The sequence below is a fragment of the Maridesulfovibrio frigidus DSM 17176 genome, from assembly GCF_000711735.1.
In the GTDB taxonomy this organism is placed as follows: Bacteria; Desulfobacterota; Desulfovibrionia; order Desulfovibrionales; family Desulfovibrionaceae; genus Maridesulfovibrio; species Maridesulfovibrio frigidus.
This window is the reverse complement of sequence record NZ_JONL01000008.1, coordinates 1-57,671: the sequence shown is the minus strand read 5'-3', so window position 1 is coordinate 57,671 and position 57,671 is coordinate 1. Positions and strand designations below refer to the sequence as shown.

The following is a 57,671-nucleotide window of genomic DNA, read 5'->3' as shown; positions in this document are numbered from 1 at the left end:
ACGCGATACTCCATGAACTACGAACTTCTTTTGCTCAAATCAAAATTGGCAAAAGCGGATACGTATTCATCTTTACCGGCACGCAAGAATTGCTGGTTCACCCAACATATGCGAACACGACAACTTCAACATTACGAAATCCACAAACGGGAAGGTTAATAGGTGAAGAGCTTATTGAATCTGCCAACAAAACCGGAGTACATGAGTACCTATGGGATAAGCCACCAAATAACGTTGGCAATTTTAAATTTAAGAAACGCACTTATGTAAAGTATTTCGAGCCCTTGGACTGGTACATATGTTCTTCGATTTATGTAGATGAACTGGAACAGCCCGGACGAATTCTCAGAAATAAGACTATTATCTTTTCTCTAGGAATTCTTGCACTTGCCCTTGCCCTTGCAACAATTCTTTCAAGGAAAATTGCGCACCCTCTTTTAAAGTTAACTGAAGCAAGCCAAGCTATCGGAAAAGGCGGGCTGTCTGCTACTCAGATACCTGTAAGTGGACCTACAGAGACCAGACATCTTGGCTACGTTATAAAGCAAATGCTCGAATCCATCCGAAACGGAATGGAAGAGCTATCAATGACAAATATACAACTTGAAAAAGAAGTTAATGACCACGCTATAGCAAAAGAAGAGCTTCTTAAACTTCGGAATCATCTAAAAAATATTATTGATTCCATGCCGTCTATTCTTGTCGGGATCGACAATATCGGAAGAATAAATCTTTGGAATACCAGTGCAACCAAATCAACGGGTCTCACCTCCGATCAAGCATGCGGCCAAATGCTTCAACTTCTTTTCCCTGAATTAACAAATGAAATAGACCGCGCCATCACGGTCATCAAGACGGGAAAAACTGCTGAAATAGCCCGTGCTCCCCGTAAAATAGATGGACAGACTCATTATGAGAACATCACTGTTTACCCATTAACAAATGATGGGCAAGAAGGAGCTGTTATCAGAATTGATGACATTACTGATAGCGTTCGAATCGAAGAAATGATGATTCAAACTGAAAAGATGATGTCTATCGGAGGGCTGGCGGCTGGAATGGCGCACGAAATAAACAATCCCCTTGGTGGCATTCTGCAAGGCGCACAGAACATCGAAAGACGTCTTTCTCCAGAGCTTAAAAAGAATATCGAAGTTGCTGACAAATATAACACTTCTCTTGAAAGCATCCATGACTACATGCAAGAGCGAAAGATTTTTACTATGCTTAGAGGCATACGCGATGCGGCAGAGAGATCTGCTCAAATCATTGCGAATATGCTTAACTTCAGCCGCAAAACGGATGCACACAGGACGTCGTGCAAACTAAATGAGCTGGTAGACAGTGCGATAACCTTAGCAAAACAGGATTATGACCTGAAAAAAACATACGACTTCAAGCAAATTGATATAAGAACTAACTACGCCGAAGATCTACCACATGTAATCTGTGTACGGACTGAAATAGAACAGGTTCTGCTTAATCTTTTAGGAAATGCAGCTCAGGCAATGAGTGGCGTTGAAAACCCTGAAAACCCGGCACGAATAACAATCAATGTAAAACAAGAAAAAGACTTCATCACAACAGAAGTTTCAGACAATGGACCCGGAATAGACGAAGAGACGCGCAAAAGGGTTTTCGAGCCATTCTTTACGACAAAGCCTGAGGGAGTCGGAACAGGTTTGGGTTTATCAGTTTCATATTTCATTATTACACAAAACCATGGCGGAACTTTCACGGTAGAATCTACTGCTGGAAAAGGTGCCAAATTTACCTTTAAACTGCCGATCAACATTTAAAATCGCCAAACCCAAGCAACAAAAAAAGCCGAGTAGTTATACTACCCGGCTTTTTAAATTTATATATATCTACAACTAGCTATATCAACACAGTAACAACTGTTCCTTCGTCTTCTGTGGAAAGCATCTTAATCTCCCCGTTGTGAATTCCGGCAATAAGGCTAGCTGAATATGTGCCAAGCCCCGTTCCGCCTTTCTTGCCGAATGTTGCATATTTTTCAAAGAAATTTTTACACATTGGCTCAGGAACTGTTCCGTAATTATGAATTATAATGGAACTCTTGTCCCCGCCCTCAAGACCAACTGATACGGGCTTTCCTTCCGGCGTGGCCTCAAAAGCATTCTTGATAAGATTCGCCAGCATAGAGAACAAAAGTAGCTCCTCCCCTCTGACAACAAAAAACTCACCACCCTCAAATGTCTCTTTATTCACAAAAATTTGTAAAACAGAATTCTTTGCCTTGATTAGATCCATGAGGTCTAAGTCAATACGCTGCAAAAGAGGAATAAGATTCACATCAGTTGGATCAAGGTCGTAAGTACCTGATTCTAATTTATATAAATCATAAGAACGGTTGATAAGCCCAAGCATGCGGTAACCGGAATCCTGGATGGCTTTAACCATTTCAATTTTGTCAGGATCCTCCTCTTCAGCCAAGAGCAGATGAGGTAAATTTATCACGGCATTGAGGGGAGTCTTAAGATCATGATGGGTAATTCGGTCTATATCCTCTCGCAAAACTATCGCCTTTTGATGAGTAACAACATCTACTAATGTTGATGCGATGGAGCTGCAAAAATGTTCAAGAAAATCAGTACCCATTTCAGGATTGAAGCGGCTTACAGAAGGATCATAAATCGACAAAAGACCGATCATTTCATCCGGGTTATATTTATTCATAAGTCCGAAAGCAAAGCACGACCCCCCTTTTTCAGGCCCCATATCAGGATCACCGAAAAAGACATCAGGCCGCATCATTCTGGAAATTGGGCCTATGAAAATTCTGTTGCCATCAGTTTTAAGCGTTGCGTCAATGAACTGCATGCACCCTTTCAAAAAGAATGTAGGTAAACCGGAATCTGGAAGTCCCGCAAAAAGCTTACGATCGAGAACAACCGAAACTTTTGTCACCTCTAGTTCTCCAGCAATATCATCAAGCATATTAGGCAAATCTGCAATATTCTTAAGAGTATTCACATGATCCAATGCGCGGCAGAACTTGCCAAATAATTCGAAATCTGAACTGTAGGAACTGAGCGCCTGCGTTAAGCTAACCTCAAGCTTTTCAGCTTTAAGTTCACTATCTGAAAGGGAATCTTCGGCGGCAAGAAGTCTGTCTTCCTGACGAAGAAACATATCCCTGACGAAGACATAGTTTTCAAAAATAGACTGCGCCAAAGCTCCGGCTTTTTTCACTTCACCCTGCTCTGAAAACTGCTTGAGAATATCCAGCTGTTCTCCGAACTTTTTAAGTGTAGGCAAATCATTCATACGTTTTCCTCAATCTATTGAAAAATAATATCCAGCATAGTGACATACAAAAAGCATCGCAATCCAAACATCCCATCCAAAGCATCGTAACATATACATCTCAATTCCAAATAACGCTAATTACAACGTAAAATTAAGCAGTAAATGCGAGCAAAGCCGCCATTTCAGTCAATACGACTGCTCCGCCCAAAAAATCTCCGTTAGCCCCTGCGACCTTTCTCGCAAGTCTATATAAAAACAAAATACAAATACCCGCAAATATATAACTTAACAACTGCATCTTAATATCAACGAGAATAAACCCTATAATTGCCGTAGCAAGAAACGCAGAGATCAAAGATAAATTATCTGCACCATTCATGAAAAGAACACCTTGTCCCGTTCTCGCAAAGGGCTTGCCCACTCTACACATGATAGCACATCCCAGTCTACCCAAGACAAAAACCCAGACAGCCGCGCCATAAGCCCCCGCTTCATAAATATAATAAAAGCAGAACACCTGCCCCATCAGCAAAAGAGCTACAGCAAGAACCCCAAATACACCGGAACAGCTATCCTTAATGATGCGCCAAAACTTCACAGGATCAGGATATGGACCTGCCCCGTCGGCAATGTCTGCTATGCCATCAAAATGCAGCCCACGTGTAAGATAAACAGACGCAGCAACGGTGAGCCATGCCTGCACCCAGAATTTACCAGCAAACAAACCAAGATAAAAAGGCAGCACAATCAAACCGCCAAGCACAAGTCCACAAAGTGGCATCCACTTAACTGTGCGCGCTAAATCCTCAGCTTCGATATCAAGCACAGGCCCGATTCGAGTCATGAAACCAAGCGTAATAAAAAAATCTCTCATATCAAATATAACCCTTAAAATTTCTTAAATACAACCATACATAACACCAACTAATAAAACATCTTCAGCCCAACCATCCAAAAAGTTTGGGAGTTTTGACCCCTTTTACCAAAAGGGGTCAAACCGCCGGAGGCATTCTTAATACACCAACTAAACACTCCAGTTCAAACGGATGGAATCTCCAGCTTTGTATCCGAGCTTATCCGAAACAGATCCCTGATATAGTGCAAGCTCGTAAAAACCTTGGCTTCCGGCGATCAGGCCGACAGCTCCAGACTGCAATTCTGCGTAACATGATACCCGCCTGACGCAACCTGCGCGCGCTTCAGCTCCTCTAGGCGACAAGCAATCTAACTCTGAAGCTACTGTCCGCTCTGGCATGGACATTCTTTCGGGCATGATTTGACTGTCCGGAATATTCAGCACCAGATTGCCAAACCTGTCACTGTGCAAAACAACAGCTTCAACTCCATGCTCCATCCATAACGGCTTTTTAAGCCCCGTTCTAACGACATCACGTAATGGTAGTTTCGGGCCAAGTGACCCCAGCGATGCTCCGCAAGCAAGTTCAGCTGCTAATGGCGCAAAGATATCACGTCCGTGAAAAGTAGAAGAGCACGTGATGCTGCATGGAGTTTCACTTAAATCGGTCACTATCATCGACCCGCAAGAATTGGCCTCGGCAAGTTCAATTATACCGTTATCAGGAGCGAGAATCGTGTGACCACCAAGTTCAATTCCAATTATTCTGCGCCCGCTTCCAACCCCGGGGTCAACTACAGCAACAAATACAGTGTTTGATGGAAAATGTTTAAGAGCAGCCGCAAGAAAAAAAGAGCCTTGCGAAATACAAAATGGCTCAACCCCGTGACTGACATCTATAATTTTGGAATTCGGAGCTTTCGCTGCAAGAATTCCTTTCATTTGGCCGACGTAAGGATCATCGAGTCCAAAATCAGTTAAAAGCGCAATAGTTCTGCTCATAAACTCACCTTGGTATGGAAAAATGTTTTCCCATAACGCTGAAGGTTGATTCAATTATTACAAACACTGCCGAATCGATATCAAAAGTAACAAAAAGATATGCACAAGAGATTTACATTTTTCACGCAAATATGAAAGCGACTTAAGCGGTACTCTACCGCCAACGAGCCCTTTTATGCACTTGGAAGGTACGGCGAAAGATGATAAGCCGTTCTTCATATCTAGATAAGGAGATTTTTAATCCAAAATGAAAGCTAAACTTCATCTTCATAACGTCCTCGGTTCTATTCTTGAAAGCAAAGGCTGGGAATGGCCTGAAAAAGCCACCCTCGAGCCTCCAAGAGATAAAAACTTCGGTGACATGTCCGCAAATATTGCCATGATGCTCTCAAAGCAGGCAAAAATGAATCCGCGCGCCATCGCTGAAGAAATTAAGGCCCAGTTGGACAACGATCCATATATTGAAAAAGTAGACATTGCAGGACCCGGCTTCCTGAACTTCACCTTTTCCAACTCGTTCTGGCAGAACATGATTCCAGAAGTTATCGCAAAAGGTGATGATTATGGTCGTTCTGAAATGGGCAAAGGCAAAAAGGTTCAAGTAGAATACGTTTCTGCCAACCCTACAGGACCTCTGCATATCGGTCATGGACGCGGAGCTGCACTCGGCGACTGTCTTGTTCGTATCCTTGAGTTCACAGGGCACGAAGTTGAAGCGGAATACTACGTCAACGACGCAGGCCGCCAGATGCTTATCCTTGGTAATTCCATTTGGGTAAGATTACAGCAGTCTGAAGGGCGCGACATTGTCGATCCTGAAGATTTCTACAAAGGCGATTACATCACCGACATCGCAAAAGAAGTACTGGCGCTTAATCCGACTATCCTTGAGATGGAAGAAGCTGATTCAGTTGCAATTTGCCGTGAATACGGGATGAACCAGATTCTTGAAGGCATCAAGAAAGACCTTGCTGCTTTCGATGTTCGCCACGATGTATGGTTTTCCGAAAAGAGCCTTGTTGAGACTGGTAAAGTTGATGAAACTTTTGCCGACCTTAAAGCTCGCGGTATGGCTTACGAAAAAGACGGAGCACTTTGGTTCAAGTCTACCGATCTCGGAGATGACAAAGACCGCGTGCTTCGTAAATCTAACGGAGACCTGACCTATTTTGCATCAGATATCTCCTACCATGATAATAAATACAAACGCGGATTCGACACCGTAGTAGACATCTGGGGCGCAGACCATCACGGCTACATCCCACGCATGCAAGCGGCTGTTGAAGCTCTCGGCAAAAAAGGGCAGCTTGATGTTATCCTCGTACAGCTTGTTAACTTGCTGCGCGGCGGAGAACAGATTGCAATGTCTACCCGCGCCGGAAAATTTGAGACTCTTGAAGACGTAGTCAATGAAGTTGGCCGCGACGCTTCACGTTTCATGTTTCTGTCTCGCAAAAGCGATAGTCACCTCGACTTTGACCTCGATCTGGTCAAACAGAAAACCATGGAAAACCCAGTATATTACGTTCAGTATGCACACGCACGCATCTGCTCCGTAATCCAGAAAGCAGCTGAAGCGGGTATCGAAGTAGAAGCTTCAACTCCTGAGCTTCTTAGCTTGCTAGGCAACGCTGAAGAGCTAAGTCTAATCAAGCTTATGGATCAGTTTAATGACGTGGTGGAAAGTGCCGGAGAATACATGACCCCGCATACCATCAGTTATTACTTAAGAGACCTTGCAAATGCGTTGCATAGATTTTACTCTATGCATCACATCCTTTCCGCAGAAAAAGATATTATTGCGGCAAGGTTGATCCTGCTTAAAGCTGTTGCAAAAACTCTTGAAAACGGCCTAGCGCTGCTTGGAGTTTCCGCGCCAGAAAAAATGTAATACGGCCCGTGCCTATCATAAAAATGGAGTGAGCAAATGGCTACACGCAAAAAAAAGCCCGGATCAGGTTCTGATCAGGAAAAGACCTATACCTTCACATTTTCTTTGCCGGAAGCAATTGGTCTTTGCTCAGGATGTGTGCTGGCCTTATGCGCGTTCTTTGTGCTCGGAATTCTGCTCGGTAGAGGATATCAGCCTGAAAATGATGTCCCCGAACTGGCAATGATGATGCCACATCAAAGCTCCAATGCTTCAGGTGAAGTTAAAGGTGGCATACTGAAGCCTGAAGAATTGCTTTATATGGATTCGCTTAAAATCAAGCCTATTTCCGGAGCAAGACCAGATGAAAAGGTTGCTGCTAAAAAGCCTAAGGCCAAAAGCAAGCCTACTGTGAACATAGTGCAAAAGATGGCTCCTGCAAAGCAGGCCGCAGCTAAAACAGCTGTAACTGAATCCGTTAAATCAGCAGTTACAACTAAAGACACTGAACCGGAACCGCTGATAGAAATGGATAATCCTGACGAAGTCGGCCCTCCTGTATACGATTATCTGTATCAGGCTGCCTCCTTCGGAACCGAGCAAAAAGCTGAAGAATTCAAAGGCAAGCTACTTGCTGATGGACTGGATGCGTCGGTTGAACCGGGAAAAAGCGGCACAAAAACTTGGTACAGAGTTTTTGTAAGACACTTAGGATCTGCTGAAAGTACGCAGTCCATGAGAGCTGTTCTGGCAAAATATGGAATCAAAAAGCCTCTGCTGAAAAGCAAAAAGGCTGTTGAATAGATCCAAACCGGACAGTTGATAAAGAATTATAAAACCCCGCTTGAAACTTAATTTCAAGCGGGGTTTATTTTGTGTAAAAACTTAGCGGAAATTTCAATCAGCTAACTTTTGAAACGATACCCGACCCCGCGCACGGTTTCGATGAAATCAGCGTAAGGCCCAAGCTTCTGCCGCAATCTGCGGATATGCGTATCTACCGTTCTCGAATACCCTTCAAAATGGGTATCCCACACAGTATCAAGCAAATGATCACGGGTGCGGACCTTTCCTTCGTACTGTAACAGTTCAGAAAACAATTTGAACTCTGTTGCGGTTAGAGGAACAAGTTCTCCGTCACATTCCAAAGTATGCGCTTCAAAATCAACAGAAAGGCCCTCACGACTCCACTTTAGTGCGCGCTTCGGCTCAACGTCTGCACTGCGTCTTAGCACAGCCTTGATTCTGAGTACCAATTCACGCGGGCTGAACGGCTTAACAATATAGTCATCCACCCCAAGTTCAAGACCGACAACCCTGTCGACCTCTTCACCCTTAGCGGTAAGCATCACGACCGGAATATGCTGGGTTTGGGCTTCCTGCTTAAGTCTGCGGCAGACCTCAAGACCGTCAATTTCAGGGAGCATAATATCCAATAGTATAAGATCAGGAAGCTCACTTTTAGCCAGTGCAAGACCCTTGAGGCCATCCATTGCCGTAACAACTTCAAAGCCGGATGAAGTCAAATTGTATTTCAGTAGCTCTATAGTATCATGATGATCTTCAACCACCAGTATTTTATCAATTGACACAATGATCTCCTTTTGAAACGGACCATACCTGTCACAACAGTCACAATTACGGCAAAATTGTGACAGCTGTGTTAATTCTAAACTATTTACTCTCTGATGACCCATTAGTTTCAGAGTCAGCAGTGTCGATACTCTCGTTTGACTCTACTGCCTTGAATCCATCAACAGCTCCCGTCAGGCTTTGCACAGTATAGTTTAGGCTGGCTATAGTCTTTTTAAACTCTTCAATCGAGCTTGAGGTACCTACAGCAGATTCATTTAAGTCAGACATAGCATCATTAATCTGTTCAGCACTGTCCGCCTGATCTCCCATTGCATGTGAGACTTCTGCAAACTTAGGCTTAAGAACTCTTACCCTATCAGTAATCAAAGCAAGATCTGAACTCATCTTTTCGACTTCATCAACACTTGCCCGAACTTCATGGTTGAATTTTTCCATTTCCATAACGCCGGAACTTACCGCCGTTTGCATATCACGAACCATAAGCTCAATATCTTCTGCCGCAATGACAGTCTGATCAGCCAGCCTTCTAATCTCACGGGCTACAACCGAAAACCCTTGCCCGAACTGGCCAGCTTTTTCAGCTTCAATGGCTGCATTTAACGAGAGCAGATTAGTATGATCTGCAATGCGGGCAATAGTCGTTACGATATTATTAATTTTATTAGCTTTTTCATTAATAGCACCAAGCCGTGATGACACATTATCGGTCGAATCTACGAGCTTGATTAAGGACTGTTCGCGTTCGGAAATATTGCTTTGTAGCACTTCTGCCAAATCAGCTGATTCAGAAGCACTTTCTGCAACATCTTCCATTACATCGACTAGATTCCTCGAAGTTGTACGAATAAGCCTGCTTGTTGCGGTAACTTCATTGGTGGACGCGGCCTGACTGGATACGGCTGAATCAATATGCCCGACAGTTGCGCTAATTTTTCTACCCGCAACTGAAACATTGTCGCCCGAATCCCGGACTTCAGTCACCAAACCGGACAACCCACCAATCATTATTTCAAATGATTCAAGAAGATTACCTATCTCATTGCCGGATTTAAGAATTCTCTTAGCGAAGAATTTACCGTTCGAATTCTGCCTCATTTTACGAACGGCCTCATCAGCACTTTCGAGATCTCCCTCCGCAATATATTTCGCAATTCCGGTAATTCTGGAAATAGGACTGAAAATCAAATTAAGTCCGAAAAGTAAAACCACCAAAGCAATAGCAATGAAAATAGCACCAACAAACACGACTGACCCTAAGGTCTGATTTGCAATCTTATTCATCGTAGCCAGCGGCACAGATGCTATCTGCGCACATTCTATAGCTCCCGGGGTTCTGAAATAACCACTGTCGTTGGCAACCTGATACCTGTCTTTCATAGACTGCGGAGCATCCGCCGGCCTGCCGTGACAAACCATGCAGGACGGTTTATTCTTCTCACCTTCGGCAACAACGTAAAACTTAACTCCGTTGACAGTTCTAACACCTTCCAAAAAAGACCTTTTACCCTGCGAGGCAAGAACATTTAGCTCTTCAATAATAAGGGATTCATCTGCGGTTGCCATATTGCGTGGATTTCTCGGCTTGGTAGACGCTGTTTTATAAACTAGTTCATGTTTAAACTGATCAGGAATACGGCTGAAAACACCATTCGCTGTAAACGAGGTGGATTGCAATTCCGGTACAAACTGATCTTTCGGCAGAACTTCAGTCGCCTTCGGCCTGATAACGGCTCCGGTATGCTTACGAACTGCCATCATTGAATGCAGCATGATTTCGGCCTTACCCCGATACTCCTGCATAAGAGTTCCCCGGGTATAATTTGAAATCAAAAATAGAACGAGCAAGGTAATAACCAAGCAAAATACTACACATCCAACTATGAACTGCTTGCGGATATTCATCTTTAATCCTTTTTATAACTCAGAATGAAACGACTCAAAATATAGCGGCTATTCAAAAATAAACTCGACCATAGAAAAATCATCATCATACTCTTCAGCACCCTGTAACTCTCTAGTGTGATCGATAAGCATATCAATAGGCTTGCCTAGCGGGCCACCTGTAGAAATCATAAAGTTCGTATATTCTTCAAATGCCCACATTTTACCGTCAGACACTTTTTTCAGTTCGTACACGCCATCACTATATAAGAAGAAACGCGCACCCGGCTTAACCGTAATAGAATCACTAGTATATTGCATATCCGGCATTCCGCCGACAATCATTCCGGCTGTCCTTAGCTCCGCGACCTCTTCACCATTGATAAGAAGAGCAGGAGGATGGCCTCCGCTGGAAAATGTCAAAGTGCGCTCGGATTTTTTATAAACTCCATACCACATTGTGAAATACAAATTATTCTGCTGATCCATCTGAAATGATTCATTAAGAGCAAACAGAACTTCATCCGGCTTAAGAAAATCAGTGTCCGGTAGCGTCTGAGAACGCAGAACGTTCATTGCCGAGACAGAAAGTAATGCAGACCCGACACCATGATCACAAACATCCAGCAGGTACATTGCAAAATGATCATCATCGAGCCAATGATAACCGAAGGAATCACCACCGAGGGATGCGGAAGGTATGAATCTCCAATCAGCCTGAATTTCCCCTTCTGTTATGGGGAGAGGAAGCAAGGATGTAACGTAATCTGCAGCAACAGCCAGTTCTTTACGCATTTCATCTCTACTTGCAAGGAGCTGTTTATAAGCTTCATTTCTCTGAAGTAAGTTGATGTAACCCTTTGAGTGATATCTGATACGAGCTAGTAGTTCGATTCTATCTGGAAGTTTAACCAAATAGTCATTAGCGCCCAGCGCGAAGGCTTCCGCCTTAGTTGCTGGCTCCTCTTTAGTCGACAGTACGATCAGCGGAATATCTTTAAGTTTAGCATTTGCCCGCATAAATTTAACCATGGTCATACCGTCAATTTCGGGCATAACTAGATCCTGCAAAATAACGGTCGGCTGTAATTCCTGGGCTGTAGGAATTGCCGCAGTGGGATCACTCACAAAATGGAAATCTATGTCCTCTTCGTCGGCAAGCATTCTGCGTACAGCCTCGCCAACCATTGGCTGATCATCAATTAGCAATACAGTTATTTTATGTTCGGTAAGTAGCTCATCATTTATTATAGAAGTTGTCATTTTGTAGTCTCCCTGTTTTTTTACTTGAAATGCCGGATCAATGCCGGAGCCATATTATCAATAGAAATTACTTTTTTAGCCGCATCTAGTTTAACGGCGGCTCCCGGCATACCCCAGACAACACTACTTTCCTTATCCTGCGCAATGGTCAGCCACTTCTTGTCTTTTAACTCAAGTAGCCCCTTCGCGCCATCTGCGCCCATTCCTGTTAAAATAACCGCCGCCGATCCCTCAGGAATCCCAGCACAGCAAAGACTGCTGAAAAATACATCCACAGAGGGAACATAAAGATTTTCCCCCGGACCATCTGTGAGCTGAACCACGCCACCCGGTCCTAAAAGCATATGCCTATTCCCAGGCGCAAGAAGAACTGAACCCGGCCTTATGATGTCGCCACGCTTGGCAAGGGTGACCTTCAGTTTTGTTTGCCCATCAAGCCAGTTGGCTAGATTTTCGGAGAAACTTCCATCCACATGCTGGATGATAACAATTGCAGCAGGAAAATTTTCGGGCAATGCGCCTAGAACCGTGGCAAGGGCAGTCGGCCCGCCTGTCGAACTGCCTATAGCCAAAAGTTTAGGGATACGCCCCGTAGGAGTAAATGCAACAGGAGTTGAAGACTTTTCAGTATCAATACCCTGTAATCTCCTGATAAGTGATATTTTAGCTATAAGGTTTTTTGCACCATCAAGATCACCGTTAACGCCAACTTCTGGAGTCGTCACAACATCGAGAGCACCCGCCCCCATTGCTTCAAAAACTTTAGAAGCATTGGCTTCAATACTCGCGGTAACAACCAAGATAGAACAGGGGCATTCCTTCATTATGCGACGCGTAGATTCTGCCCCGTCCATAACAGGCATAATCAGATCCATCAGCACAACATCAGGAACATCTTTGCAACACTTAGTGACCGCTTCCTCCCCGTTAAAGGCAATCCATGCAACTTTAAATCCGGCAGCTAGAACGACCCTTTTAAGGACCTCAACAGCCATATGCATATCGTTGACTATGCCTACTCTCATTTAGTAATCCCGCCAATCAGATCTTCAACTGCAGTCAGCAGAGTTTCATCATGAAAGCTGCTCTTGGTCAGATAGTAATCAGCTCCGGCTTCAAGTCCGCGCAACTTATCTTCCTCTCGATCTTTATATGATACCATCATGACAGGAATCGCCTTATAATCAGGATTTGATTTAATCTTTCTAGTAAGCTCCAGTCCATTCATCCGAGGCATATCAACATCAGTTACAACGAGATCGTAATCACCTGTTACAACGGCATTAAATCCATCCATACCATCCACAGCGGTATCAACTTCGTAACCATGATTAGCTAGAAGTTTGCGTTCAACCTCGCGAACGGTAAGGGAATCATCGACAACTAAAATACGCTGTACAGGACCAGTATTAACAGCATCCATCCCTACTTTCGTAAGCCTTCCGCCCGAAAGAAGATTATCAATAGAGCGGACAAGATCCTCAGCATCTAAAATTAAGACAGGTGAACCATCCGGCATGAGCGCAACGGAATTGATATCAGGAACTTTCCCGAATCGACTGTCGAGGGGTCTAACTACAAGATCCTGTTCACCCATAAAATCGTCAACCACAAGGCCATATTTATTCATACGGTCGCTGATAACAACGACCTTAATATTCTCATCTTCTTTTTTAGTAACGGCTGTCCCGAGGATTTGCGAAGCAGGAACAAGCCCAACATTTGCATTGTCGAGAGAGACATATTGCCTATCTTCAACGAGCTTAAGTTGATCTGGCAAAATGGAAGCAATGCGGCTGATACGGCTCAGCGGCACAGCATACGGCTCGCCTGAAATATCAACTAAAAGAGTTCGGATAACAGAAAGAGTGAGTGGCAACTGCATAGAAAAAGACATACCTTCGCCCGGTTCAGAATCGGCTCGAACGGTTCCACCGACCTCCTGAACCATGGAATGAACTACATCCAGCCCAACTCCGCGTCCTGAAATCTCAGTAACCTTACCCGCAGTTGAGAAGCCCGGAAGAAACAAAAATTCCATAAGCTCAGCACGGCTCATTTCAGCGGCCATCCTGCCCGGAGCAAGTTTTTTCTCTACAACTTTAGCCCTGATACGCTCGGGATCAATTCCCTTACCATCGTCACGGACTTCGATAAAAAGCATACCTGCCCGATGCCCGGCTATTACCTTAATAGTTCCGTTTGAAGGCTTTCCAGCAGCTACCCGCTCAGGTCCCATTTCAATACCGTGATCAACAGAATTTCGGATTATATGATTAAGCGGAGCTTCAAGCCGCTCAAGAATATCTCTATCAACAGCAGTAGCTTCACCTTCAACTATGAAATCGACTTCCTTACCAAGGGACTTTGCAAGGTCGCGCACCAAACGTGGAAAACCTCTACCACCGTCAGAGAAAGGACGCATACGGCTGGCAATAACTTCATTATAAAGTCTACCGGAAATATTATCAGAACGCCTGCGATAAACGTCAAACTCGCTGGCGTGCTCAGAGAGCATTTTTTGATTCTCGCTCAGATCAGCTTTAATTTCATTAATTACAAACTCTAAAGGCTCGCCATTTCCTATCCTTTCCACGGCAGATTCAACGTCTTTCAGCAGAGAGCGCTGACCAGCTTTAAGTCTTAACATTGCCGCGGCAAAGATACTCAAACGTCCGGCTTCCACAAGACTTTCGCCAGCAAGAGCCATCAACCTGTTAAGATTTTCCGCTGAAACTCTAACTACCGCTTCACTGGTTTTAGAAACTTTTTTTACGGGATATTTAACTCTCTTCCGAGCGGGAGGAGTAGTTTTTTCAGAAGAAGATTTGGCCACCGTAGATCCATCTGTATCGGAAGCCTGTGAACCTGTTGCGTCGGCAGTACTACCGACAGCGGGTTCTTCAGAATTGTCGGAATCAGCCGGATCGTTGTCAGAAGAAACGGCGACAGAATTAATTTCAGCCAGCACTTTTCGCACTTCATCCAAATCGCCACGCAGCCCCTTTTCCAGCAGATCCATCTCAGGCTTTTTAGATGATAAAAAGTCCTGAATTAAGTCGGTATCAAGCTGAGCGCATTCATCATATATATCAGTTGAAGCAAGGAGCACATCTATCTGCTCAGTAACCAGCTTAACTTCACCCTTCTGACAAGCTACAAGCAAATCTTCCATAGCATGCGCAAGATCAACGGCGTCCATAAGCCCGACAATTCTAGCTGCACCTTTCATGGAATGGGCCGCCCGCATCAATGGCTCTACTTTGTCGGCAGATTGATTCTTTTCCAGTTCAAGAAGGCCTGCGGTCAAAGACTGTGAGTGGGATTCTGCCTCCATACGGAAAAGATCGAGCATGGAAAGATCAGCTAAAGAGACCTCAGCCTTAGGAGCCGGAGGAGCTTCTACTTTGGGAGCTGAAACAGATTCTTCTTCGACTTCCGTCTTATTCTCAGTTTGAGCATCAGTTTGATCTGCGGAAATTTCAGCTTTTAAAGTTTCATCCTTAACAGGATCAGTTGCTGCTACGGTAATAGGTTTTGCCAAATCATCAGCAGCACTTTGTATGGCATTTGCGTTGGCAAACAGCCATTCTTCAAGCTCACTTGCATCCAATTGGGCCATATCGGAAAAGAAATCTGTTGCGGCAAGCAATCTATCTATATCCTGCGATACCAGCACTCTTTCGCCCTTACGACATGCCTCAAGGACGTCTTCCATCGCATGAGAAATCCCAACAACTCCAGTAAGCCCGACAATACGTCCCGCACCCTTAAGTGAATGGGCGGCGCGCATTAAAGGCTCCACATTTTCGGGAGACTGATTCTTTTCGAGTTCAAGAAGGCCGGAAGTTAATGACTGCGAATGGGATTCTGCCTCCATACGGAAAAGATCAAGCATGGAAGAATCCGCAAGAGAAACATTCACACTGGCAGGGCTTGGCTTCGGATCAGGAGTAGGCTCAGCCGTACTCGCAGGTTTTGGCTCTGACTTACTCGCAATTTCTGGCTCAGAAATATTAGTTTGAGACGGAGCTGGTGCAACAACTGGCTCACCATCAAATTTAGCCAAAATTTCGGAACGAAGCCCGTTATTATCATCAAGCCACTTGTCCATTTCTTCAACTTCTACAGCAGCAAGGTCCGCCAAAAATTTTGTAGCCGAAAGAAGCACATCAACTATTTCAGGTGAAGCCGCTGTTTCACCGGCACGGCAATGCTCAAGAACTTTTTCAATTGCTTCAGCAACATCTATCGCATCCGTAAGGCTGACAATACGCGCCGCTCCTCTAAGAGACTGGGCCGCACGCAAAAGTGGCTCCATAACTTCAGGAGACGAGTCTTTAATAAGGGCAGGCAAACCCGAAAATAGCACCTTGGTGTGGTTTTCACCCTCCATGCGAAAAAGCTCAAGCATGGAAAGATCGCCCATATCGCGAGTCACGTTATATTCTCCCTGTCAGACTGTACAAAATTTCCGCCATTACTTTATGATGCGATTAAAAGCTTCAAACAACAGTTCTTCGTCCAACAAAGACACTCGCCTATCATCTATTTCAAACAGCCCTTTGGTATACGCAGCCGGAGCTTTGGAAACTGTCGCGGGAGCATCAAGCAGAGCATCCACAAAATAGTGATGCACCCCTAAAACTTCATCAGCCTCAAAAATCCAACGTCCAAACCCCATGTCTACACATACAAATCGGTTATAAACTCTAAATCCTTTTTCCTCATCAGTGAGGTATTCTTCCTCAAGCCCCAAAAGCTCTCGAACTGAAACCACTGGTTCAATCTGTCCATGTATACTGGACAATCCCTTTAAATATTTATCATTTTTATGAGGAACAGGTCTAATCTTCCCAAGCTCAAGAATTGATACAAAAACATGCGATGTAAGGGCCAGCCATTCTTTTGATATTCTGAAAACCACAGCCCCTGCGGTTTCCCTGACTTCTTCCTCTTTACTGATTGAAACGGCCTCTGCGTTTTCAGCCAGATAACCTTCAGGCGGTGCGCGGTCCAAAAGGCTTAATCCCGCCCGTGTGAAACGTGGACAATTATAGCAATGGCTCCACGTTACTAGCTCAGGACAGGATCTATCGCCAGCATACCCTATTTCATTCCAACATGTTTCAAGCATTATCCGGCCTCATTTTGATTTTCGGCCCGCTGGACCCTGTTACGAAGAATAGCGGCCTTTCGCTTATCCCCTCTAGTTTCTACCAGCAAAGAAAGATGTATTAACGAATCCAGATGCTTAGGATTAAGGTAAATAGCTTTATTATAATATTCTTCAGCTTTCACAGGGTTCCCCTGCGCCTCACAAAGTAACCCGCATAAATGCAGCATATCCGGCTGGGGACCATCAGCTAAAAGCTTTGCTTCACACAAACTTAAAGCCCTTGCAGTCTCACCCCTATCAGCTAGAACTTTTATATCTTTTAATGAAAACTGTTGTTTTTCGGAAACTTGCACCTGAATATTTTTAACCACACGAGGTTTAACAGTAGTTACAGGAGATATTGTTCTCTTCGCACGCCTCGGAGCTTTATCACTAACAGAATGTACCAAACACGTAGAGCGTCCACACTCCGGAGAATCTTTAACCCTCTCTACAGAAGCAGGTTTACAAGCTCTACCTTCAACAGGTCCGGCTCCATTCTTTTTAAAAGCAAACACACCCGGTCTTCTAACTGGACTGAAATATTTGTTAAAAATAGGCAAAGCCTCAGCATGTCCGACAAAAAGAAGTCCACCTTTTTTCAGCTTTTCACTAAATAGCCTGACTAGGCACTCCCGAGAATTATCATCGAGATAAATTATGAGATTCCGGCAAAAAATTGCGTCATATTGTCCAAGTGGCAGACATCCCTCAACAATATTACCCGGATAAAAATTTACTATATTTCTAACTCGATCCGCAAGAATTCGCCCATGCTCTTTTTTCTCAAAGCAACCCTCGGCATAAGGGGGAAGCTCAGACCTGAAAGAATTATCTGTATAAACGCCCTTTTTAGCCTTATCTAAAGCTCGCACGCTGATATCAACGGCATCAACTCTAATACGTTTCTGAGGAAGTCCCGCCCCCATAAGAGCCATAGCAACTGAGTACGGTTCCTCACCTGTAGAGCATGGAGCACTTAAAACTTTGAAAGAATCCTTCCGGCAACTTAAAGCTGTTTCAGAAAGCAACTCAAAAGGCTTTGTATCTCTAAAAAACCACGTTTCCGGCACAACAACTTCTTCAACCAACTCAGACACTTCGCGTTCATCATTTCGCAACACGTTCAAATATTGCGCTTCATCGCATCCAAGCTCACGCATCCTAACTTGTAAGGCATGCTTTACCCCGGACTTTCCAAGAGAATCAGGAGCAAGGCCCATCGCCTTTTTTAGAATTTTCTTAAATGGCTCAAGGTTCATAATCTACCCAGCAGCCTGCGCCGAGTCTTCTTTCGGAAAAAGGACCATTCGCAACTCATCTGAAAGCAACTTCCCCGGTTCAATCAACTGAAGCATGCCGCCATCAACTCTTGCCACTTTGCCAAGCCATGGGGCATCCGGAATTTCAAGTCCTGAAGATTCAAAATCTGAATCAACAATATTGATAGTTTCGGTTATATTTTCTGCAAGCAATCCAAGGAATTTCTCACCGCGCGGTTCACTGTCATCAATATCCGCAAGGTCTAAAATAATTACCCGCGTACTCATCATAGGTTTACACGGTGCATCTATCGCTAGCATGGATAGATCCACAACCGGGGTTATTGTCCCCCGATAATTGAAAATACCATTCACATACTCAGGTGAACGCGGCAGCTCTTTGTAGATAGCAGGCGGTACTACCTCTGCGACCAGCATTGCTTTAATAGCATATGAATATTCAGCTATCCTGAATGTAAGTACTAGCATTATTCACTCACCTTAAAGCGCGTAACTTCGCTACGCAGCCCTTGAACAGCTTCATTTAGCTGTGTAGCAGCCCTATTAAACTCACCTAAAGCTTCTGAAGTATGGGTCGCGGTATCTGAAAGTTGAACCATGGCATCACTAATCTGCTCAGCACCTTGGGCCTGTGCGGACATTCCCTCGTTGACCTGTTCAATTCTTGGATTGAGATCTCTGACACCGCCCATGATACCATCAAGCTTTTTACCAAGCTTTGAAGCCTTATCAGCACCATATCTTACATCGGAAGCAAAGCTGTCCATCTCAACTACTCCAGAATCAACAGCCACGCGCATGTTCCCGATCATATTTTCAATCTCAAGAGCAGCAACGGAGGTTTGATCTGCAAGCCTTCTAATTTCTCCGGCAACGACAGAAAATCCCTGACCGAATTTGCCAGCCTTTTCCGCTTCAATTGCGGCGTTCAAGGAAAGTAAATTGGTTCGGTCAGCAACCTTAGTAATGGTACTGACAATCCCTTCAATAGAATTAGCCTTATCATTAATACTTGCTAACTTATCAGTAATGCTTGAGGTGGAATCGCTCAACTCTTCCATAATTCTGATCATAGTTTTAAGGCCGTCTTGCCCTTCCTGAGCAAGCACTGCCATACTCGATGCGGAATCGTTAACAACTCCCATTGTCAGGGCTAGCTCCCCAGAATTAGCCGAAATCTCGGAACTGGTTGCGCTAATCTGGTTAGTTGCTGCCGCCTGCTGGCCGACTGTTGCACCCAGCTGATGTGCTGATGCTGCAATTTCGGTAGAGGACGTCGTCACCTGAATTCCAGAACGCTGAACTTGCCCTACAAGAGAACTGAGGCTATCCACCATATCCCTGACGGAAAGGAAGAGTAGACCGGTCTCATCAAGGTTTTCTTGCTTGTGGACATTGCGAACGGCTTTTCGGGCATTAGGACAAACTTTCTCGACCATTTTAATCGAAGTTTTAGCATCAAAAATATTACCGCTTGCAATCATTTTTGCAATTCCGACCATATGACTTATGGGGTTAGCGATAAGCCCGCTTACGTAGAACGAAACACCAAGAGTAACTATGAACAGTATAATTCCTGTTAAACCGAGCCACTTACCAAGCTCACCCATTGTTCCGGTCAACCGTTCTTTAATTCCGTTATATTCATCAAGATACACACCGGACCCAATCACCCATCCCCATGGTTCGAAATAGGTATAAACAGAGAGTTTCATACGCCCTTCTTTATCTGGCGCCATCTTCCACTCATATTCTTTACTAATTAGCTTACCCTCTCCAACACGGACAGCTTTCACAATAATTTGAAAAATAAAATCTTTATTTTCTTCGGTCATCTGAGACGCTTTTTCAGCTTTCACGTTGTTGGAACGCGACATGATATATTTTCCGCGATTCGCACCTTTTGTGCCAATAACCCACACAAATCCTGATTTATTAATAGAAGTTTTAAGTATCGAATCATGAAGGCTATCCGAGATATCATCCTTCATATAAACAGCAAGCATGCCGACGATACGTCCGGTATTGTCCTTAAGCGGCTGAAAAGCAACAAACCTTATCCCGTCATCACCATCTTCATGTCTATAGACAGTGCTACCAGCAAGAACTCCATCGATTACAGAACTTCTCTGCCCTTTATTATCCAGCGAATAAAGCACCGCACCAGGAATCATCATTTTGTTGTCCACGGCAGTAGAATCAACGACAATCATATCTCCTTCAATATTAACACGCTGATAGATAGCGCAGAATGCTCCGGAAATGCTGGTAGCTTCGAGTAAAAGCGGGAGGGAGTTATTTTTGCGTTTTGCGGAAGTCAGACTATAGTTCCCGACCATGAGAACCGGCAAATTAAGATCAACTTTCTCTGAGCGGGGATTTAAGATGGTCCATGAAGACTCTTTATCCAGAAGCCTCACTTCTCCACCATCCTCAAAAAGAGTATCCAGAGCCATTAAACCTCGCTCAGTTTCAAGCGTAAGCAGCTCATTAGTAGCCCGGCACTCCTCATATAAATCGCTGGTAACCTGCGAAATATGAGATTTTATAAGAGCACGAATCTCCGTAGCAACGGAATTAGAAAGCCGTGTTTCGAGCACGCTGGTGAGCACAAGCATTACGACAATAGGAATAATTGCCGCGCCGCAAGCAATGGTCATTATCTTTCGTCTTAAAGAAAAACGCATCAGGGAATTCCCGTACTTCTGTCTGAAGGTAGCTGACAGAGAGTTGTTATTACAGATTTCGCGAATATTTTTTAACCATACCAAAACTACTAAACCGAGGCTATACCTGCAAACCCTTTCTATTTATTTTATATAATTAAATCAATGGCGAGTATTATCTTCATACATTTATTCAGAAATACTGTTTACCCCCGTAAAGAGTTCACAGTTTATAGCCGATAATTAAATTATGAACACGTGGGACATCTCCACACCGGATGGATGTCCCCACTCATGGAGGAGTGTATGTATTATCACGGATTCGATAATAAGCCCGTATCAGCCAAAAAGTACTGGACCAGCAAGGACGACGAACTTGTATCCTCGCTCTTTGCAAAAATTATTAACAAGACAGTCACTAGTTGCGACCAAGAGCCTGAAGGCGAACAACTGGTAGATCAAATGGTCAACAATCTTTTTGATTTGTGCTTTTACATCAATAAAGACGTTCACAACTGCTGATTAAAAATCATCTTTTTGATCAACACAAAAAACCCCGGATGTCTTATGACAACCGGGGTTTTTGTATGCGTAGCAACTCCTTTTAAGGAGCAAGAACACTGAAGATATTAGCTTACCTGTGCAAGACGGGGAGCATTTTTAGCTTTTTCTTCATCAGATCTCTTACGCAGGTAATGTACCATTGTAAGAATTGCTGTGATCGCTTCAAATCCTTCCTGCTCAACAGAGCTAACAAGGTCGTCTTTAGGATCAGCCTGCAAAGCTGTTTTCAAGGCTTTAGAATATCTTCCGAACCCGTCCATAAGATCAAGAGCCATGTAATTAGCTTCATCTGGATCACCAGGATTAATATCCATAGGAACGAGAACGTAACCCATGATATTAGCGAGTCTGGTCAACGGACGAATGCTACCAGTTGATCTCATAATAGGGATCAACTCTTCAATACCTACCTTTGCACCCTTATCTTCGGGATTGATTTCACGAAGAAGAGTCGGGTAAGGCTTGCTTATTTCCGTTGCAACGTCGCGAGCAGGCTTATCATTCTTAAGTACAACGTCCTGTAAAAGCTTAGTTAGTTCACTATTTACCATGCTATGTCTCCTTGACTTTATTATAATGTATTAGGTTGCGCCTATACGATTAAATCCAAATCTCTGCCAATTAAGTATACAATCAGCAGAGATGAAATCTACTATATCCATAGATACTTACAACTAATTTTAAAAAAAACCGCATCCACCTGTTACTGTGCAACAAGAATAATTCCTGCTTGGCAAGAACAATCATTATCACATTAATCACAACAACTGCGTAAACAAGGCTATACAGCTAATACATAAGTGTTGCAAGCATAGATTTCATCTATTCGTAATTATATTCCAATTTAGTATGGAATTATGGCAAAAAAAGAGGCCAGAGCATATCTGCAAAGGCCTATCTTATTTAATAAAAAGTGATTTAGAAATCAATATTGAGTGATTCAACAAATAATTCACCCGAAAAAGTAAGCTCAGCTCCGCCTTGGAGGAAAACTTTTTCACCCTCGATGATAACTTTAAGAATTTCACCACCTGAAGTTCTAATGCGAACAGCAGCATCAGTAAGACCAAGCCTATTCAAAGCGACCTGAACAGCGCTTACACCAGTTCCGCAAGCATAGGTTTCATCTTCTACTCCGCGCTCGTAAGTTCGAACAATAAGACTGTCATTGTCGTCTATCTGCACGAAATTAACATTACTGCCCGCAGGCGCAAAGTCACTATGAAACCTAAATGCGCTTCCCAGCTTCTTAATATCAACAGCTTCAACATCCGCGACCTGCACAACAACATGGGGAACCCCGGTGTTGGCAAAATGGTATTCATATGTTTCGTCATCAATTTCGAGCGACTGCTTAAGCTTCACGTCAACAGGATTAGTAAGCTGTACTTTGACTTCTTCCTGAAGGGGAAAAACCTGAACGTTGATAGGGCCAGCATCTGAACCGAATACGTGTTGTTCTCCGGCGATACCGAGAGCATGAGCAAGACGACCTACGCAACGGGAAGCATTGCCGCACATTTCAGCGCGCGACCCATCGGAATTATAAAACTGCCATATGTAATCTAAATCAGACCCTTCGGGTGCATTTTCAATAAAAAATAGTCCGTCAGCATAAACACCAAAAGCACGCTGACAAATCTTTTCTGCCCATTCAGGCATTTTCTCAACAGGCACACCAAGCTCGCGATTATCGATTACAACAAAATCATTACCGCAACCCTGCATTTTATAAAAAGGAACGCTTTTCCCAAGCATCTGACTCATATGGACTCCCCTGAATTATGTTTAATTTGAACCATCATTATTAAACGCATAACAAACTTCGTCAACCCTGCGAATGGCACGCCCTATTCAGGGCAGCGAATCTTACGAGCTAAGTACAAGAATGGAGTATCCATCACAGCAACAATTACTTTAAATAAATAGGTGGTGAAGAATATTTCGAGCCACACTTCGAAGGGAAATAGTCCCCATAAAGCAATCACACAGAAAACACCCGAATCAAGAAGCTGACTCACAAGCGTGCTGGCATTGTTTCTAAGCCATAAATGGCGATCTCCGAACTTCTCTTTAAGTTTATGAAAAACATATACATCATGAAGCTGAGAAACAAGATATGCGCACAAACTACCGAGGGCTATGCGTGGAAGAAATCCGAAAATTGCCTCAAGATGCGGCTGAGCAAAATCATCGGCAGCGGGTGTAAACATCAGAGCCAGTTGCATATAAACAACGGCCATCACGAGAATAAGAAATCCTAAATAAACTGCTTTTTTAGCCTCTTTCTTACCATGAAATTCACTCAGCATATCAGTTGAAAGAAACACACTGGCATATAGAATATTTCCAAGGGTAGTTGTCATCCCGAAAAGTTCGATAGTTTTCAAAACCTGAATATTACAGAGTATGAGGTTAAAAACTATCAAACCAAGCAATCCGGTTTTACCAAAAAATTTGTAAACGACCAAAACAAGACTTAAATCTAATAAAGCGAAGCCAATCCAAAGTAATTCATTCATCAGTTTGATTCTCCCTCAGCAGCGACATTGAAAACAGTCAAAGCGCTATCCGTTGAAATAATTAATGCATCATGCAGTACTGACACTGCAGATGCCTACATATAATATGTAACTCAAAAACCACTACCCTAAAAAACAATACGGGAATTGGTGGCTTTTGCACCATTCTGCCTTTAGGTCAAGCGGACACCAACTAGCAAATAGGCCGAATATATCAGCAACCAGAATAGAATCAGAATATTAAGTTATTAACATAAGACACTTACCAAGATTGAGCGCCTTGCAAAAAAGCATATCTACAGATCTAATTCCCTTTTTTACATTTGCGCCGCAAAAAACAAAAAAAAGGCGGTGCGACAATTCGCACCGCCCTAAGCAGAAAACCCAACAGCACCTATAGCATTCGGAAAACCTGAAAACTATACTATCCTTAGACGCGCTACAGGGGCGTTAACTTCAACCCTGTTACGTCCTAGCTCCTTAGCCTTATAAAGGGCCTCGTCAGCCTTGAGGACTAATTCAGAATCCTTTTCGAGACAGCCCGGACATACAGACGAAACTCCGATACTGGCAGTGACCTTAAAATCAACGGTCTGATATGTCATTGTGCAGGATTCTATCTTCGCTCTAATTCGCTCAGCAAGCATTTCGGCCTGTTCAGCATTGGTGTGTGGGAGCAGAATCACGAATTCTTCCCCACCATAACGAGCTATAAAATCGGTTGTTCTAAATGTTTCTTCAAACATTCTTGCAACAGTTTCAAGAACCATGTCGCCCGCCATATGCCCATAAGTATCATTAACATCCTTGAAAAGATCGAGGTCGATCATTAGTAGTGATAGGTCCATGCTGTGTCTCTGGTGCCGTCTAAGCTCTTCAGTCAGACGTTCATCGAAACTGCGGCGGTTGAAAACTCTGGTAAGTCCGTCACGATCAGCACGGGTCTTAATCTTTGTGAACATCAAAGCGTTATTAAGCGCTAGCGACAAATGATTCACCGCAGCATTGAGAGTGTTTACCTGATCCTTTGCAAGCCTTACAGACTTATCACAAAGCATGATCAGACAACCGAACTTCTCTCCACGTGAAATAAGCGGAAGTGCGAGAACTCTTCCGCCTGTAGGACCATAGCACATGGCTGCGTCCCCGGCCGGAATAGTTTCAGAAAGATTGTAACCGGCGACATCTGTGCCGCTCAGTTCCTTTACATTTTCAATCATAAAATCAGTCCATTCATTCTGAATTTCAGGAATGAGTCCCGGATTGAGAAAAATTTCAGCTTCAGCCTGCTTTTCTGTTGAGGCTACATCCCAGAAAACGCCCTGTACAGATAGAACCGGAAGAAGAAGCTTTAAATCTTCAGCCGCCTGTCCAAGAATATCGCCTACCTCCAAACGCTCAGTAGCATTAGAAAGCACAGTATTCAGGAACATCAACTGTTCAGTCTTACGTGAAAGAAGCTCACGTTCCATAATGATCTCTTCAGTCATCCTGTAAAGATCACCATAGAGACCAGCCACTTCCTTTGCTCTGAAAAGTGCATCTTGAACCTTGGAACTGGTAAGTGGAGCGCTGACAACAGCGAGAAATCCATCTTCAAGAACGGACTCGAGATCAACATTTTTCTCGTTTTCGTCCTGTATAAGGATACGCTGTGTAGATTCCTGCTTACGGTAGGTTGCGCGACGTGTTTCGGAAAGTTCATTCCAAACCCTGAGCGGAATCCATGTGGCGGAAGGCTTTTCAGGGTGACGAAGTTCCTTAGCACCGGGAAGTGATCTTTCCGAAAAATTTCTTAAGAAAAATCCGGGCCCCAGTGAATCCTCAATCTTATCGGCTTCTATAGTATTTAGACCGAACCCCCAAAGTAGCTCTGGTCTGTCTCCCCTATTCATATCAAATCTCCTTGTGCAATCAACGTACTGTTAAAAAAGGTTTTCTAACCCCATTGCTGCAAATTAAAGACCAAAGACTTTACACTCGGTAAAAAACAGTTCCTGAAATCCCATCGAACGCAGTACAAGCACTGAGACAGAAGAAACAAAACCTTATCTTTTAAGTCGCTTATAGACTCAGAAGAGCACAAAAGCGTTCGTGTTATAATCTTTATGCCAGATAAACAGGGGGGATTATGGGACACCTAAAACAGATCAAATATGGCAAAGAGTGCCGGGTTTCCGTCACAATACCAATTACGATGGCAATAAAATCCTTTGACAAAACAGGCCCAAATATGGCTTGAAATATGTATGAAAACTCAAAGAATATGGGGAACTTTGGACCCCTTTTATGAAACAGGGCCGATACTTGGAAGAAAAGTCGCAAACATTGGATTTTTAAACGGATTGCTGACCGAGGACCCTTTTGACGAATATCATTTCTTTCTCAGCGGCGGAAACAGCCGTGAGGAGTTATCTGGATTCATATCTAATAACTTTCTGAAATTATTAGAGAAGGACAAGGTCAAAATTTTGGATAGGCGGGATTTACCAGACTACATCAGTAAGCATGAATACTTTTGTTTTCACCAGTCCGATTGCATCGTCTACCCCCCTCATCTGGCACGTGTCAGAAATAAATTTGCGAAAAACATCTTTCCAATCACCGGCACCACCCATTCTTTGAGTTACAGCAACTACGGTTCCGCTTTCCTTAATCATATATGGAAGGGAACCACCGCCCGCGATTGCATTGTTGCAACTTCAACTCCCGGCACTCAGGTTGTAGAAAAATATTTTCAGCACCTGCGAGAAGGGTTTGAGCTGGATGAAGAAAAATTTCCTTCCCCGCAAATTAAAAAAATTCCTTTGGGGATAAATCCATTAGCACTTGTTCCGCCGACTCCACAGCAAAAGGCTGACGCACTAGATAATCTAGGCTTAAACACTCCTGAAAACCGTGTTAACATCTTAGTTTTCGGTCGAATTGCCCATTACTCTAAGATGGATATTTTGCCTCTACTACGTGCTATGCAGCGCGTATTCTCAGCTGGAATCGCCCGGGAAGATGTAAGAGTTATTCTTGCTGGATGGATGGATGATGGAGATGATTTTCCCAACACTTTGAAGGAGCTCAGCCGTAATATGGGTCTTGAATTATCCATTTTTGCGCGTCCGACTGATCATCAGAAAATTGACCTCTACCGAGGTTCAGATATTTTCGTCTCCATTTCAGACAATCCGCAGGAAACTTTCGGTCTCACCATACTTGAGGCCGGAGCAATGGGCTTGCCAATCGTAGCTTCTGATTACGACGGCTATAAAGATTTAGTAGTCCACAATGAAACAGGACTTTTAATCGAAACAATCGGTGCGGCGGAAACTCCTGTTGTAGACCTAATGGCGCCTCTATGCTTTGACAATCAATACCACCTGCTCCTTGCTCAGCAAACAGCAGTAAGCACACCGAAGCTGGCCAAGGGACTTGAAACGCTGATTAAGGATCGTGAGCGAAGAGAGTCTATGGGGAAATCAGGAGCGGAAAGAGTCCGCGATAAATTTACGTGGCAGGAAGTCATCCGTCAGCACATTGCGCTATGGGAAGAACTGAGCACCACCCCGGTAGAAACTGAAGGGCTTGCTGACATTCTCCACCCTGCACAGGTAAGATTCGGAGAATTGTTCTCTCATTATCCGACATCCGCAATCAGCGCGGATACAATGGTTGTGACAGGCTCTACAGGCCTTGCAATATATCATGAGAAAGAATTCCCTCTCATATATAAAGGAGTTGAAAGATCGCTTAAACAGGAAGTTGTTAGGAAAATGGCTTTTTTTGCCCGCAAACCTATTACAACTTCTGAGCTAATCGCCAAAATTCAGTCCATGGCTCAAGAGCTAACCAGCCGAGAAGCTGAATTTCATATTTTATGGGGTTTGAAACATGATATTCTAGAAAAGGCGTGCTAGATGCGAACAATCATCCACCACACCGCATTAAAAAAAAGCGGAGGAGCAACACGCGTCGCTCTAATCATATATGAAGGACTAAAAGAAGCTGGCTATAAAACGCAGCATTCATTCGAAGCGTCCGAAGAGCCGGGTGACCAGCTCATATCTCCTGCGCAAGCGGCAAAAAACATCCCACCTAATTCCATAGTTCACTTTCACTCCTCAGCCAATCCCACTGAATTTCTTGCTGCGCTTCCTGATCAGGTGAAAATTGTTATTACCATGCATGACTCGCAATTAATTACCGGAGGATGCACACACCCTCTTGATTGCACTCATTTTGAGAAAAAATGTAAATGCCCGTGCCCACGCGGGTTTGCTGACTCCGAAAACATTCGCCAAGAAAGCATAGATATTATCACAAAGCGGAAGGCCTTTTTAATATCTCCTTCCAAATGGCTTGCAAACCAGACCAAAATTGCCGAGCCAAAATTGTCTGTTAAAATTATACCTAATGGAATTCCCTGGCCTGAAAATATCGGAAACAAGAAGCAGAGCAGAGAAAAAATTGGACTGCACCCCACATCCAAAGTGGTCCTTTTTATTGCTCACGGGGGAGAAAGCGCAGCTTACAAATCTGGACCGGTTTGGAAAAAATATTGGGCAGGTATAAAAAAGAATGTTCCAGAGGCTATAGGATTTGCCATAGGGGGCGATAAGAATTTACGGGAGGGCGATTTTATCGCGATCCCATATGTAGACAGGGAAACGCTCAGCGAATTCATGACCGCGGCAGATGTGCTTGCATACCCAACCCTTGCAGATAACCATCCATTGGTAACTCTTGAAGCAATGTCTAAGGGACTTGCAGCAGTAAGCTTCGCTGTTGGAGGGGTTCCAGAGCAAATCACTGATGGTATAAATGGTCTTCTGGTTGCACCTTTTAATAAGAATAGTTTTATTGAAAAAACATCATCATTACTACTAAAACAGAGACTTGCACGGGAGCTTGGTGAAATCGCTTTCCAAACGGGGAAAAAGAAATTTAATTCATATATAATGTTAAAAAGCTATAAAAAAAGGTATCATCAACTAGACCTAATTTAGCCTATTATGTTATTATTTTGCTTAGAATTGCAATATGGAGCTTAATTGGGTTGACAATTCTACCATTTCAACTTGATTTAAGGGTCTATGTTTCATTATTTTATTTAAAAAGACCTTTCACAAACAAAGTTTTCGAGCTAATATTACACGGAATAAAACAAACCTGTTTATTTGCAAGCTGACTTCACATATTTTTCCGGGGAGGATTAAAAATGTCCCAAACGAATATTCTTCTTGAATCAGGCACTAATGAGCTTGAAATTGTTGAATTTTTCATTGATGAATCTGATAGTGTAAAGGGATCAACTACAAGACGTAATTACTACGGAATTAACGTAGCTAAAGTAGTTGAAATTATTAGACTGCCTGTACTTACAGATATGCCCGATGCTGCAAGTGATGCGGTCTTGGGAGCTTTTGATCTCAGATCTGAAATCATTCCTCTGATTGATCTTAGCAGCAGAGTTGGTAAAAACAGAGTTGAAGAAGAAGCCCCTAAAGTAATCGTCACGGAATTCAATAAAATTTCAACGGCATTTCTGGTTTCTGGCGTAACACGAATTCACCGCATCAGCTGGGAAGATGTAGAGGCTCCAAGCAGACAGGTTTCATCACTTACAGCCAATTCAATAACAGGAGTGGTTAAACTTGAAGGACGAATTGTTTTCTTGCTTGATCTGGAAAAAATAGTCGCAGACCTTAACCCTGGCATGGACCTTACAGATGCTCCTGATGCTACTTTAGTTGCTAAAATTGAAAAGCAGCAGCTTAAAGCCATCATTGCAGATGACTCTACCATGATTCGCCGCATGATCGGACAAATGCTCGAAGATGCAGGCTTCAAGGTAACAAGAGCCCACAATGGTAAATCTGCGTGGGATAAAATTACCGAAATGCGTAAGAAAGCAAAGGCAGAGGGAAAAACCATTGATGACTACCTCGATATTGTTGTTACAGATATCGAAATGCCTGTCATGGACGGTCACAACCTTACCAAAAGAATCAAAGGAGATCCTGAACTAAGACATCTTCCGGTTCTCCTCTGTTCTTCTATCATCACAGACACACTCTTCCATAAGGGAGTAACTGTAGGTGCTGACGACCAGATTTCAAAAGCAGAAATAAACCAGCTCGCAGAAAGGGTTTTCAAGCTGATTGAAAAAAAACACGCTGAGAACGCCTAAAAGCAATTGCTTTACATTCCAAAACATAAACCCCTTTGACGCATGCGCCAAAGGGGTTTTCTTTATGAGGAGAACAGTATGCCCTACGTTAACATTCGCATTACTAAAGACGGCGCTACCAAAGAACAAAAAGCTAAACTTATTAAAGGCGTCACAGACCTGCTAGTTGAGACTCTTGGTAAAAACCCAGCCACTACAGTAGTCACAATCGACGAAGTTGAAACTGAAAACTGGGGCATTGGCGGCGTTCCCGTTTCAGAGCTTCGCAAGCAAGCTAAAAAAAAGTAGATCAATTAAAAACAGATGGTTTAATCCAGACTACTTTATCCAGATTACGGAGACTTGTCGTCCAGATTTTTTCTTACGCCTGTATGAAAAGAATGTTTCATTCATACAATAAGTACACATGTCTATTCCAAAAATATTACGAGGCTTAAGCCCTGCTCCGGCTAGTTGATCATGAGTCAGCTTCCATAAATCTACTGTTTTTGTCTCGTCATCAAAATAGCTATCATGTCCCGGTTCAAAATCTGAGCTGAAATTTACAAATTCCGAAAGAGCCGGACTTAGGCTTGGCCCGCGCACTGCCAAAAGATCCTTTGGAGAACATCCGTAATGATCACAGATGCGCGCAACGCTTTTACCCGGATAGTTAATAGAATTCCCCCTCCAACCATTGTGCAAAGCTGCAATGAAATCCCCATTTTTATGAGCAATCAATATGGGCTGGCAGTCGGCAGTTTTTATAACCAGACCGTGTCCACGAAGCGCAGTAGTAAAACCGTCACCTTCCAGCTCAGCAACTTCTTCCGCAGATTGAGGCTTAGGCTCAAAGTGTAAAATATCGCCATGAACCTGCATACATTCATGCCAGTGACTCAGCCCTAGAGATGCGGCAAGAGCCGTTCTATTTGCACGGACAGCATACGGGTCATCACCTACGTCAAAAGAAATATTACCTTGATCAAAAGGAGGTTCGCATACCCCTCCCATTCTGGTTGTAAACGCACATGAAACATTCTCAATTCCCGGAAATACAAATGGAATATACTCTATTTTGGACATATAATTTCCTTGTCAGTACAGATAGAATGCACTGGTTTATCCCAGTCTTCCGCTACAATTTCATCAACAATTTGAAATGAATAACAAACTCCAACGGACAAGAACCCATCCTTTTGGGGCCGAGCAAGAAAGCGGTCATAATACCCCCCCCCAAACCCAATTCGATACCCTTTATGATCAAAGCCGACGCCCGGGATTATCATAATATCAGGAGATACAGCGTCTGGAAATTCACAGCGGGATCGACAAGGTTCCTTTATTCCGAATGATCCGTGCAAAAGATCCTCTTCCGCCCGCACGACTCCGAAATCCATAATACCGGGCTCTTCCCGTCTGCAACAAGGCATAAAGACTTTCTTCCCCATGTCCCAAGCATCGCGAAGAAGTGGCCTGACATCCACTTCATTTTTAATGGGCCAATAAAGCAGAACCTCCTGCGCATCCCGCCACTTTGCAAGAGACTGCACATGAGAGACAATAGAGCTACTCATACCCCCAACATCATCTGCTGAAAGCTCCCCCCTACGCTTAAGCAATCCTTGTCTAATTTCGCTCTTATCCAAATCTATCACCCTTATTTATCGCAATTAACTGCATCGTATCTATTTAGAAATCGTTAATCCTGTACTCTACTAAAATCCCATGCTGTAAGCTTTGCCACTCTGCAAAGAACTTATCATCCCTTATGCGAACGCATCAAGCGGATATCCGAGCACTAGCAGGATTGGTTTTTGAACTCTTTAATGCTATTAAATCTGTCCTTGAAGCGACTATTTCAAATGAAAATACATTTAACTGTTTTTTCAGCTGTGACCATATCTCAAAACAGCGGGAGACGATATGCCTGATAACAATATGCACTGGATAGCTTTCGGTGACATTCACCAAAGCCTAAACTTTGTTTCATTGATTCCTGAGTTATCCGAAGCAGATGGCGTCATAATTACCGGAGATTTAACGAACCACTCTCCACAAGGCGCTATAGAGAAAGTTTGGAATTCTATTTACGACAAAAATACAAATATCCTTGCTCAGGCAGGGAATATGGATCGCAACAACGTCACAGCTTTTCTCGCTGACAAAAAAGCGAACCTTCATCTTGAAGCTAGAGAACTTGCTGACGGAATCAAAATTATGGGAGTCGGATTTTCCATCCCTACGCCTTTTGGAACTCCCGGCGAAGTAAGCGAAGAGCAGCTTGCAAAATGGCTGGACGAGACTTTTGAAAAGGTTGGAGATTATGATCAGCTGATCCTTGCAGTGCATGATTCACCATACGACACAAAACTGGACATGATTTCAAACGGAATGCATGTTGGCAGCCGTGCTATTCGCGCATTCATTGAGAAGGTACAGCCGGATCTGGTTTTGAGCGGACATATTCATGAGTCGCGCGGTGAAGATATGATCGGGAAATCACGAATTTTTAATCCGGGCATGGCCTCAGGCGGCGGATATGTATCCATCACATTAAAAGATGGCAAGCTCGACGCAACCCTAAAAGGTAGTTAGCTTTTATGAGTAAGTTAAGATTTATATGGGTGGGCAAATTAAAGGAACCTTTCTTTAGAGATGCGGCCGCTCACTACTCAAAAAAACTTGGCAGATTTCACAAACTTGATGAAACAATTTTAAAAGATGCCCCCGGAAAACTTCCGCCCGAAGACAAAGTTTTGCGTGAAGGAAAATCCATCATTACCAAAATACGCCCTTCAGATATGGTCATATGCCTTGACGAAACTGGCATAGAACTTACTTCAGTCCAGCTATCTAAAAAGCTGCAAATTTGGACAGAAGATCCGAACCTGACCCCATGTTTCATAATAGGCGGTCCTTTCGGGCTTTCCGATGAAGTGAAAAATGTGGCACGCGTCAAACTTTCGCTCAGTAAAATGACTTTGCCACACGAGTTGGCGCGCACAATGCTGCTTGAGCAATTATACCGAGCTGCATCTATTTTACGGGGTTCTCCTTATCACCATGTTTAGTATTTTTATATAAATAGTGCCCAGTTAGGCCTCCGGTGGCTAAAGGGCTATGCCCTTTAGCCACCCTATTTGTTAGAGGGGAAGGGAGCTATTTGAATATTTGGCGTGAGTTATCGTAGCTTAGACAAATCTAAGTGCAGATTAAGTATTGATTTAGCGCAAATGAGGCGTAAATTAAGCGCTACTTTAAGCGTGAACTAAAAAGGATACGTTATGATCAAACCAGAATATCTTGAAAAACTCGAAAACTACATGACTTCCGGTGACATGCAGTTTGAATTTGATAATGGAACAGAAGAGAAACGCTTTGAAATTTTAGACTTCCTTGAAAAACTTATGGATGTCGCCGAGATAGCTGACGAACATGCCACAAAGCTTATATTCAAGGGCGGTATGATGGGTCAGGTTGCGGAAGATAATGACCAGAGATAGTGCATTCTCTTTCCAGCCTTATATTCCATTGAAGATTCTAAATTGAAGCCAAGAGATTTTATTTTTCCCTCTTTCGGAGCGCAATTATTTGATAAAATTATCACGCGGCCATTTTCTACAAGCATTGGCTTCACGAATGGCAGAAGTTCTTTCCAAGGCATAAAAGCTTTGCTTAAAATAATATCTGCGGGAAAAGATTCACTTGGTAAAGCTTCTGCTCTGCCATGAAAAACTTCGGTTCTTGGCAACTTCATCACCTGAAGTGCTGTGCGCATGAATATTGTGCGTTTTTGACGCGACTCCACGAGGTTATAATTTCCGCTCTGCCATAAAGTTCTTAGCGGTATACCCGGAAGTCCAGCTCCCGCACCAAGGTCAAGCGTGTTCGGATTGTCAGGTAGATCCAGCGAATTTAGGAAGTCGGCCAGATACAAGCTATCAATTATTAGTGAATGAAATATTTCCTCCCAACCCTTGGGACCTACCAGATTCATAGCCTTATTCCACTTCACAAGAAGAGTCAGGTAATACGCAAGTACTCGAGCCTGATCAGATGCGGCCTTAAACCCATCTTCAAGACTTGTGTTATCTTCAAGCCTTCTCTTGGCTTTAATTGAAGCCCCTAAAATTTCAGAGCCGCTAACATTATGTGATACCATTTAATTCTCCTTTTTGATGTCCGCAGACTGCACATAATATTCTCACTTGGCAACCTCTGTTTTTCCATAAAAACGTCTGTAAACTTGACGCATTGAAATTACTACGCCTATCACGCACAGTCCTGAAAGAGTCATCAAAGAGTAATGCATCACTTTCATATATTGAACCGCAGACCCTGGCGAAACAATCACATCTCCCATGAATACGGAAAGGAAAATAGCAATAATTACCATACTAGCGACCATTCCGATTGTCCTCAAAGCGCCGGTAATTGCCGAAGCAAATCCGAACCGCGAAGGCGGCACACTGCCCATCAGAATAATCATATTAGGTGCAGAAAATAGTGCAAAACCAACTCCTAGCACTACAAACATCGTATATAAATACGTCAGTGATGTTTCAGACCCAACACAGGCTCCCATTATCGATCCGGCGGTACAAACAATCATACCCGACATGGCAATAATGCGCGGATAAAAGCGATCGGCAAGCCGGCCACAAAGGGGGGATAACACGGCCTGAACGATAGGTTGGGCAACAAGTACAACGCCCGCTTCGTGTGGTGTCATTGCCTTCACACTCTGCAAGTATAGACTAAACAAAAAAACAATTCCAAACGTACCTGCATAGCTGATGAACTGTACAAAAGCAGCATCCGAGAAATCTTTTCTTTCTTTAAAAAGAGACAACTCTACGAGCGGGAATTTTGCTTTTCCCTGCATAAATATGAATATGGCAAAACCCACAAGACCAGATAGAAGCAGCGCCACTCCGGGCCAGCCAGCGCTAAGGTTCGTTCCACCAAAGACCAGTGCGGCTACCGAGAAAATAACCATAATACTACCGGAATAATCAAACTTCTCATCCGAAGAGCAGAATTTTTCCTTCAAATTTCGGTAAGCAACAATATAACTTATTCCAAGGGGGATCGTCCCAAGGAAGAAAAGCCAGCGCCATCCCATATGAGTTGTCACCAAACCACCCAAATAAGGGCCGACGGACAAGCCGATATATACAGCGGCTACAGCAAGCCCCATAGCTCTTCCTCTTTCCTTTGGGGGAACAGAGTCTGTAAGTAGCGCCATGTTAGTTGCGATTGCGAGTGCGCCTGAAATCCCCTGCCCTAAGCGCAAGAAAATAACAGTATTAATATCCTGTGAGAAACCGAGCAGAAGCGTAAATATAGCGTATAAAAGTACACCGAGCCTGAACACAGGCTGCCTGCCGTGCATGTCAGAGTATCGCCCGAATGGAAGAAGAAGCGCTGCAACTCCGCCAATATATATTGATTCAACAAGGCTTAAATCAATGCCCGTCGCACCAAATTCTCGACCTATTGCAGGTAGAGCAACACCTACAGCCGAAAACATAAACGGCATTGTAAACTGAGTCACAGATACAGCCAGAATTACAGCTCTTTTTTTAGTATCATCTATCATAATACACCTTTCTTTCGTCATATATCCACATTCAATAATATCAAATTAACCCTTAACTGCTAGAGAATATCCCATACAGATGGAAGGCCTAACGTACCGCGCCCGGTATCAATCATTCTTCGCAAGAAGCTCATTAATAGAACCTTTTCATCTTCACTCAACTCGGACATCATTAACTGATTTGCCGCCTGTAATGCTTGATGAAGATCTTCTTCTATCTCTTGCGCTTTTTCTGTTGGGTAAACTAATTTTTCGCGCCTGTTTTCAGGATTTTCTTCTCTATATAAAAAATTGTTTTTGACTAGTTTTGCTATGGCCCTAGCAGTTGCGGCTTTATCCACACTCACAACTTGTGAAATCTGATCCTGATTGCGTCCGGGATGCCTAAGTGCCTGCATTATGAACCCTATCTGGCCGTAGGTAATACCTATTTCATTCAGCTTATCTGCTAAAATAGCTTTATGCAGACGGACCATTTGTGCATTCATAAACCCAAAAGATGCATGTTTACTCATATTCTCCCCATTTAATCACATAGAATTAGCCACAAACAACCATTGACTAGTCAACTGTTGACATAACAACTATCATTAGAATAGGACCAACGTCAACAACGCTTACCAACTTATTTGGGCTTTTTGTTGCTTATGGAGTTTAAAATTTGTAAGAAGTTCTCAACAGAATTGAATAATCTTACCATATAAAATTTAGAGCAATATAATTGAATTATCCTGATCCTAAGACATCCCGCGCTAAGGCGGTGCTCTCAACCGCTGGTAAATCCATTCTTGCCATCGGCCTGATTGTTTGGCTTATTAAATCGGGCAGCATTCGCTTTGAATACCTATATGTACCCTTTAGCAAAGTGCCTGCCCTGCTTGCGGGAAGCATGATAACTCTCATAGCTATGTCGCTGGGAGCAGTGCGTTACAAAGAGTTATTACGAGGAGTGGGCTCACCGCTCGGCTTATTTAAATCCATCAAAATCACCTCAATTATGTATTTCTTTTCACAGTGCGTGCTTGGCCCTGCAAGTGGAGATTTTGCGCGGTATTTCTATACAGTTAAAGAAACCAAAAAAGGAGCGCATGCCGGAGCTGCCATTTTAGCTGATCGCATTATCGGAACCATGGGGTTAATTGGTTTATGTGGGCTTGGGATGATTTTAAACTTGTCTCTGGTTGAATCTTCGTCGGACCTTCGTACCATAGCGGTTCCAATGCTTGGGTTTCTCTGCGGCCTATGGCTGTCACTTTTCATGGGAGGTGTTTCGCTAATAAAAGGAAGAACCGCCGCTCTTTTGATCGGTATGCCCATTTATATATACAGTTTTTATCTCTGCATCGGTGCACAGACCTCCTTTTTAGCGGAACAAATCGGACCAGTTATTTTTGCAGCGTCCACATGCTCGATTCTTTCAGCTTTAATTGCACCGGAATTTTTGGAAAATGGGATTATTTTTAAAAAGCTATTTAGCAATACAAAGATAGGATCGCGCATAGGTGAGCTTGTGTCTGCACTACTCGTTTTCAGAAACTGCCCACTACTTTTATTAAAAATCATTCTCATAACAGCAGTTCAGCACATGCTATACGTCTTATCATTATTCATTTTTTCTCAAACTCAAAACCTTCCTGCAATACCAGATTTCAGTGAAGTCTTTTTTGCCGCACCATTTTCATTTCTTGCAGGAATAATCCCTTCTCCTGCAGCCGGACTCGGTATAAACGAAGCGGCCTTTGAAACACTACTAGCCCTCGTATCAAACGGGATTATTACAGCCGGCGCGTCCATCTACCTGATGATGCGACTATGGATGACTCTTTTCAGCTTATTGGGATTACCCTTCATACTTCGTAACAAAGGGAAAAAGGTTGCAAGCTAATGACTCATATGCTCAGGTACTACAATGTATCTAGTATAGCTCCAGACTTTTTTATACAATTCTCGAACCAGCACAAAGAAATAATATGGCTAACGTATTAATAATTGATGACGATCCACATATTAGTGATTTACTTTGCGTACTTGCCGACCATCTAGGGCATAACGGTGAATATGCCCTAACACTTAAAGAAGGTCTATCGCTAGCAAGAGAAGAACGCTTTGATGTGGTTTTTCTAGATGTGGTCCTTCCTGATGGGAATGGTCTTGATGCCCTGCCGGAACTTCAGCAACTGGCGAATACTCCTGAGGTGGTTATTATTACCGGTAAAGGAAACACAATAGGAGCTGAGCTAGCCATTAATTCCGGAGCATGGGATTATATAAGTAAACCGGCTTCAACCGAGCAATATTTGCTACACATGCAAAGAGTGCTACAGTATAGATCGGAAAAGCAGGCTTCACACCCTAAGCTTGGACATCACAATATCGTTGGACGTTCAAAATCCATTACCAGGTGCTTAAATCAGGCAGCAAAAGTTGCAGAAAAGCACATCAGTGTTTCACTATTTGGTGAGACCGGAACAGGAAAAGAGCTTTTTGCTAAGGCCGTTCACGACAACAGCCTCAGACGCAAAGGCCCTTTCATCGCTGTCGACTGCGCTACAATTCCTGAGAAGCTAGTTGAAAGCACCCTTTTTGGCACTAAAATCCATGATCTCACAGGTGGAAGCACTACATCTGAAGGCCTTATTGCCAAGGCTGATGGTGGAACACTCTTTTTAGATGAAGTTGGCGAGTTATCTTTAGCTCTTCAAAAAACTCTCCTTAGAGTACTGCAAGAGCACACATTCCGCCCGGTAGGATCTCATAACGAAGTCAAGAGTGATTTCAGGCTTGTTACTTCTACAAACCTTGATCTGGATGCATTAGTTCAGACGGGAAGATTCAGACAGGACCTCCTATACCGCTTGCAGGCCTACACAATAGAACTGCCTTCACTTAGGCAGCGTAAAGAAGATATACCTGAGCTCACAAGATATTTTTTCAACAAACTCAGTATTGATTCTGATGCACCGCCGATTTCAATCTCTGAAGATTTTATGATATCTCTTGCAGCTCACTCATGGCCAGGAAATATTCGGGAACTTTTTAATGTTCTCGAGCAAATATTTACGACGCACTCTGAGTCCAGCGAATTCATCCCTATTCACCTTCCAGTGAGGATTCGCGTTGCAGCAGCACAGCATTCTATGCTCCCTGAAACACAAAACAAAACGGTTTTAACAATCATTCAGGGTAATAAATCTGACGTTAAAAAAAACTCAACTAAAACGGTTGATTTGCCCCGATCAGAGTTGCTCGATACCAATGAATTTCCAGAGCTTAAAACCTACAGAGAACAAGCGCTTGAGCAGGCCGAAAAGCTATATCTGGAAAGTCTTTTTTTACATTGCAAAGGCAACATTAACCAAGCGGCCAAGATCTCTGGTCTTTCAAATTCTCGCATTTACGCTTTGCTAAAAAAATACGAAATCAAGAAGACTTATTTCAGTACTTAGACCGATTTTATTTCACGAAAAAAAGATCCTTCAGAGCAAATGCTTTGAAGGATCTTTTTTTTCGTGAAATTAGTAATTGTTGAACGAAGTAGTTAAGTTGCTGAACTGATATTAAATGCTACAGAATAAAAATGATGTGTAAAGTCGACATATTCAACAGTTATGTCTTTAGGCACCTGAATACGCGCTTGCGCAAAATTTACGATTCCCTTTATCCCGCCTTCGACGAGATAATTAGCCGCTCTCTGGGCTCTTTCAGGTGGAGTGGTGATAATTCCTACCTCTAGACCGAACTCATCTACCCGAGTCTTTAACTGACGGGTACAAACAACTTCTAGACCAGAAACAATTTCACCTATTTTATATGGATCGCAATCAAATGCAGCTCTAATGGAAAATCCGCGTAATGCGAACTCCTTGTGCCTGAGTAAAGCCCGTCCAAGGTTGCCAACTCCTACCAGAGCGCATCCCCAAACCCGGTCGACACCAAGTGAGTGTTTAATAGAAGAGATCAGCTCATGCACATAATAACCAACACCGCGCACGCCGAACTCACCGAAATATGCTAAATCTTTGCGAATTTGAGAAGGATTAACAGAGCATGCACGAGCAAGCTTTTCAGATGAAATAACTTCAACGCCATCTCTCTTGAGACCAGTAAGAACTTGGATGTATACAGCTAAACGCTTAATGGTCGCTTTAGGGATATTCTGGGTTTTCACGATAGGTACCTGTTTTTCCATGTCCTGCCTTAGCCATGAAAAATAAAAGATTGGAAATAACAGGCCGTTAATAACGACCCTTTAGCAGTAAATTTTCGCAAGACTGCCTTCTAACTAGCCATTAGTTAAACACTACGACAATCACAACCAGTCATCAGAAAAAGCTATAACTATGTAAACAAGCCCACTTACACCCCAAAACCTTGTTTACTATTAATCACTGAGATACCGCACCTTATAAGCTGTAATCTAGCTAGATACCTGAAAACTATGTGAAAAAATTAACATATAAAAACCGAAAAAAAGGAGACCCGAAGGCCTCCTTTAAATATTTCCAAATCCTAAAAACTAGCCTACGAGTGGGTTAGCGAAAAGAAGGATGAGGTTAACAACGAGAGCGTAAATAGCGAGTGATTCGATGAATGCAAGACCAAGAATCAAAGTAACTGTGATTTTACCACCAGCTTCTGGGTTACGTGCAGTTCCTTCACAAGCAGCTTTAAGACCAAGACCCTGACCGATACCACAACCAGCAGCAGCGATTGCCATACCGATAGCAGTAGCAGTAGCAGTTGCAGCAGCAACTTCAGGAGCAACGCCAGAAGCGAATGCTGCACTTGCAGCGAGAACGAGAGCCATTGTGTTTACAACAACGAGTAGTGCTTTACGCATAATAAGAAACCTCCAAAAAAGTACGTTTATTTAAGTAGTCGTTAGACCATTTCCCCAATATAAGTGCTCACTAATTCTAATGAGCGTGTTCCAGAGAGCCCTTCAAGTAAATCATGGTAAGCATGAAGAAGATGAATGCCTGGATTACCTTAGCGAGCATGAACAAGAAGTACATGGGCAAGGTAGAGAAGACAGGAGCAAGCATGAACAAGAGTACGAGAACAATTTCTTCACCGCGGATATTACCGAACAAACGTAAGGTAAGTGAAAGCGGGCGAGAAATGTGCGAAACTACTTCGATGATAAACATCAGAGGAGCAAGCGCTGGAACCGGCCCAAAGAAATGCTTGATGTATCCAGCACCGTGCTGCTTGATACCAATGTAATTGTAGTAAAGGAAAGTACAAACAGCCATTGCCGCATTGGTGTTGATGTTCGCTGTAGGAGCATCACAACCGGGAACAAGGCCTAAAAGGTTCATAACAAGAATGTATACAAACAAAGTACACATGAAAGGAAATACTGTGCGTCCACCCTCACCGATGTTCGCAACAACAAAGTCTTCAAGTCCGCCGACAATTATCTCGACTAGATTTTGAAGCCCCCCCGGAACCAGACTAAGTTTTCTGGAAACGAGAAATCCGATAGTAAACAGAATAAGCATTGCTACCCATGTATACCATACATGAATGGGAATGTGAGTCCCCAAAGCATTGTTCAACTCTGTCATAAAAATTAATGGATGTGGTAATCCTGCAGCCATGATCCTTATGCCTCCTTCGCTTTTTGCCGAAATCCGGCAACGCCCCAAAATATTGCATTCACCACTACGGTACTAAGCCCGGCCAAAAGTGCAGTAATTGAACACTGCCCCCAAACAATAAGTCCGTATATGACCAGACCGGATAAGATCATCCGACCGTAGAAACGAATCAGCAAGGAAACAACAGCTCCCTTGCGCATATACGCCAGATGCTGACCAAATTTAGCCAGCGACCAGAAATTGAACGTAGTCAGAACCGCTCCAGCTGCCAAAGCCAGTGCCCATGGGGCAAACCCGAAGGCTATAGCAGCAAAAAAACATGTTCCAGCAGCAAGATACACTTGATTGCGTACCAGACTACGTACGTCCGGATGAGTAAAGCCTCGCCTGTGGAGGAATGATTCAACCTTCTTATTTATCTTCATTGTTAACTCCAGGACCTTTCCGCTGGTCCTTTCGCTGGATTTTTTGCACTTCGTCAAACACGTTCTTGAACCCTGCGCCAATCCCAACTAACAAAAAAATAAGAAGAAACCAAGGCTTCGTTCCCAACCATTTATCGAGATACCACCCGATAGCCATCCCAACGAAAGTAGAACAAACAAGATGAGTTCCGATTGTCGCGGCATTGCCGAGAAGATCAATAGCCTCTTTGTTTCCTTTAAAAAACACTTATGCCTACTTTTTTCCGAAACTTGAGATGTACTTATGACCGCAAACAAACATTGCGCAAACCTTCACAAGTGAGATTCGTCTAGCACAATCATTTGACGGGAGTCAACGAATTCTTTGTTAGAACTGATGTTTTTTAAAATAAATTTTATCAGTATTTTTAAATTTTTTGTACACCAAAACACCTACTTAAACATCTAATTATCCCAAAAACTCACATTATTATGTTCACTTCTATAACATTTTTTATAAAACCAGCCATTACACCTTGTCTAAAATTTCACATATCAACCGATTAAGCCAAGTGACAATTCTCCCGTAACCAAGTAAACATACTTATATGAGCTCTTGCTCAAGATATGAATATAAAGGAAAAATATAAATATGACTGCAAAACAACTATCCCCTTCCAAGCTTAGATCAAAACTTGATCCAGCAAAAATTCAATTTGAAGATAGCTCTGCTATATCTACAAGTACTGGGGCATATGACCCCTTTCAGCCCAGAGCCCTTCAAGCTTTCCGTATGGCGCTTGCCATATCAGGAAGCTGTCACAACGTGTATCTTTCTGGAGAATCAAATCTGGGACGTAGCTATTTCGCACGTGAATATTTTGAACTGAGAGCAGCAAACCAGCCTGTCCCACCGGATCAGCTTTATCTGCATAATTTTTCCGATCAGGAAAAACCTCTCGCGATGTCCCTGCCGACAGGCAAAGGAAAGGATTTTAAAACAGCGCTATCTGATGCTGTTTCGCATATTAAAGAGAAACTTCCTTCGTGGTTTGAGCGCGAGCCGCACCTAAAAGCCCACGAACGCATATCCCGCACCTTTCAGGATGAACGCGATGATTTGTTTTCAGACATGGAAGAACTGGCGAAAGACAACGGTTTCAGCCTTGAAGTGGATGATCACGAGGGGCTCACCTTAATCCCGCTCATCGAAGGTAGAATCCTCAGTGATGAAGAATTCGAGCGTCTCGACCCTGATCTGCGCAAAACTCTACGTAATTCAGCGGATGATCTACTTGCTGAAGTTACTACAATCCTGCGCCAAATAAGCAAAAGTGAAGAAGGATTCCGTAAAGATGAGCGTAAACTTCATCAAGAATCCGCTAAAGAACTTCTGGCTGACTTGCTTGCCGACCTTCATAAAGATTTTGACCAGTTCGAAAAAGTGAAAGATTACCTGAAAGCAGTTGAAGAAGAATTACTCGACAATATTGACCTTTTCATGGCCAAAGAAGCCGCCCCTATAGCCTTGCCAGCGGGACTTCACATCCCTGAGTCGTCTCCTACTGATGAGCTGTTTGCTCGTTTTGAAGTAAACCTGTTGGTCGACAATAGTGAAACTAAAGGTGCGCCTGTAGTCATTGCAGATCACCCCACAGCGTTTAATCTACTTGGTAGCATCGACCGCGAATCAGAAATGGGTGCTTTGTACACCGATTTCACATTAATCCGCGCAGGAGCCATTCATAAGGCCAACCACGGCTATCTTATCATGTATGCCGAAGACATTCTTACTACTCCTTCATCATGGGAAGGACTGCTCAGAGCATTGCGAACAGGTCAGGCTAAGATTGAAGATCCGGGCGATGGCGAACAGATCAGAACTAAAACACTCGAACCGGAACCGATCCCGCTAGAGCTTACCGTTATTCTGATCGGTTCTGAAGAAACATACGAACTTTTGCTCTATAATGACGAAAGATTCGGTAAATATTTCAAACTAAAAGCTCATATGCAAATGACTGCAGAGAGAAACGCTGCGAATATTCGCCGTTTTGTAGAAGTCCTCGGTAAAGTTATTCAGGATACTGAGCTTCTTCCCTTCGGCAGAGAGTCTCTTGCTGGAATTGTGGATTTCTCCAGTAGACTCGCGGAAGATCAAAAACGACTTTCGCTGAGAATTCCGTTCATGAAAGAGATGATGGTAGAAGCTTCTGCCCTTGCTCGTCTCGACGGCAAAAAATCAGTTGACCTTGCTTCTTTAGATGAAGCTATTGCCATGCGCGATTACCGATCCAATCTTTACGAAGATGAATTCATGACCGAATACGACCGTGAAGTTATCAAGGTTGCGACATCAGGTGAGGCTGTTGGTAGAGCCAACGGATTATCTGTTACTATGTTCGGAGATTATGAATTCGGCCTGCCGCACCAGATTGCATGTACTGTCGGGGTTGGACACGGTGGAATTCTTGACCTTGAGCGTGAAGCCCGCATGGGTGGCCCTATTCACACGAAAGGTATGATGATCATCAAAAGCTACCTTGTCGGTCTTTTTGCTCAGAATAAACCAATTGTTATGACTGGTAGTCTCTGTTTCGAGCAAAGCTATGCAGGCATTGAGGGCGATTCCGCTTCAGGAGCCGAGCTGGCAACACTGCTTTCCGCTCTTTCCGGAGTTCCAATCCAATTTAAATATGCCTTCACCGGAGCAGTCAGCCAATCAGGATCAATCATGGCTGTTGGCGGTGTTAACCGTAAAATTGAAGGTTTTTATGAAGTATGTCGCCGTAGAGGTTTAAACGGTGAGCAAGGTGTGCTAATTCCTGCTGATAATGTTGTGAACCTCATGCTCAGACATGAAGTGGTTGAAGCTGTTGAGCAGGGCAAATTCCACATTTACCCAATCAAGACCATCGAAGAAGCGCTTTCAATTCTGACGGGCGTAAAAATCGGCAAAATAAATGGAAGCAGAAAGTTCCCATTGGGATCGCTCTACCGTAAAGCCGATGACAGACTCGCCGAGCTGGCTGAAATTGCCCGCGTGTCTGAATGTATTAAGATATAAATATTTAACAGAATAGGAACACGCTATGTCCAACTCATGGATACAGGCGAAAATGCCGGAATTTATCCGCGACACATTCAGAGATTTCTGCCTTGCCGGAAGCGCCCTTGAAGAGCAGTTCGAAACTTTCGACAGGGAACGCAGCGTCAGCTTTGAAATGTTGAATGATCTGATAGGAACAGCCATGAACAAAGGGCTGCTCTGGAGGCTCAAGGATACAGCTCACCTTCTTTTCAGAAACACGACGGATGACCCGTTATCCGGAAGATTTCTTGATTGGGGGCTGGGATATATATTTCATGAAGCATATAAGCTTAGAGAAGACGCATACCAGAACTTAAACTACGCCCCGCTGTTCTCGAACCTGCGGGGTAAAGATATAGCTCTGCCCGAGTCTTCAATAGGACAGGACTTTGTTCAGGTTGTAGAACAAACTGAAGAAAGTATGGAGCGCGAAATAAGCCGAATCAGGTTTATTATGTCCAGATGCAGAAAACTTTTACCTTTATTTTTAAAAGATCATAAAGAAAACACTCTGCTAGGTCGTCTTATTTACTCGCAAAATCATCTTATCCGTGAAGTTTTCCGTGATGAATACGACTTTTTAATTGACACAATCTACGCGGAAGAACCTGAAATGCTTTATGTTTTTGCATCCATGAGCCTTAGAAATGGTGGATGGATGGCAAATGCTATCGAAGCAACTAATCAAGCATACAAAATGAACCCTAAAAATCCTAGGGTGTTGCAAGAAAAAGAAATAGTTGATAACTGGTCAAAAAGAGTTAAAGTATAACTTATTGAATTCAATTGGGTACCCCATTCAAATTTCTTTTACTGTAGAGGAGGCCTCTAAATGAAAAAACTTATTTTGCTTGCGGTTGTCATCAGCCTCATGTCCGCATTTGGTTGTGCGAAGAAAACTGCACCTCAAGAAGAAGTTGTAGTTGTTGAAGAGACTGAAGTTGTTGTTATCGAGGACGTAGTTGTTCCTCCGACACCAATGGAAATTTACGAAAACGAGTACAGAACTCTTCCTACTTCTCACGTTGTAGCTAAGGGCGAATGTCTCTGGTGGATTGCTGAATACCAGCAGATTTACAATGATCCGTTCATGTGGCCTCTTATTTATAAGGCAAACAGAGAGCAGATCAAAAACCCTGACCTGATTTACGCAGGACAGAGTCTTGATGTTCCTCGCGTAGGATACAGCCTTGATGAAGTTAAAGAAGCACGTAAAGAAGCTGGCTCATCATGGAAGGATCTCGATCCTCAGCAGAATGCTGTTGTTCCCGGCGAAATGAAAGCAGCTCTCGGCTACTTGTAGAAATACTTAGCCCTTACACTGCCTTTTAAAACCCGATTTCTGTTTTACGGAAATCGGGTTTCTTCGTTTCCAACATATTAAATCGAATAAGCTTGAACCCCATCACTAAAATAAGCTACATTAAAGTATATAATTAAACAGAGGCGCCTTTCAGGTTTGCCCAACTTCTTTATCCATGTCTGGCAGGATAATGATGAACTTTATTGCATGGCTTAAAACTGGGTTCGGAAAACTCGTGCTTGCCACAGCAGGCTTGCTCCTGCTCAGCACGTTTGGATTTTACTGGCTTGAGCTAAATGAAGGCTCGAACGGTGGAATTTCCAATGCTTTCTGGTGGTCCATAGTTACTCTCACAACCGTAGGCTACGGAGACCTTGTTCCCGCAACTGTTCCCGGCAGAATTCTTGGTGCTTTAGTTATGATATCCGGCATTGGCCTTGTCACATCGCTAACTGGTAACATGGCTTCCATGCTGGTTGAGCAGAAAGCTAAAAAACGCAAGGGGCTTTTAACAGTGAAAATCAGCGATCATGTCATAATACTGGGCTGGAATGACTACGCTTACGGGCTGGTTGAATCATTATTAAAACAAACTTTGATAAAAACATTTAACCTCGTAATCGTTTGTGAAGTAACCGAGCAGCAACGCGATGAGATCGCCTTCAAACTGGAACTTGGCGATAAGCTGCATTTCGTTCACGGCTCCATCTGCAAGGCCAGCGTCATAGCAAGGGCCAACCCGGAATTTGCGAAAACAGTTTATGTTCTTTGTCAGGACAATCTCGAAAGCAAAGAAGCTGACCAACAAGCGATATACGCCGTTCTTGCTTTGCGAACCATGTCACCAAAAGTTCCCATTTATGCAGAAATTGCCAAATACGAAAATAAAGAACATCTGCGCAGAGCAGGCGCAAATGAAATACTTGTACGTGGAGAAATCTCAGCTCGTATGATGGGGATGATGGGAATTAATCCATCAATACTATCTTTCTTCCGCAATCTCCTCGGAATCGGAAATACAGGAAGACTTACCTTCAAGCCTTGCTCGGCGGAAGATAAGCTCAAGAATTGGGGAGAATTATGCTTGAAAACCAGACAATCAGAAGGAACGCTTCCCGTAGCCGCATGCAAGTTAGGTAAAAACATATCTTTACAGGACGTTATGGATGAAAGCTCCGCACTAGATCAATTCATAATGGAGCTTTTCGAAAATTCCGGACATCCAACAGCACTGGGTTTGCAAGGCCCTGAAGTTAAAATGAATCCACCAGATAGCGAACCTATGGCGCAATATGATGCTCTTTTGATCATCAGCGCGGAAGGAGAAGCTGACCATGACTGACACCTGGAAATCCATACCGATGTTTGACGGCCTAAATAGCGAAGAGCTGTCTCATGTCCGCGATATCTTTACAAAAGTTGCGGTCAGGGCAGGCACGCACATTATTTCAGAAGGAGAAGAAGGGGATGAAATGTTCATCCTTATTGATGGCAAGGTTAAAATTTCGAAAGCGATGCTCATTAAGGGAATGAGTCTCCCTTTATCCGAAGTAAAAAATCCGCGCAAAGTTCTTGCAAATTTGGATGACACGACCTTTCCAGTTTTCGGAGAAATTGCACTCATTGATAATGATCAAAGGTCCGCAACTGTCACAGTCGTCGAAGACTCAGACTTTCTGATTACAAACAGAGATAAATTTTTTGACCTAATTCAAAAACACCCCGTAACAGGCAATAAGCTCCTTCTGAAAATCGGAAAGCGTTTATCTGCAACGGTAAGAAGAAACAATGGAGAACTGGTCAAACTAACCACTGCTCTTGCCCTCGCCCTATCCCGATCTTCCTAACTACTGGACTTAAATAAGCTGAGCAATTATGAGACGTATACCTCTGTCCTGATTCATACATATGAACAGCACAGAGGAAATATCTTCTTTTGATCTCCGGAGGAATACGTGAACAAAATAATTATCTTCTTTTCCATGCTTTTACTTCTCGCTACAGCAGGCTGTGGCAAAACCGTCATCCACTCATCGCGCCCTGTTACCCAGCCTACAATTTCACAGAAAGACACTCCTGACAGAATAAAGCCGGTATTGAAAATAGACCCGTATACTATTGACGGCAGAACTTACATTCCGCATCTCAGCGCTAAAGGGTACAAAGCGGAAGGGCTGGCTTCATGGTACGGAGACGACTTCCACGGTAGAACCACCGCAAATGGTGAGACATATGACATGTACGCAATGACAGCCGCACATAGAACCCTACCCATGGGAACCATGGTGGAGGTTACGGAGCGTGCAAGCGGCAACAAAGTAATCGTGCGTATTAATGATCGCGGACCATTTGCTGATCCTGACATGAGAATTATCGACCTGTCATACACAGCCGCAAAAGATCTGGGCATCGCCACAAAGGGCATAACCCGCGTTGAACTGCGCACTATTGATGACGTTAACGTCGAACCAGTTACATCCGCCGAAATTGTTGCAACAACCGCCGCACCTGAAACATCTGCAGTAGTTGCAGAGACCCTCAGAGCTGAACCGGAAGCTGAAGATACCATGATTACGGAAACGGCGACCACCGAGTATGGTTATTTCGTTCAAGTTGGTTCATTCAGTGAACCTGAACGTGCAGAATCCATTCTGGAATCTCTTCGTAGAAGCGGATATAGTGAATCAAGAATGGAAGAAGTGAGTGTGAATGGCGCAAAATACCTAAGGGTTCAAGCTGGATCTTTCAGCTCCCTTATCGCGGCAGAAGAAGCTGTCAACGATCTTGGAACAGAGTTCCCGGACACCTTCATTGTAGCAGAATAGAAAAAAGCAACAAATTAAGGGGCCCGAAAATCAATTCGGGACCCTTATTTAATTGCATAAGGCAAGCGAGCACTGAGCATGCATTTAAAACAAGACCAGACGGTCCAATCTAGAAAAAAGAGCTGCTATTAATTAAGCTCTGATCTGAACTTTCTAGAAAGTCTGAAAACAACAACCTTGCGTGCAGGCAATGTAATTGATTCATTTGTCTGAGGGTTACGCCCCTTTCTTGCATTTTTATCATAAGCTTCAAATTTACCAAAGCCACTGACAAGCATAGCATGGTCACTTTTAATGGCCTGTTTCATGATGTCCAGAATGCTTTCGACTAAATCTTTGATTTCCGCTCTATTTCTGTCGGTTTTTTCATAGATGTAATCAACTACACTGGCTTTAGTAAGAGTATTCCCGTTAGGCATATCCTCTCCTCCGGTATCCCCGGCCCTGCGGTCAGGGGCGGCGGTTTTTAAGTTATCCCCAGAGCTAAAAGCTCTGCGACGATACTAGCTAAAACATTATCTGAAGAATAAATTAACCATCAATTTATTCACGTTATCATTCTTTCTATCTTTTGAGCAAGTGCAAGAGCTTCATCCATATCATCGTACTCCATCTGGCCCCAATGTTTCAATCCATCACCCGTAAAACGGGGAATCAGATGAAAATGGGCATGAAATACAAGCTGGCCTGCGGCACTGTTATTGTTCATAAGCAGATTCATTCCATCTGCTCCAGTTGCTTTGACAATTGCATCTCCTGCCAACTGTGCAGCCGTAATAATGTCCTTGCCTAAATCCGCCGGCATATCCCATATATTCTCATAATGAGATTTAGGTATAATTAGCGCATGCCCCTTATTCACGGGACCGATATCTAAAAAACTGAGTACATTTTCTGTTTCGTAAATCTTGAAACACGGAATTTCTCCCGCTACAATTTTACAAAAAATACAATCTTTATTGTTCATAATAAATAGGGTTCAAATACTTATGTTGCGTGTTGCGGTAAATAAACTTAAATGTGATTCAAACAGCCTTTTGTGATAGTTTTACTAAATATTTACCTAACCATTTTTTTTTAATCAAGCTAATTTATTAAATAAACCCGTGGTTGATGATTTTAATTACAAGGAATCCCTTTAAATATGAGCTCCCTCATCTTCAAACATCCTGAGCCAAGCAGGCCGAAAACCCGCATCTGGCCTATATTTATGCCATTTATGGGTTGCCCTTCGCGCTGCGTATATTGCTCACAGGAGAAACAGACAGGAAGCACTGCTAAAGCCTTAAACCAAATATATCAGAATTTTAAAGATGATATTCCCGCTTTTTTTGCTGATTCAAACCGTCAGCCCCTCGAAGTTGCGTTTTTCGGAGGAACTTTTACAGCACTTCCCATGGAATGGCAGGTCCGTTTCGTGAGCCTAGCGCAACAATTCAAAGACGAAGGACTCATCACAAAGGTACGATGCTCCACCAGACCAGACTGCATATCCTATGATCATTTAATGATGCTCAAGGATTCAGGGTTGGACATGGTTGAGCTTGGCATTCAGAGCTTTTCAGCGCGGACCTTAAAAAGATCGGCCCGCAACTATTCCCCTGAAACAGCTCGCATGGCCTGTGAAACAGTTAAGCGCGCAGGCCTTTCCTTAGGCATACAGCTTTTACCAGGACTACCGGGTTCCACAAGGGGAAACTTTCTGCGCGATGTAAGCGAAACCATCGAGCTTAGGCCTGACGCAGTCCGGGTCTACCCCTGCCTCACAGTTAAAGGGACAGCTCTTGAAAAATTATTTAACGCAGGAAAATATCATCCATGGTCATTATCCAGAACCGAAGAAGAGTTATCTTTTGCGCTCCTGAGATTTTGGAACCATAAAATCCAAGTCATCAGACTTGGCGTTGCCTCCGAAGAAGGATTTGAAGAAAATATTGTTGCAGGCCCCGTTCACCCTGCTCTTGGACAGCTAATCCGATCCAAAGCCCTATACCTTTTTATACGTTCAAGGCTGCCGCTAATAGACTCTAAGATTACAAGAGTGACGGTTCCTTCTAAATATTCGGGCGAGTTCTGGGGCCATAAAGGGGTTCTGAAGAATCTATACTCTTGCGTAAACATCACACCAGAAATAGTTCGCTTCAGCAAAGGACGACAATTCGAATTACATTCTTAGAACTTGATCTGTTACAATCTATTCTTTTTGATTCTATTTAGTAATAATTCCTGTTAACAATCCTCTTGGTAACCCATAAAGAATAAACTTTCACAAAGACCGCACATAGGTTAATATTTTCAAAAGTAATAGGAGATTATCATGAGCGCACTTACAGCAGAAGAAAAATACAGCAATTTTATTCCTGACGAGAGCCGTAAATACCTTGGAAAACTCTTTTCAGAGTTCGACAAGGTTGTCACTATTGAAGTTTTCACTCAAAAAGGACCTCATGACGAGTACAATGAATTTACGCTGAATCTTTGCCGTGCCCTTGACATACTCACTGATAAAATCGAACTTTTTGAATATTCTCTTGATACCGATATGGCTCGAAAACGCGGAGTGGACTCCACCCCCACTGTACTGATCTCACCGGACTTATACGATATCCGCTTTCTGGGAGCACCGGCAGGCGAAGAAGGCAGAGCCCTTGTAGAATCGCTTAATCTGGCTTCAAAGGGAGCAGACAACATTGCGGACACTACAAAAGAAATTTTAAGCAAACTTGATTCTGACAGACAGATCAAAGTCTTTTCCAGTCCTAGCTGCCCATACTGTCCAGGGCAGGCAATCAATGCATTTAAAGCTGCGGTAGCCAATCCTGATAAAATTTCTGCATGGTGTATTTCCACAACGGAAAATTCAGCACTTGCAGAAGAGTACAACGTAGGCTCTGTCCCTCATACTAATTTCAATAATGAAGTGTCCTTCATCGGCATGGAAGCCGAAAACAAGTTCATGATGCAACTGCTTTTCCTTAAACCACTGGATGATATTCTTGAAGAGCAAAGTGCAAAGAACGGAAAAAGCGATGAAGAAAAAGATAAAACTCTAATGGATCTCGTAATTATCGGGGCTGGACCTGCCGGAATGAGTGCGGGTATTTACGCAAAACGGAGCGGCCTGAGTTGTGTAGTTCTAGACAAACAGGGCGTTGGCGGACAAATAGCCTTGACTCCTAAAGTCGAAAACTATCCCGGCTTCCCCGGCATTAACGGTTTTGAGTTGGTTGAAATTCTTAGCTCTCATGCACGCGAATACACCGAAATAAAACAGTTCGCAGAAGTTCAGAGCATAACATATGGCGAGCGCATTAAAATTGTAACGGACGAAAACACATACCTAGCAAAAGGCGTGTTGCTCGCAACGGGTGTTAAAGTCCGCATGCTTGGTGTTACCGGTGAAGATAAATTTTACGGACACGGCGTCAGCTACTGCGCCACCTGCGATGGTAATTTCTATCGAGGAGGAAAAGTTCTCGTTATCGGAGGGGGAAACACAGCCTTGACCGATGCTCTCCACCTCAAGCACCTTGGGGTCGACACTACTATAGTCCATCGCGGCGCCACATTCAGGGCCGAACAGGTCCTGCAAGATTCCGTTAAACGCGAAGGAATCAAAATCATCTGGAATTCTATTGTCACTGAAGTTTTGGGCGATGATCAAGTCGTAGCGGCACGGATTAAAAACACCAAAGAAAACACTGAATCCGACGTAGAAGCTGACGCGCTTTTCGTTGCCATAGGGCAAACTCCAAACACCGATCTTGCTGAAAAACTCGGAGTAGAATTGCACGATGACGGATTCATCAAAGTCGACATCACACAAAGAACCAACGTTGAAAGAGTCTACGCAGCCGGCGACGTAACAGGGGGAGTAAGGCAGATTATCACCGCGACAGGTCAAGGCGCAGCCGCGGCTCTAACTGCGTTTGAAGATTTCAACCGTTTCTACACCGATGAAGCAAAAACTGTTAAAAATATTTGGTAAATTTATTTGATAAACAGGTCTCCCAGCTAGCGCGCAAGCATATCTTCGCGCACAGCTAGGAACGTGGTAATGGTCCGCGCGAGGGACACAGGGGCTTGATACATCAGCCAGTGGGCCGCGTTTTTGAAACGGACCAGCCATGCACCTTGAACTTTTTGAACAAGCTCAAGGCTGAGTGTTTCATCCAAAATATCATCCTGCATCCCTGAAATAATCAATGTATCATTTTGCAATACTTCAAGGCGGTCGCATGTACCGGGCCAATTGATCATGGCCTCTCCTTGCGCTTTGATAACTTCTACGTTCGGAGAATTTTTCGGATGGGGCAACTTGGACAAAGCATCAGGATGCTTATCCAGCCAAGCTTTCGGGAAAAAATGAGTAAGCAGTTCCTCCGTATCCATAGCCAGCAGTTCTTTCGTAATCTTTGCTACCGGCTCATTATCGCACGCCGTACCCATCAATATTAGTTTATTTACCTTTTCTGGATAATTTAAAGCCATCTCCTGTGCGATAAGGCTCCCCATAGACCAGCCGAAAATATGCGCCTTCTCATAGCCGAGCGCACTTAAAAGTCCCGCGCTATAGCCTGCCATACTGGTTATGGTTATCTTGTCCGTTCCGGCGGTAGACCCGCCCATGCCGGGATTATCAAACATTATAACCTGATTATTTTTCGCAAGCTCGCGGACCATATCAACATCCCATAAATCCATGGTTCCACCGAAACCCATTATTAAAAGCAGCGGTTCGCCTTCCCCAACCACACGGTAAGCAAGCTCAGCATCCGCAACCTGCACAGTGGAATAAGACAACGCGCCAACATTCGGTGCACTGCAAATATTGTTGTTAAGGCCGCATCCGGCAAAGCATAATAGAAGAATAAAGATAGCTGGCAATAATAAACGGCGCCCCATAAAAACTCCTGATAAATGTGAATAGACGTGGATAGATGTAGATAAAAAGAAATAGCTCTACGAATTTGAATTGAACAAACATTACCGTGTACAACCCGTTTTGAAAAGAGATCAGAATAATTTAGTAAATAGCGCCTTGCCGTAAAGTTAGGAGAATTAAGCAACAACGACAAGACGCTATTTATATTAGCTAAATTTTATTTCCATCTACCTCCGAAGGCTGTCCGCCCTTACCAGAAGTATCAGGAGAATTTACTCCACGGCTATCCTCACTCTCTTCGCTTCCATCACTTTCTACACTTTCACTATCTTCAGCGTCGCCTCTTACATCGCCTTCAATTTCCTCGTCAGCTTCAAGCTCTGGATTTTCTTCACCGACCTCCGAAGCATTTTCTGTATCACTATCTTCACTACCGTCATCATCCATAGCATCAACATCAAGGTTCCCATCATCAGCCATATCAGCAGCTGCATTGCCGTCAGCATCATCAGAACCACTACACTCAGTACCGCCAGCGCAAGTTCGCTTACTTTCATCAAAATAATCATCGATAACCTCGTTGCGTATTCCAGTGATGCTGAAAACTTCCCCCTTCTGTAAATAATACTGCACCCTATGAAGTAGATCACGAACGGCTGCCCCGTGGTCTTCCGTATCACTTCCAGCCAGCTTCGCTGCGTCCGCAATATCGCGCAGGCTGTTCATGATAAGCTTTGCCTGCGGGGCATCTCTCATGCCGAATAAACCAACCAACATAGCCGCGTCAGTGACCCCAAGGCCGCCGGCAATCATTGTATAAATTTGATACTCAACTACAATTTGGCGGGAAGTTATTCCATTTACTGCCGTAAGAAATGGGCCATCTCCACCAACTCTATCTCTCCTTTCAAGAATCTTTCGCCAAACTTGACGGAAAAGTAATGGCAGTCCTGAATCGGTAATAATTTCAGGATTTAATTTCCCCTCAGTATATTGTTGAAAAAGAGCACGGTTTAATCCGTTCAGTTTGTCGTCTTCCGCTTTCTTAGCCATAGCAGCCTGCTGTACTTTATCCGCACGAAGCATTTCGCGAAGTTCATCCTGCATGGCAGTATCAGTAATAGCCTTAATATTCTTCTCCACTTCCTCGTCACCAAGAGTACGGAGCGCAGCGAACTCCTGCTTCAAGCTCTGATTCCAAGCAAACGGATTCAACTTTGTCACGAGCTGAGCATACGCTTCCTCCGAGAATCTCTGCTTCCAACTGGCCGCCACAATCAAAGCAGAAATAGGGTCATTCGCGCCGATAGCTTCAATTGCACCGGCAAACATGGCCTGCTTTGCACTGCCAAGGCGCTGAGCCAGAACCGCTGGATTACTTCCGAGGTAAAGCCGCATAACAGCGCCTTCGAGCAATCTTTCGCCATGCTCCAAAGATGCGCGATCAGGACTCATATTGACTGAGCGAAGCACTGAATCAATCGTGTCGCGGGCAGTCTTATCTTTCCAGCTCTGGTATTCCTGACTCTGATGCTGTGCGACAATGTTAATTGCTGTTTTTCTACGTGAATTCAAAATCCCCATGAACCGTTCACAGGCTTCCTCATCGGGTAATTTATCCAACAATTTTCCGCCTTCTTCCGCGAAATAATCATTAACCTCACTGGTAGCAGTCTGCGCCGCCCCTTCCATCCGCTGCATGACTCCCGTTTCAGGAGAATTTAAAATTTCCTGTAGCCCAATTTCAAAAGTGTTGTAGGCATCAAGCACCCGCAAATCGCGCTCCTCATCCTGCCTGTCGCGAGCGCGCTGTAAAAGCTCGGGAGCTATCTCCTTATTGCCAAGTAGCAATTCCACCTCAGGACTCACTTTCTTCTGTCCATTCGTTCCCCCGAGAACAATCCCCGGACCCGGATTCGACTCCCCCGCAAATTTTCCAAAACCACCTGCTGAAACTTTCGGCATCTCTTACATCCTTGTTTACATTAAATTTATTGAAAAAATTCATCTGTTGAAAAACAAGGATACTTAGAAAGCCGGACCCGAATAAGCCGACTCAGGTCCGCACAGGAAAAAATGTGAAAAAGGGCAAAAATATAGCCCCGACCGAAGTCGGGGCTGATAATGCTACTTAATATCTTCTGATTTTTCAGGAAGACCTTCTTCAACCTTTTCCATCTTTGATGTCCGCTTATACAATAAATTGTATAAGATAATGATTACACCTACAATTACGATTACCCATCGGGCTGGTTCAGTTAGCGGAAAACCTCTAAATGAAGGAATTGTTTCCCCAAACTGAGGACCCGCTATCAAAATACACACTAGCCCTAAGATAACACCTACAACTCGACTTAACAGCGGTACCTTCTTATTATGATTCTGCATTTTATACCTAGTCTTTCGCCTTAGCTTCTTTATACTTTTTATGACCATACTTAACTAATTCAACAGTTGCGACAGCGGCAGCCCCTCCCTTACTAGTTGCAGGCAAGGTAGAAGGATTTAGACTTGATACATAGTCATATATATTCTGAGTACCAAAGGTGTCACCCGCCTTCGTCGTATTTAACTTACCGTCAGCTTCAATGCTCTTATGTAGATATTTCTTCTTTGACTGTTTGAGTATTTTTTTACCCGCTTTACTAACCCCGCGAACAACAGCCTTCCCATCCTTAAGCACAGCCCCGCCCGCAGAAGCAACAGTTCTACCAAAAGCAACTCCTGTTGCGGTAGTCCCGAGAACTCCTACTGCTCCTATTGCCGCAGGAAGTGCTACTAAACCTAGAGTCGTATTTCGCAATTTATCATTAGTTTTAAACTCATCAACAGTCTTATCAATAGCCTCACCAGCCGCCTTTTCGCCTTCGACTGTTGCCCTTTTGATGCCCTCAATACTTTTATCTTCCGCCCCATCAAGGCCATCTGCAATCGAGGAAAAGGCATTGCTTAGACCTGAATATATTTATAAGAAATTTTTGTTATACGAAAATATAGCCCCGACCTAAGTCGGGGCTAATAATGCTATTTAATATTTTCTGATTTTTCGGGATTCTCTTCATCATCTTTCAATTCTGGGTGCCGATCATAGAAGCCTTCTAGTGGTTCTAATTCGACTTTGCAGTCAGGACACATATGCTTATCTGGGTTTTCACCTTTGAGGAAAACTCGTTCGCACTTAGGGCAAATATGATCTTCATATAAACCTCTATGATCATTATTTGATTTTGGTCTACCTCGAATAGCATATATTCCCACCAAAGCAAAAAATGCTACTCCAAACCAACGTCCTATCAAGGTGATAGGAACTCCTCCCTTATAATAAAAGACTTCCCCACTATCCCATGGGGATAATGCATATATAACAATAAGACTAAGCCCTAAATAGTACCACCGCTTCCCCATATCCATCTTCCTTTTTCAAATTCTATGTTATTTAAAGAAAGTTTTTAAAGTGAAAAATATTATCTTGAATTACGCTGTACAAACTCAGAAATAATAGCTCCTGCTGCTTCTGATATATTTTTTGGATTAGGAGCAACTCCACTTATAGGGTTTGCGCCTTTTGCAAAATCAATAACATCTTGTGCCCCAGGAGTCATGGCAACTCTATTCGCAATAGCGACAGCCGCACTTGAAGCTACGGGGCTTAAAGCAACACCAGAAGCCATCGCAATAGGTAATCCCCCTGCACCAAGAGCTATACCCGTATACTTCTGCAACTCTTCATTATTCTTAAATTCATCAACAGTCTTATCAATAGCCCCACCAGCCGCCTTGCCACCTTCAACCACAGCCTTCCCGATGCCTTCAATGCTTTTATCCGCAGCGCCATCAAGACCGTCTGTAATCGAGGATGAG

55 protein-coding genes (1 of these 55 running past the window's edge) are annotated in these 57,671 nt (G+C 43.5%); 21 read left to right on the top strand and 34 right to left on the bottom strand.

The annotated features are described in order from the left end of the window. A protein-coding gene (locus tag BR06_RS0115155) for a cache domain-containing protein (RefSeq protein ID WP_031484553.1) crosses the window boundary here: on the top strand, positions 1–1,799 show its 3' portion. It extends 694 nt beyond the left edge of the window; 1,799 of the gene's 2,493 nt are visible here — the last part of the coding sequence; its start codon lies off the left edge, out of view; it ends in the stop codon at positions 1,797–1,799. 79 nt (positions 1,800–1,878) lie between these two features. Here BR06_RS0115155 and BR06_RS0115150 read toward each other — a convergent pair whose 3' ends face one another. From BR06_RS0115150 to BR06_RS0115140, 3 genes are all read right to left on the bottom strand, one after another. Continuing rightward, positions 1,879–3,291 carry a sensor histidine kinase gene (locus BR06_RS0115150; protein WP_031484550.1) on the bottom strand — a complete coding sequence of 471 codons (1,413 nt, stop codon included), beginning with the start codon at positions 3,289–3,291 and terminating at the stop codon, positions 1,879–1,881. A gap of 133 nt (positions 3,292–3,424) precedes the next feature. Then, on the bottom strand, positions 3,425–4,147 hold the full coding sequence (locus BR06_RS0115145; RefSeq protein ID WP_031484548.1) for an adenosylcobinamide-GDP ribazoletransferase: 723 nt from the start codon (positions 4,145–4,147) through the stop codon (positions 3,425–3,427). A gap of 150 nt (positions 4,148–4,297) precedes the next feature. After that, positions 4,298–5,131 carry an SAM hydrolase/SAM-dependent halogenase family protein gene (locus BR06_RS0115140; RefSeq protein WP_031484545.1) on the bottom strand — a complete coding sequence of 278 codons (834 nt, stop codon included), beginning with the start codon at positions 5,129–5,131 and terminating at the stop codon, positions 4,298–4,300. A gap of 247 nt (positions 5,132–5,378) precedes the next feature. Here BR06_RS0115140 and argS point away from each other — a divergent pair, with 247 nt between their 5' ends. Continuing rightward, the gene (gene argS, locus BR06_RS0115135; RefSeq protein ID WP_031484543.1) at positions 5,379–7,022 is read left to right on the top strand and encodes an arginine--tRNA ligase; all 1,644 of its coding nucleotides are present in this window, start codon (positions 5,379–5,381) and stop codon (positions 7,020–7,022) included. 36 nt (positions 7,023–7,058) lie between these two features. Next, complete coding sequence (locus BR06_RS0115130) at positions 7,059–7,805, top strand: SPOR domain-containing protein (protein WP_031484540.1); 747 nt, start codon at positions 7,059–7,061, stop codon at positions 7,803–7,805. A 101-nt stretch (positions 7,806–7,906) separates the two neighbouring features. On the opposite strand, the gene BR06_RS0115125 is transcribed toward BR06_RS0115130, so the two are convergent. From BR06_RS0115125 to BR06_RS0115085, 9 genes are all read right to left on the bottom strand, one after another. Continuing rightward, a complete protein-coding gene (locus tag BR06_RS0115125; RefSeq protein WP_031484538.1) occupies positions 7,907–8,593 on the bottom strand; it encodes a response regulator in 687 nt (228 codons plus the stop codon). Between the two features lie 82 nt (positions 8,594–8,675). Then, a complete protein-coding gene (locus BR06_RS0115120) occupies positions 8,676–10,397 on the bottom strand; it encodes a methyl-accepting chemotaxis protein (RefSeq protein WP_235727740.1) in 1,722 nt (573 codons plus the stop codon). Positions 10,398–10,547: 150 nt separating this feature from the next. Next, positions 10,548–11,741 carry a SpoIIE family protein phosphatase gene (locus BR06_RS0115115; protein WP_031484534.1) on the bottom strand — a complete coding sequence of 398 codons (1,194 nt, stop codon included), beginning with the start codon at positions 11,739–11,741 and terminating at the stop codon, positions 10,548–10,550. Positions 11,742–11,761: 20 nt separating this feature from the next. Beyond that, the gene (cheB, locus tag BR06_RS0115110; RefSeq protein WP_031484532.1) at positions 11,762–12,766 is read right to left on the bottom strand and encodes a chemotaxis response regulator protein-glutamate methylesterase; all 1,005 of its coding nucleotides are present in this window, start codon (positions 12,764–12,766) and stop codon (positions 11,762–11,764) included. Continuing rightward, positions 12,763–16,182 (bottom strand): Hpt domain-containing protein, encoded by a 3,420-nt coding sequence (locus tag BR06_RS0115105; protein WP_084154178.1) that lies wholly within the window; start codon positions 16,180–16,182, stop codon positions 12,763–12,765. Before BR06_RS0115105 ends, cheB begins: the two co-directional genes overlap by 4 nt. A gap of 39 nt (positions 16,183–16,221) precedes the next feature. Continuing rightward, positions 16,222–16,878 (bottom strand): chemotaxis protein CheW, encoded by a 657-nt coding sequence (locus tag BR06_RS0115100; RefSeq protein WP_031484526.1) that lies wholly within the window; start codon positions 16,876–16,878, stop codon positions 16,222–16,224. After that, positions 16,878–18,161 (bottom strand): CheR family methyltransferase, encoded by a 1,284-nt coding sequence (locus BR06_RS0115095; RefSeq protein ID WP_031484524.1) that lies wholly within the window; start codon positions 18,159–18,161, stop codon positions 16,878–16,880. Before BR06_RS0115095 ends, BR06_RS0115100 begins: the two co-directional genes overlap by 1 nt. A 3-nt stretch (positions 18,162–18,164) precedes the next feature. Further along, positions 18,165–18,650, bottom strand: coding sequence for a chemotaxis protein CheW (locus BR06_RS0115090; RefSeq protein WP_031484522.1), 486 nt, complete (start codon positions 18,648–18,650; stop codon positions 18,165–18,167). After that, complete coding sequence (locus BR06_RS0115085) at positions 18,650–20,869, bottom strand: methyl-accepting chemotaxis protein (RefSeq protein ID WP_031484520.1); 2,220 nt, start codon at positions 20,867–20,869, stop codon at positions 18,650–18,652. Before BR06_RS0115085 ends, BR06_RS0115090 begins: the two co-directional genes overlap by 1 nt. Positions 20,870–21,154: 285 nt before the next feature. Between BR06_RS0115085 and BR06_RS0115080 the strand changes: the two genes are divergently transcribed. Further along, positions 21,155–21,370 carry a hypothetical protein gene (locus BR06_RS0115080; RefSeq protein ID WP_031484519.1) on the top strand — a complete coding sequence of 72 codons (216 nt, stop codon included), beginning with the start codon at positions 21,155–21,157 and terminating at the stop codon, positions 21,368–21,370. A 107-nt stretch (positions 21,371–21,477) separates the two neighbouring features. Here the strand turns inward: BR06_RS0115080 and BR06_RS0115075 are convergent, their stop codons facing one another. From BR06_RS0115075 to BR06_RS0115060, 4 genes are all read right to left on the bottom strand, one after another. Then, on the bottom strand, positions 21,478–21,963 hold the full coding sequence (locus BR06_RS0115075) for a phage regulatory CII family protein (protein ID WP_031484517.1): 486 nt from the start codon (positions 21,961–21,963) through the stop codon (positions 21,478–21,480). 367 nt (positions 21,964–22,330) lie between these two features. Beyond that, positions 22,331–23,179, bottom strand: coding sequence for a diaminopimelate epimerase (gene dapF, locus BR06_RS0115070; protein ID WP_031484515.1), 849 nt, complete (start codon positions 23,177–23,179; stop codon positions 22,331–22,333). An 83-nt stretch (positions 23,180–23,262) separates the two neighbouring features. Next, entirely contained in the window at positions 23,263–23,934 is a 672-nt protein-coding gene (locus BR06_RS0115065) for a queuosine precursor transporter (protein WP_031484513.1), read from the bottom strand. A gap of 419 nt (positions 23,935–24,353) precedes the next feature. Beyond that, positions 24,354–25,829, bottom strand: coding sequence for a GGDEF domain-containing protein (locus BR06_RS0115060; RefSeq protein ID WP_031484511.1), 1,476 nt, complete (start codon positions 25,827–25,829; stop codon positions 24,354–24,356). A 354-nt stretch (positions 25,830–26,183) separates the two neighbouring features. On the opposite strand from BR06_RS0115060, the gene BR06_RS0115050 reads away from it, so the two are divergent. The 4 genes from BR06_RS0115050 to BR06_RS0115035 all read left to right on the top strand — a co-directional run bounded on the left by BR06_RS0115050 (position 26,184) and on the right by BR06_RS0115035 (position 30,403). Next, a complete protein-coding gene (locus BR06_RS0115050) occupies positions 26,184–27,842 on the top strand; it encodes a glycosyltransferase family 4 protein (protein WP_031484508.1) in 1,659 nt (552 codons plus the stop codon). Beyond that, the gene (locus BR06_RS0115045; RefSeq protein ID WP_031484505.1) at positions 27,843–28,931 is read left to right on the top strand and encodes a glycosyltransferase; all 1,089 of its coding nucleotides are present in this window, start codon (positions 27,843–27,845) and stop codon (positions 28,929–28,931) included. It begins immediately after the preceding gene. A 212-nt stretch (positions 28,932–29,143) separates the two neighbouring features. Beyond that, a complete protein-coding gene (locus tag BR06_RS0115040) occupies positions 29,144–30,115 on the top strand; it encodes a chemotaxis protein (protein ID WP_031484502.1) in 972 nt (323 codons plus the stop codon). A 42-nt stretch (positions 30,116–30,157) separates the two neighbouring features. After that, the gene (locus BR06_RS0115035) at positions 30,158–30,403 is read left to right on the top strand and encodes a tautomerase family protein (RefSeq protein ID WP_084154176.1); all 246 of its coding nucleotides are present in this window, start codon (positions 30,158–30,160) and stop codon (positions 30,401–30,403) included. A 30-nt stretch (positions 30,404–30,433) separates the two neighbouring features. On the opposite strand, the gene BR06_RS0115030 is transcribed toward BR06_RS0115035, so the two are convergent. Together BR06_RS0115030 and BR06_RS0115025 are read right to left on the bottom strand one after the other, a co-directional pair. Next, entirely contained in the window at positions 30,434–31,180 is a 747-nt protein-coding gene (locus tag BR06_RS0115030; protein WP_031484500.1) for a polyphenol oxidase family protein, read from the bottom strand. Continuing rightward, complete coding sequence (locus tag BR06_RS0115025; RefSeq protein ID WP_031484499.1) at positions 31,168–31,752, bottom strand: 5-formyltetrahydrofolate cyclo-ligase; 585 nt, start codon at positions 31,750–31,752, stop codon at positions 31,168–31,170. Before BR06_RS0115025 ends, BR06_RS0115030 begins: the two co-directional genes overlap by 13 nt. Before the next feature lie 268 nt (positions 31,753–32,020). On the opposite strand from BR06_RS0115025, the gene BR06_RS0115020 reads away from it, so the two are divergent. The 3 genes from BR06_RS0115020 to BR06_RS0115010 all read left to right on the top strand — a co-directional run bounded on the left by BR06_RS0115020 (position 32,021) and on the right by BR06_RS0115010 (position 33,600). Then, positions 32,021–32,692: a metallophosphoesterase family protein gene (locus tag BR06_RS0115020; protein WP_084154173.1), complete on the top strand. Its 672-nt coding sequence runs from the start codon at positions 32,021–32,023 to the stop codon at positions 32,690–32,692. A 5-nt stretch (positions 32,693–32,697) separates the two neighbouring features. After that, a complete protein-coding gene (locus BR06_RS0115015; protein WP_031484497.1) occupies positions 32,698–33,168 on the top strand; it encodes a 23S rRNA (pseudouridine(1915)-N(3))-methyltransferase RlmH in 471 nt (156 codons plus the stop codon). Between the two features lie 213 nt (positions 33,169–33,381). Further along, on the top strand, positions 33,382–33,600 hold the full coding sequence (locus BR06_RS0115010) for a hypothetical protein (protein ID WP_031484496.1): 219 nt from the start codon (positions 33,382–33,384) through the stop codon (positions 33,598–33,600). Here the strand turns inward: BR06_RS0115010 and rsmG are convergent. The 3 genes from rsmG to BR06_RS0114995 are packed head-to-tail and all read right to left on the bottom strand — an operon-like array spanning position 33,570 to position 36,214. Next, positions 33,570–34,259, bottom strand: coding sequence for a 16S rRNA (guanine(527)-N(7))-methyltransferase RsmG (gene rsmG, locus BR06_RS0115005; protein WP_031484495.1), 690 nt, complete (start codon positions 34,257–34,259; stop codon positions 33,570–33,572). The genes BR06_RS0115010 and rsmG overlap by 31 nt on opposite strands. 42 nt (positions 34,260–34,301) lie before the next feature. Continuing rightward, entirely contained in the window at positions 34,302–35,699 is a 1,398-nt protein-coding gene (locus BR06_RS19360) for an MFS transporter (protein WP_235727739.1), read from the bottom strand. 59 nt (positions 35,700–35,758) lie between these two features. After that, entirely contained in the window at positions 35,759–36,214 is a 456-nt protein-coding gene (locus BR06_RS0114995) for a MarR family winged helix-turn-helix transcriptional regulator (protein ID WP_031484494.1), read from the bottom strand. Between the two features lie 206 nt (positions 36,215–36,420). On the opposite strand from BR06_RS0114995, the gene BR06_RS0114990 reads away from it, so the two are divergent. Beyond that, entirely contained in the window at positions 36,421–37,584 is a 1,164-nt protein-coding gene (locus BR06_RS0114990) for a lysylphosphatidylglycerol synthase domain-containing protein (RefSeq protein WP_031484492.1), read from the top strand. Between the two features lie 85 nt (positions 37,585–37,669). Continuing rightward, positions 37,670–39,145: a sigma-54-dependent transcriptional regulator gene (locus BR06_RS0114985; RefSeq protein WP_031484490.1), complete on the top strand. Its 1,476-nt coding sequence runs from the start codon at positions 37,670–37,672 to the stop codon at positions 39,143–39,145. Positions 39,146–39,237: 92 nt separating this feature from the next. Here BR06_RS0114985 and BR06_RS0114980 read toward each other — a convergent pair whose 3' ends face one another. From BR06_RS0114980 to BR06_RS0114960, 5 genes are all read right to left on the bottom strand, one after another. Next, a complete protein-coding gene (locus BR06_RS0114980; RefSeq protein WP_031484488.1) occupies positions 39,238–39,867 on the bottom strand; it encodes a redox-sensing transcriptional repressor Rex in 630 nt (209 codons plus the stop codon). A gap of 348 nt (positions 39,868–40,215) precedes the next feature. Continuing rightward, positions 40,216–40,539 (bottom strand): ATP synthase F0 subunit C, encoded by a 324-nt coding sequence (atpE, locus tag BR06_RS0114975; RefSeq protein WP_031484485.1) that lies wholly within the window; start codon positions 40,537–40,539, stop codon positions 40,216–40,218. A 76-nt stretch (positions 40,540–40,615) separates the two neighbouring features. Continuing rightward, positions 40,616–41,302: a F0F1 ATP synthase subunit A gene (atpB, locus tag BR06_RS0114970; RefSeq protein ID WP_031484483.1), complete on the bottom strand. Its 687-nt coding sequence runs from the start codon at positions 41,300–41,302 to the stop codon at positions 40,616–40,618. A gap of 5 nt (positions 41,303–41,307) precedes the next feature. Continuing rightward, the gene (locus BR06_RS0114965; RefSeq protein ID WP_031484481.1) at positions 41,308–41,727 is read right to left on the bottom strand and encodes an ATP synthase subunit I; all 420 of its coding nucleotides are present in this window, start codon (positions 41,725–41,727) and stop codon (positions 41,308–41,310) included. Continuing rightward, on the bottom strand, positions 41,714–41,974 hold the full coding sequence (locus BR06_RS0114960) for an AtpZ/AtpI family protein (protein ID WP_031484479.1): 261 nt from the start codon (positions 41,972–41,974) through the stop codon (positions 41,714–41,716). Before BR06_RS0114960 ends, BR06_RS0114965 begins: the two co-directional genes overlap by 14 nt. A 384-nt stretch (positions 41,975–42,358) precedes the next feature. On the opposite strand from BR06_RS0114960, the gene BR06_RS0114955 reads away from it, so the two are divergent. From BR06_RS0114955 to BR06_RS0114930, 6 genes are all read left to right on the top strand, one after another. After that, positions 42,359–44,773 (top strand): Lon protease family protein, encoded by a 2,415-nt coding sequence (locus tag BR06_RS0114955; RefSeq protein WP_031484476.1) that lies wholly within the window; start codon positions 42,359–42,361, stop codon positions 44,771–44,773. Between the two features lie 25 nt (positions 44,774–44,798). Further along, on the top strand, positions 44,799–45,569 hold the full coding sequence (locus BR06_RS0114950; RefSeq protein ID WP_031484474.1) for a hypothetical protein: 771 nt from the start codon (positions 44,799–44,801) through the stop codon (positions 45,567–45,569). 60 nt (positions 45,570–45,629) lie between these two features. After that, positions 45,630–46,100 (top strand): LysM peptidoglycan-binding domain-containing protein, encoded by a 471-nt coding sequence (locus tag BR06_RS0114945; RefSeq protein ID WP_031484472.1) that lies wholly within the window; start codon positions 45,630–45,632, stop codon positions 46,098–46,100. Positions 46,101–46,290: 190 nt separating this feature from the next. Next, positions 46,291–47,442, top strand: coding sequence for an ion channel (locus BR06_RS0114940; RefSeq protein ID WP_169738252.1), 1,152 nt, complete (start codon positions 46,291–46,293; stop codon positions 47,440–47,442). Continuing rightward, positions 47,435–47,947 (top strand): cyclic nucleotide-binding domain-containing protein, encoded by a 513-nt coding sequence (locus BR06_RS0114935; protein ID WP_031484467.1) that lies wholly within the window; start codon positions 47,435–47,437, stop codon positions 47,945–47,947. The genes BR06_RS0114940 and BR06_RS0114935 overlap by 8 nt, the downstream gene beginning before the upstream one ends. A 108-nt stretch (positions 47,948–48,055) precedes the next feature. Beyond that, positions 48,056–48,925, top strand: a complete 870-nt coding sequence (locus tag BR06_RS0114930; protein ID WP_031484465.1) for a septal ring lytic transglycosylase RlpA family protein — start codon at positions 48,056–48,058, stop codon at positions 48,923–48,925. A 128-nt stretch (positions 48,926–49,053) separates the two neighbouring features. Here the strand turns inward: BR06_RS0114930 and BR06_RS0114925 are convergent, their stop codons facing one another. Beyond that, a complete protein-coding gene (locus BR06_RS0114925; RefSeq protein WP_031484464.1) occupies positions 49,054–49,344 on the bottom strand; it encodes an integration host factor subunit alpha in 291 nt (96 codons plus the stop codon). 128 nt (positions 49,345–49,472) lie between these two features. Beyond that, complete coding sequence (locus tag BR06_RS0114920; protein ID WP_031484462.1) at positions 49,473–49,892, bottom strand: HIT family protein; 420 nt, start codon at positions 49,890–49,892, stop codon at positions 49,473–49,475. Positions 49,893–50,069: 177 nt separating this feature from the next. Between BR06_RS0114920 and BR06_RS0114915 the strand changes: the two genes are divergently transcribed. After that, entirely contained in the window at positions 50,070–51,101 is a 1,032-nt protein-coding gene (locus BR06_RS0114915; RefSeq protein ID WP_031484460.1) for an elongator complex protein 3, read from the top strand. Between the two features lie 141 nt (positions 51,102–51,242). Further along, positions 51,243–52,913 carry an FAD-dependent oxidoreductase gene (locus BR06_RS0114910; protein WP_031484458.1) on the top strand — a complete coding sequence of 557 codons (1,671 nt, stop codon included), beginning with the start codon at positions 51,243–51,245 and terminating at the stop codon, positions 52,911–52,913. A 26-nt stretch (positions 52,914–52,939) separates the two neighbouring features. On the opposite strand, the gene BR06_RS0114905 is transcribed toward BR06_RS0114910, so the two are convergent. The 6 genes from BR06_RS0114905 to BR06_RS20565 all read right to left on the bottom strand — a co-directional run. After that, complete coding sequence (locus BR06_RS0114905; protein ID WP_051677123.1) at positions 52,940–53,830, bottom strand: alpha/beta fold hydrolase; 891 nt, start codon at positions 53,828–53,830, stop codon at positions 52,940–52,942. 190 nt (positions 53,831–54,020) lie between these two features. Then, on the bottom strand, positions 54,021–55,775 hold the full coding sequence (locus tag BR06_RS0114900) for a hypothetical protein (protein ID WP_051677122.1): 1,755 nt from the start codon (positions 55,773–55,775) through the stop codon (positions 54,021–54,023). Between the two features lie 162 nt (positions 55,776–55,937). Continuing rightward, entirely contained in the window at positions 55,938–56,198 is a 261-nt protein-coding gene (locus BR06_RS0114895) for a hypothetical protein (RefSeq protein ID WP_031484452.1), read from the bottom strand. 7 nt (positions 56,199–56,205) lie between these two features. Next, positions 56,206–56,613, bottom strand: a complete 408-nt coding sequence (locus BR06_RS0114890) for a hypothetical protein (RefSeq protein WP_031484450.1) — start codon at positions 56,611–56,613, stop codon at positions 56,206–56,208. 221 nt (positions 56,614–56,834) lie between these two features. Beyond that, entirely contained in the window at positions 56,835–57,215 is a 381-nt protein-coding gene (locus BR06_RS0114885) for a hypothetical protein (protein ID WP_031484447.1), read from the bottom strand. Between the two features lie 59 nt (positions 57,216–57,274). Beyond that, the coding region (locus BR06_RS20565; RefSeq protein ID WP_034603068.1) for a hypothetical protein at positions 57,275–57,671 on the bottom strand (397 nt) is incomplete at its 5' end.

Excerpts from the sequence above, each read along its gene's own strand:
- BR06_RS0115150 (WP_031484550.1), bottom strand. The coding sequence starts at position 3,291 with ATGAATGATTTGCCTACACTTAAAAAGTTCGGAGAACAGCTGGATATT.
- BR06_RS0115145 (WP_031484548.1), bottom strand. The coding sequence starts at position 4,147 with ATGAGAGATTTTTTTATTACGCTTGGTTTCATGACTCGAATCGGGCCT.
- BR06_RS0115140 (WP_031484545.1), bottom strand. The coding sequence starts at position 5,131 with ATGAGCAGAACTATTGCGCTTTTAACTGATTTTGGACTCGATGATCCT.
- argS (WP_031484543.1), top strand. The coding sequence starts at position 5,379 with ATGAAAGCTAAACTTCATCTTCATAACGTCCTCGGTTCTATTCTTGAA.
- BR06_RS0115130 (WP_031484540.1), top strand. The coding sequence starts at position 7,059 with ATGGCTACACGCAAAAAAAAGCCCGGATCAGGTTCTGATCAGGAAAAG.
- BR06_RS0115120 (WP_235727740.1), bottom strand. The coding sequence starts at position 10,397 with ATGCAGGAGTATCGGGGTAAGGCCGAAATCATGCTGCATTCAATGATG.
- BR06_RS0115115 (WP_031484534.1), bottom strand. The coding sequence starts at position 11,741 with ATGACAACTTCTATAATAAATGATGAGCTACTTACCGAACATAAAATA.
- cheB (WP_031484532.1), bottom strand. The coding sequence starts at position 12,766 with ATGAGAGTAGGCATAGTCAACGATATGCATATGGCTGTTGAGGTCCTT.
- BR06_RS0115100 (WP_031484526.1), bottom strand. The coding sequence starts at position 16,878 with ATGCTTGAAACATGTTGGAATGAAATAGGGTATGCTGGCGATAGATCC.
- BR06_RS0115095 (WP_031484524.1), bottom strand. The coding sequence starts at position 18,161 with ATGAACCTTGAGCCATTTAAGAAAATTCTAAAAAAGGCGATGGGCCTT.
- BR06_RS0115090 (WP_031484522.1), bottom strand. The coding sequence starts at position 18,650 with ATGCTAGTACTTACATTCAGGATAGCTGAATATTCATATGCTATTAAA.
- BR06_RS0115085 (WP_031484520.1), bottom strand. The coding sequence starts at position 20,869 with ATGCGTTTTTCTTTAAGACGAAAGATAATGACCATTGCTTGCGGCGCG.
- BR06_RS0115080 (WP_031484519.1), top strand. The coding sequence starts at position 21,155 with ATGTATTATCACGGATTCGATAATAAGCCCGTATCAGCCAAAAAGTAC.
- BR06_RS0115075 (WP_031484517.1), bottom strand. The coding sequence starts at position 21,963 with ATGGTAAATAGTGAACTAACTAAGCTTTTACAGGACGTTGTACTTAAG.
- dapF (WP_031484515.1), bottom strand. The coding sequence starts at position 23,179 with ATGAGTCAGATGCTTGGGAAAAGCGTTCCTTTTTATAAAATGCAGGGT.
- BR06_RS0115065 (WP_031484513.1), bottom strand. The coding sequence starts at position 23,934 with ATGAATGAATTACTTTGGATTGGCTTCGCTTTATTAGATTTAAGTCTT.
- BR06_RS0115060 (WP_031484511.1), bottom strand. The coding sequence starts at position 25,829 with ATGAATAGGGGAGACAGACCAGAGCTACTTTGGGGGTTCGGTCTAAAT.
- BR06_RS0115050 (WP_031484508.1), top strand. The coding sequence starts at position 26,184 with ATGAAAACTCAAAGAATATGGGGAACTTTGGACCCCTTTTATGAAACA.
- BR06_RS0115045 (WP_031484505.1), top strand. The coding sequence starts at position 27,843 with ATGCGAACAATCATCCACCACACCGCATTAAAAAAAAGCGGAGGAGCA.
- BR06_RS0115040 (WP_031484502.1), top strand. The coding sequence starts at position 29,144 with ATGTCCCAAACGAATATTCTTCTTGAATCAGGCACTAATGAGCTTGAA.
- BR06_RS0115035 (WP_084154176.1), top strand. The coding sequence starts at position 30,158 with ATGCGCCAAAGGGGTTTTCTTTATGAGGAGAACAGTATGCCCTACGTT.
- BR06_RS0115030 (WP_031484500.1), bottom strand. The coding sequence starts at position 31,180 with ATGTCCAAAATAGAGTATATTCCATTTGTATTTCCGGGAATTGAGAAT.
- BR06_RS0115020 (WP_084154173.1), top strand. The coding sequence starts at position 32,021 with ATGCCTGATAACAATATGCACTGGATAGCTTTCGGTGACATTCACCAA.
- BR06_RS0115015 (WP_031484497.1), top strand. The coding sequence starts at position 32,698 with ATGAGTAAGTTAAGATTTATATGGGTGGGCAAATTAAAGGAACCTTTC.
- BR06_RS0115010 (WP_031484496.1), top strand. The coding sequence starts at position 33,382 with ATGATCAAACCAGAATATCTTGAAAAACTCGAAAACTACATGACTTCC.
- rsmG (WP_031484495.1), bottom strand. The coding sequence starts at position 34,259 with ATGGTATCACATAATGTTAGCGGCTCTGAAATTTTAGGGGCTTCAATT.
- BR06_RS19360 (WP_235727739.1), bottom strand. The coding sequence starts at position 35,699 with ATGATAGATGATACTAAAAAAAGAGCTGTAATTCTGGCTGTATCTGTG.
- BR06_RS0114995 (WP_031484494.1), bottom strand. The coding sequence starts at position 36,214 with ATGAGTAAACATGCATCTTTTGGGTTTATGAATGCACAAATGGTCCGT.
- BR06_RS0114985 (WP_031484490.1), top strand. The coding sequence starts at position 37,670 with ATGGCTAACGTATTAATAATTGATGACGATCCACATATTAGTGATTTA.
- atpE (WP_031484485.1), bottom strand. The coding sequence starts at position 40,539 with ATGCGTAAAGCACTACTCGTTGTTGTAAACACAATGGCTCTCGTTCTC.
- atpB (WP_031484483.1), bottom strand. The coding sequence starts at position 41,302 with ATGGCTGCAGGATTACCACATCCATTAATTTTTATGACAGAGTTGAAC.
- BR06_RS0114965 (WP_031484481.1), bottom strand. The coding sequence starts at position 41,727 with ATGAAGATAAATAAGAAGGTTGAATCATTCCTCCACAGGCGAGGCTTT.
- BR06_RS0114955 (WP_031484476.1), top strand. The coding sequence starts at position 42,359 with ATGACTGCAAAACAACTATCCCCTTCCAAGCTTAGATCAAAACTTGAT.
- BR06_RS0114950 (WP_031484474.1), top strand. The coding sequence starts at position 44,799 with ATGTCCAACTCATGGATACAGGCGAAAATGCCGGAATTTATCCGCGAC.
- BR06_RS0114945 (WP_031484472.1), top strand. The coding sequence starts at position 45,630 with ATGAAAAAACTTATTTTGCTTGCGGTTGTCATCAGCCTCATGTCCGCA.
- BR06_RS0114940 (WP_169738252.1), top strand. The coding sequence starts at position 46,291 with ATGATGAACTTTATTGCATGGCTTAAAACTGGGTTCGGAAAACTCGTG.
- BR06_RS0114935 (WP_031484467.1), top strand. The coding sequence starts at position 47,435 with ATGACTGACACCTGGAAATCCATACCGATGTTTGACGGCCTAAATAGC.
- BR06_RS0114925 (WP_031484464.1), bottom strand. The coding sequence starts at position 49,344 with ATGCCTAACGGGAATACTCTTACTAAAGCCAGTGTAGTTGATTACATC.
- BR06_RS0114920 (WP_031484462.1), bottom strand. The coding sequence starts at position 49,892 with ATGAACAATAAAGATTGTATTTTTTGTAAAATTGTAGCGGGAGAAATT.
- BR06_RS0114915 (WP_031484460.1), top strand. The coding sequence starts at position 50,070 with ATGAGCTCCCTCATCTTCAAACATCCTGAGCCAAGCAGGCCGAAAACC.
- BR06_RS0114910 (WP_031484458.1), top strand. The coding sequence starts at position 51,243 with ATGAGCGCACTTACAGCAGAAGAAAAATACAGCAATTTTATTCCTGAC.
- BR06_RS0114905 (WP_051677123.1), bottom strand. The coding sequence starts at position 53,830 with ATGGGGCGCCGTTTATTATTGCCAGCTATCTTTATTCTTCTATTATGC.
- BR06_RS0114900 (WP_051677122.1), bottom strand. The coding sequence starts at position 55,775 with ATGCCGAAAGTTTCAGCAGGTGGTTTTGGAAAATTTGCGGGGGAGTCG.
- BR06_RS0114895 (WP_031484452.1), bottom strand. The coding sequence starts at position 56,198 with ATGCAGAATCATAATAAGAAGGTACCGCTGTTAAGTCGAGTTGTAGGT.
- BR06_RS0114885 (WP_031484447.1), bottom strand. The coding sequence starts at position 57,215 with ATGGGGAAGCGGTGGTACTATTTAGGGCTTAGTCTTATTGTTATATAT.